This is a genomic window from Micromonospora reichwaldensis (assembly GCF_031845925.1).
GTDB lineage: Bacteria > Actinomycetota > Actinomycetes > Mycobacteriales > Micromonosporaceae > Micromonospora > Micromonospora reichwaldensis.
On the sequence record NZ_JAVRFL010000028.1, the window covers coordinates 1 to 56,856 of the forward strand.

The 56,856-nt window shown below is 74.3% G+C and carries 55 protein-coding genes, 1 pseudogene and 1 riboswitch (1 of these 57 only partly in view); of the genes and pseudogenes, 33 read left to right on the forward strand and 23 right to left on the reverse strand.

Going from position 1 to position 56,856, the window contains the following annotated elements; all coding sequences use genetic code 11:
- Nucleotides 1-105: 105 nt before the first annotated feature.
- Both RM555_RS21805 and RM555_RS21810 read left to right on the forward strand, forming a co-directional pair.
- Nucleotides 106-342 (forward strand): preprotein translocase YidC, encoded by a 237-nt coding sequence (locus tag RM555_RS21805; RefSeq protein ID WP_311413480.1) that lies wholly within the window; start codon nt 106-108, stop codon nt 340-342.
- Nucleotides 343-390: 48 nt separating this feature from the next.
- The gene (locus RM555_RS21810; RefSeq protein ID WP_121398427.1) at nt 391-621 is read left to right on the forward strand and encodes a hypothetical protein; all 231 of its coding nucleotides are present in this window, start codon (nt 391-393) and stop codon (nt 619-621) included.
- A gap of 29 nt (nt 622-650) precedes the next feature.
- Here RM555_RS21810 and rnhA read toward each other — a convergent pair whose 3' ends face one another.
- Nucleotides 651-1,130, reverse strand: a complete 480-nt coding sequence (rnhA, locus tag RM555_RS21815; protein WP_311413481.1) for a ribonuclease HI — start codon at nt 1,128-1,130, stop codon at nt 651-653.
- Nucleotides 1,131-1,322: 192 nt separating this feature from the next.
- Between rnhA and RM555_RS21820 the strand changes: the two genes are divergently transcribed.
- Nucleotides 1,323-2,426 carry a serine hydrolase domain-containing protein gene (locus RM555_RS21820; RefSeq protein WP_311413482.1) on the forward strand — a complete coding sequence of 368 codons (1,104 nt, stop codon included), beginning with the start codon at nt 1,323-1,325 and terminating at the stop codon, nt 2,424-2,426.
- A 6-nt stretch (nt 2,427-2,432) separates the two neighbouring features.
- On the opposite strand, the gene RM555_RS21825 is transcribed toward RM555_RS21820, so the two are convergent.
- The gene (locus tag RM555_RS21825; protein ID WP_311413483.1) at nt 2,433-3,683 is read right to left on the reverse strand and encodes a lycopene cyclase family protein; all 1,251 of its coding nucleotides are present in this window, start codon (nt 3,681-3,683) and stop codon (nt 2,433-2,435) included.
- Between the two features lie 143 nt (nt 3,684-3,826).
- Here RM555_RS21825 and RM555_RS21830 point away from each other — a divergent pair, with 143 nt between their 5' ends.
- Nucleotides 3,827-4,969 (forward strand): serpin family protein, encoded by a 1,143-nt coding sequence (locus RM555_RS21830; RefSeq protein ID WP_311413484.1) that lies wholly within the window; start codon nt 3,827-3,829, stop codon nt 4,967-4,969.
- Here the strand turns inward: RM555_RS21830 and RM555_RS21835 are convergent.
- Nucleotides 4,942-5,478 (reverse strand): GNAT family N-acetyltransferase, encoded by a 537-nt coding sequence (locus RM555_RS21835; RefSeq protein WP_311413485.1) that lies wholly within the window; start codon nt 5,476-5,478, stop codon nt 4,942-4,944. The genes RM555_RS21830 and RM555_RS21835 overlap by 28 nt on opposite strands.
- Nucleotides 5,479-5,533: 55 nt before the next feature.
- Nucleotides 5,534-5,869 (reverse strand): winged helix-turn-helix transcriptional regulator, encoded by a 336-nt coding sequence (locus tag RM555_RS21840; RefSeq protein ID WP_132239631.1) that lies wholly within the window; start codon nt 5,867-5,869, stop codon nt 5,534-5,536.
- Between the two features lie 142 nt (nt 5,870-6,011).
- On the opposite strand from RM555_RS21840, the gene RM555_RS21845 reads away from it, so the two are divergent.
- The 6 genes from RM555_RS21845 (at nt 6,012) to RM555_RS21870 (ending at nt 11,531) form a co-directional block, all read left to right on the forward strand.
- Nucleotides 6,012-6,896 carry an NAD(P)-dependent oxidoreductase gene (locus tag RM555_RS21845; protein WP_311413486.1) on the forward strand — a complete coding sequence of 295 codons (885 nt, stop codon included), beginning with the start codon at nt 6,012-6,014 and terminating at the stop codon, nt 6,894-6,896.
- Entirely contained in the window at nt 6,893-7,783 is an 891-nt protein-coding gene (locus RM555_RS21850) for an NAD(P)-dependent oxidoreductase (RefSeq protein WP_311413487.1), read from the forward strand. The genes RM555_RS21845 and RM555_RS21850 overlap by 4 nt, the downstream gene beginning before the upstream one ends.
- Nucleotides 7,784-7,893: 110 nt before the next feature.
- Nucleotides 7,894-8,733 carry an ArsR/SmtB family transcription factor gene (locus RM555_RS21855; protein WP_311413488.1) on the forward strand — a complete coding sequence of 280 codons (840 nt, stop codon included), beginning with the start codon at nt 7,894-7,896 and terminating at the stop codon, nt 8,731-8,733.
- 408 nt (nt 8,734-9,141) lie between these two features.
- Nucleotides 9,142-9,630 carry a hypothetical protein gene (locus RM555_RS21860; protein ID WP_132239627.1) on the forward strand — a complete coding sequence of 163 codons (489 nt, stop codon included), beginning with the start codon at nt 9,142-9,144 and terminating at the stop codon, nt 9,628-9,630.
- Nucleotides 9,631-9,742: 112 nt separating this feature from the next.
- Nucleotides 9,743-10,363, forward strand: a complete 621-nt coding sequence (locus RM555_RS21865) for a class F sortase (protein WP_311413489.1) — start codon at nt 9,743-9,745, stop codon at nt 10,361-10,363.
- A gap of 64 nt (nt 10,364-10,427) precedes the next feature.
- Nucleotides 10,428-11,531 (forward strand): magnesium and cobalt transport protein CorA, encoded by a 1,104-nt coding sequence (locus RM555_RS21870; protein WP_396888823.1) that lies wholly within the window; start codon nt 10,428-10,430, stop codon nt 11,529-11,531.
- A gap of 142 nt (nt 11,532-11,673) precedes the next feature.
- Here the strand turns inward: RM555_RS21870 and RM555_RS21875 are convergent, their stop codons facing one another.
- The 5 genes from RM555_RS21875 to RM555_RS21895 form a co-directional block, all read right to left on the reverse strand.
- Nucleotides 11,674-13,140: an NAD(P)/FAD-dependent oxidoreductase gene (locus RM555_RS21875; protein ID WP_311413491.1), complete on the reverse strand. Its 1,467-nt coding sequence runs from the start codon at nt 13,138-13,140 to the stop codon at nt 11,674-11,676.
- Complete coding sequence (locus RM555_RS21880; RefSeq protein WP_311413492.1) at nt 13,137-13,448, reverse strand: (2Fe-2S)-binding protein; 312 nt, start codon at nt 13,446-13,448, stop codon at nt 13,137-13,139. Before RM555_RS21880 ends, RM555_RS21875 begins: the two co-directional genes overlap by 4 nt.
- A complete protein-coding gene (locus tag RM555_RS21885) occupies nt 13,441-14,628 on the reverse strand; it encodes an NAD(P)/FAD-dependent oxidoreductase (RefSeq protein WP_311413493.1) in 1,188 nt (395 codons plus the stop codon). The genes RM555_RS21880 and RM555_RS21885 overlap by 8 nt, the downstream gene beginning before the upstream one ends.
- Entirely contained in the window at nt 14,625-15,545 is a 921-nt protein-coding gene (locus RM555_RS21890; RefSeq protein WP_311413494.1) for a dihydrodipicolinate synthase family protein, read from the reverse strand. Before RM555_RS21890 ends, RM555_RS21885 begins: the two co-directional genes overlap by 4 nt.
- Nucleotides 15,546-15,618: 73 nt before the next feature.
- On the reverse strand, nt 15,619-16,155 hold the full coding sequence (locus RM555_RS21895; RefSeq protein ID WP_132239617.1) for a helix-turn-helix domain-containing protein: 537 nt from the start codon (nt 16,153-16,155) through the stop codon (nt 15,619-15,621).
- Between the two features lie 301 nt (nt 16,156-16,456).
- Between RM555_RS21895 and RM555_RS21900 the strand changes: the two genes are divergently transcribed.
- From RM555_RS21900 to RM555_RS21985, 18 genes are all read left to right on the forward strand, one after another.
- Nucleotides 16,457-18,064 carry an ABC transporter substrate-binding protein gene (locus RM555_RS21900; protein WP_311413495.1) on the forward strand — a complete coding sequence of 536 codons (1,608 nt, stop codon included), beginning with the start codon at nt 16,457-16,459 and terminating at the stop codon, nt 18,062-18,064.
- A gap of 7 nt (nt 18,065-18,071) precedes the next feature.
- Nucleotides 18,072-19,160, forward strand: coding sequence for an ABC transporter permease (locus tag RM555_RS21905; protein ID WP_311413496.1), 1,089 nt, complete (start codon nt 18,072-18,074; stop codon nt 19,158-19,160).
- The gene (locus RM555_RS21910; protein WP_151456999.1) at nt 19,157-20,077 is read left to right on the forward strand and encodes an ABC transporter permease; all 921 of its coding nucleotides are present in this window, start codon (nt 19,157-19,159) and stop codon (nt 20,075-20,077) included. The genes RM555_RS21905 and RM555_RS21910 overlap by 4 nt, the downstream gene beginning before the upstream one ends.
- Nucleotides 20,078-20,080: 3 nt before the next feature.
- A complete protein-coding gene (locus RM555_RS21915; protein WP_311413497.1) occupies nt 20,081-21,058 on the forward strand; it encodes an ABC transporter ATP-binding protein in 978 nt (325 codons plus the stop codon).
- On the forward strand, nt 21,055-22,038 hold the full coding sequence (locus RM555_RS21920) for an ABC transporter ATP-binding protein (RefSeq protein ID WP_311413498.1): 984 nt from the start codon (nt 21,055-21,057) through the stop codon (nt 22,036-22,038). The genes RM555_RS21915 and RM555_RS21920 overlap by 4 nt, the downstream gene beginning before the upstream one ends.
- Nucleotides 22,039-22,048: 10 nt before the next feature.
- Nucleotides 22,049-23,287 (forward strand): amidohydrolase family protein, encoded by a 1,239-nt coding sequence (locus tag RM555_RS21925; protein WP_311413499.1) that lies wholly within the window; start codon nt 22,049-22,051, stop codon nt 23,285-23,287.
- Nucleotides 23,284-24,930: a DUF885 domain-containing protein gene (locus RM555_RS21930; RefSeq protein WP_311413500.1), complete on the forward strand. Its 1,647-nt coding sequence runs from the start codon at nt 23,284-23,286 to the stop codon at nt 24,928-24,930. The genes RM555_RS21925 and RM555_RS21930 overlap by 4 nt, the downstream gene beginning before the upstream one ends.
- 51 nt (nt 24,931-24,981) lie before the next feature.
- Entirely contained in the window at nt 24,982-25,359 is a 378-nt protein-coding gene (locus tag RM555_RS21935; RefSeq protein ID WP_311413501.1) for a nuclear transport factor 2 family protein, read from the forward strand.
- Entirely contained in the window at nt 25,356-25,682 is a 327-nt protein-coding gene (locus RM555_RS21940; protein WP_151453650.1) for a TIGR04076 family protein, read from the forward strand. Before RM555_RS21935 ends, RM555_RS21940 begins: the two co-directional genes overlap by 4 nt.
- Entirely contained in the window at nt 25,679-26,683 is a 1,005-nt protein-coding gene (locus RM555_RS21945; protein ID WP_311413502.1) for an LLM class flavin-dependent oxidoreductase, read from the forward strand. Before RM555_RS21940 ends, RM555_RS21945 begins: the two co-directional genes overlap by 4 nt.
- 164 nt (nt 26,684-26,847) lie before the next feature.
- Complete coding sequence (locus RM555_RS21950) at nt 26,848-29,232, forward strand: discoidin domain-containing protein (RefSeq protein ID WP_311413503.1); 2,385 nt, start codon at nt 26,848-26,850, stop codon at nt 29,230-29,232.
- Nucleotides 29,233-29,289: 57 nt separating this feature from the next.
- A complete protein-coding gene (locus tag RM555_RS21955; RefSeq protein WP_311413504.1) occupies nt 29,290-31,335 on the forward strand; it encodes a glycosyl hydrolase family 28-related protein in 2,046 nt (681 codons plus the stop codon).
- 363 nt (nt 31,336-31,698) lie between these two features.
- Complete coding sequence (locus RM555_RS21960) at nt 31,699-32,403, forward strand: tryptophan 2,3-dioxygenase family protein (RefSeq protein ID WP_311413505.1); 705 nt, start codon at nt 31,699-31,701, stop codon at nt 32,401-32,403.
- Between the two features lie 68 nt (nt 32,404-32,471).
- Nucleotides 32,472-33,755: a tryptophan 2,3-dioxygenase family protein gene (locus RM555_RS21965; RefSeq protein WP_311413506.1), complete on the forward strand. Its 1,284-nt coding sequence runs from the start codon at nt 32,472-32,474 to the stop codon at nt 33,753-33,755.
- Nucleotides 33,752-34,930, forward strand: coding sequence for an aminotransferase class V-fold PLP-dependent enzyme (locus RM555_RS21970; RefSeq protein ID WP_311413507.1), 1,179 nt, complete (start codon nt 33,752-33,754; stop codon nt 34,928-34,930). Before RM555_RS21965 ends, RM555_RS21970 begins: the two co-directional genes overlap by 4 nt.
- Nucleotides 34,927-35,958, forward strand: a complete 1,032-nt coding sequence (locus tag RM555_RS21975) for a methyltransferase (protein WP_311413508.1) — start codon at nt 34,927-34,929, stop codon at nt 35,956-35,958. The genes RM555_RS21970 and RM555_RS21975 overlap by 4 nt, the downstream gene beginning before the upstream one ends.
- A gap of 113 nt (nt 35,959-36,071) precedes the next feature.
- Nucleotides 36,072-36,443: a hypothetical protein gene (locus tag RM555_RS21980; RefSeq protein WP_311413509.1), complete on the forward strand. Its 372-nt coding sequence runs from the start codon at nt 36,072-36,074 to the stop codon at nt 36,441-36,443.
- A gap of 66 nt (nt 36,444-36,509) precedes the next feature.
- Nucleotides 36,510-36,926, forward strand: coding sequence for a YchJ family protein (locus RM555_RS21985; RefSeq protein WP_311413510.1), 417 nt, complete (start codon nt 36,510-36,512; stop codon nt 36,924-36,926).
- Nucleotides 36,927-36,966: 40 nt separating this feature from the next.
- Here the strand turns inward: RM555_RS21985 and RM555_RS21990 are convergent, their stop codons facing one another.
- The 8 genes from RM555_RS21990 to RM555_RS22025 all read right to left on the reverse strand — a co-directional run bounded on the left by RM555_RS21990 (nt 36,967) and on the right by RM555_RS22025 (nt 44,648).
- Nucleotides 36,967-37,512 carry a gluconokinase gene (locus tag RM555_RS21990; RefSeq protein WP_311413511.1) on the reverse strand — a complete coding sequence of 182 codons (546 nt, stop codon included), beginning with the start codon at nt 37,510-37,512 and terminating at the stop codon, nt 36,967-36,969.
- Nucleotides 37,502-38,767 (reverse strand): D-mannonate dehydratase ManD, encoded by a 1,266-nt coding sequence (gene manD, locus RM555_RS21995; RefSeq protein ID WP_311413555.1) that lies wholly within the window; start codon nt 38,765-38,767, stop codon nt 37,502-37,504. The genes RM555_RS21990 and manD overlap by 11 nt, the downstream gene beginning before the upstream one ends.
- Nucleotides 38,764-39,717 carry a sugar kinase gene (locus RM555_RS22000; protein ID WP_311413512.1) on the reverse strand — a complete coding sequence of 318 codons (954 nt, stop codon included), beginning with the start codon at nt 39,715-39,717 and terminating at the stop codon, nt 38,764-38,766. Before RM555_RS22000 ends, manD begins: the two co-directional genes overlap by 4 nt.
- Nucleotides 39,714-40,352, reverse strand: a complete 639-nt coding sequence (locus tag RM555_RS22005; protein WP_311413513.1) for a bifunctional 4-hydroxy-2-oxoglutarate aldolase/2-dehydro-3-deoxy-phosphogluconate aldolase — start codon at nt 40,350-40,352, stop codon at nt 39,714-39,716. The genes RM555_RS22000 and RM555_RS22005 overlap by 4 nt, the downstream gene beginning before the upstream one ends.
- A 4-nt stretch (nt 40,353-40,356) precedes the next feature.
- Nucleotides 40,357-41,505: a galactonate dehydratase gene (gene dgoD / locus RM555_RS22010; RefSeq protein ID WP_311413514.1), complete on the reverse strand. Its 1,149-nt coding sequence runs from the start codon at nt 41,503-41,505 to the stop codon at nt 40,357-40,359.
- Nucleotides 41,506-41,512: 7 nt separating this feature from the next.
- Nucleotides 41,513-42,328 (reverse strand): carbohydrate ABC transporter permease, encoded by an 816-nt coding sequence (locus RM555_RS22015; protein ID WP_311413515.1) that lies wholly within the window; start codon nt 42,326-42,328, stop codon nt 41,513-41,515.
- Nucleotides 42,325-43,275: a carbohydrate ABC transporter permease gene (locus RM555_RS22020; protein WP_311413516.1), complete on the reverse strand. Its 951-nt coding sequence runs from the start codon at nt 43,273-43,275 to the stop codon at nt 42,325-42,327. Before RM555_RS22020 ends, RM555_RS22015 begins: the two co-directional genes overlap by 4 nt.
- A gap of 77 nt (nt 43,276-43,352) precedes the next feature.
- Nucleotides 43,353-44,648 carry an ABC transporter substrate-binding protein gene (locus RM555_RS22025; RefSeq protein WP_311413517.1) on the reverse strand — a complete coding sequence of 432 codons (1,296 nt, stop codon included), beginning with the start codon at nt 44,646-44,648 and terminating at the stop codon, nt 43,353-43,355.
- A gap of 139 nt (nt 44,649-44,787) precedes the next feature.
- Here RM555_RS22025 and RM555_RS22030 point away from each other — a divergent pair, with 139 nt between their 5' ends.
- On the forward strand, nt 44,788-45,549 hold the full coding sequence (locus RM555_RS22030) for a FadR/GntR family transcriptional regulator (protein WP_311413518.1): 762 nt from the start codon (nt 44,788-44,790) through the stop codon (nt 45,547-45,549).
- 158 nt (nt 45,550-45,707) lie between these two features.
- On the opposite strand, the gene RM555_RS22035 is transcribed toward RM555_RS22030, so the two are convergent.
- From RM555_RS22035 to RM555_RS22050, 4 genes and pseudogenes are all read right to left on the reverse strand, one after another.
- Complete coding sequence (locus RM555_RS22035) at nt 45,708-47,087, reverse strand: MFS transporter (RefSeq protein ID WP_311413519.1); 1,380 nt, start codon at nt 47,085-47,087, stop codon at nt 45,708-45,710.
- Between the two features lie 370 nt (nt 47,088-47,457).
- Nucleotides 47,458-48,330, reverse strand: a pseudogene (locus RM555_RS22040) (membrane protein); the annotation flags it as partial.
- 52 nt (nt 48,331-48,382) lie between these two features.
- A complete protein-coding gene (locus RM555_RS22045) occupies nt 48,383-49,321 on the reverse strand; it encodes a hypothetical protein (protein WP_311413520.1) in 939 nt (312 codons plus the stop codon).
- Nucleotides 49,322-49,367: 46 nt separating this feature from the next.
- The gene (locus RM555_RS22050; protein WP_311413521.1) at nt 49,368-50,993 is read right to left on the reverse strand and encodes a serine/threonine-protein kinase; all 1,626 of its coding nucleotides are present in this window, start codon (nt 50,991-50,993) and stop codon (nt 49,368-49,370) included.
- Nucleotides 50,994-51,267: 274 nt separating this feature from the next.
- On the opposite strand from RM555_RS22050, the gene RM555_RS22055 reads away from it, so the two are divergent.
- Complete coding sequence (locus tag RM555_RS22055) at nt 51,268-52,827, forward strand: sensor histidine kinase (RefSeq protein ID WP_311413522.1); 1,560 nt, start codon at nt 51,268-51,270, stop codon at nt 52,825-52,827.
- 21 nt (nt 52,828-52,848) lie between these two features.
- On the opposite strand, the gene RM555_RS22060 is transcribed toward RM555_RS22055, so the two are convergent.
- A complete protein-coding gene (locus RM555_RS22060) occupies nt 52,849-53,688 on the reverse strand; it encodes an SPFH domain-containing protein (protein WP_311413523.1) in 840 nt (279 codons plus the stop codon).
- Between the two features lie 94 nt (nt 53,689-53,782).
- Nucleotides 53,783-55,018: an MFS transporter gene (locus RM555_RS22065; protein ID WP_311413524.1), complete on the reverse strand. Its 1,236-nt coding sequence runs from the start codon at nt 55,016-55,018 to the stop codon at nt 53,783-53,785.
- A gap of 289 nt (nt 55,019-55,307) precedes the next feature.
- Here RM555_RS22065 and RM555_RS22070 point away from each other — a divergent pair, with 289 nt between their 5' ends.
- The 3 genes from RM555_RS22070 to RM555_RS22080 form a co-directional block, all read left to right on the forward strand.
- Nucleotides 55,308-56,000 carry an RraA family protein gene (locus RM555_RS22070; protein ID WP_311413525.1) on the forward strand — a complete coding sequence of 231 codons (693 nt, stop codon included), beginning with the start codon at nt 55,308-55,310 and terminating at the stop codon, nt 55,998-56,000.
- Nucleotides 56,001-56,075: 75 nt separating this feature from the next.
- Nucleotides 56,076-56,187, forward strand: a riboswitch (SAM riboswitch).
- A gap of 31 nt (nt 56,188-56,218) precedes the next feature.
- Nucleotides 56,219-56,350, forward strand: a complete 132-nt coding sequence (locus tag RM555_RS22075; RefSeq protein WP_255474704.1) for a hypothetical protein — start codon at nt 56,219-56,221, stop codon at nt 56,348-56,350.
- Between the two features lie 110 nt (nt 56,351-56,460).
- Nucleotides 56,461-56,856, forward strand: partial view of an ABC transporter substrate-binding protein gene (locus RM555_RS22080; RefSeq protein WP_311413526.1) — the 5' end (the start) only. 459 nt of this gene lie beyond the right edge of the window; only the first 396 of its 855 coding nucleotides appear in the window; the start codon lies at nt 56,461-56,463; its stop codon lies beyond the right edge, outside the window.

Below are 56,856 nucleotides of genomic sequence, written 5' to 3' on the forward strand. Positions count from 1 at the left end.
GGTCGGGGGCGGGGGCGGGCGGGTTTTGGGTGGAGGGCTGCGGGTAGCCGGGGCGGACAACGGCATCGGCGGAACGCGGCGGTGCGACGGCACGGGGAGGCAGCGGTGGGGTATCGGGCGCGCGACGGGGAGCTGCCGGTCGATCCGGCGCACGCCGAGGACGAGGCCGGCCAGGCCCGGCTGGTGCAGGTCGAGGCGGACACCGACGTCCCGGCGCCGGACGACACGACGACGAGGCCCGACATCGTCACCGAGGACGACGGGTCGGGCATGGCGGGTGGCGCGTCGGGCAGCTCCAGCGGCGGCTCCGGCATGCCGGGCCACCCGGACGCGGCCCGCTGAGCGCGGCGGGGCACGTTTGCGGGCAGGCCACGGGGGCAGGAGAGCGGCATGACCGATCAGAACCGTACCGACCGGGCCGCCACCGACGAGCCGGACGGCGCCACCGCCATGCAGGCGTCGCTGCGTCCGCCGGGCGAGTCCCTGCGCAGCACCGACGACACCGGCGACGACTTCGCCGACCTGCCGGCCGAGGACCGGCGGTCGGCCCGGGAGGTCAGCCGCGCCGGCTACGACGTGGACGCCGTCTCCGGCACCACCGACCCGAGCCGCACCGAGTGACCTGAGCGCCGGCCCGCCCGCCGGTCCGATCAGCGACCGGCGGGTACCGCCGCCGCGCGGGCCTCGGTCATGCCCCGGTTGGCCAGCGCGTCGGCGCGCTCGTTCTCCGGGTGGCCGTTGTGCCCCTTCACCCACAGCCAGGTGACCTCGTGCCGGGCGCACGCGGCCTCCAACCGCTGCCACAGGTCGGCGTTCTTGACCGGCTGCTTCGCGGCGGTCCGCCAGCCGTTGCGCTTCCACGAGGCCAGCCAGCTGGTGATGCCGTTGCGCACGTACGTGCTGTCGGTGTGCAGTTCGACGGTGACCGACCGGGTCAGGCTCTCCAGGGCCTGGATGGCCGCCATCAGCTCCATCCGGTTGTTGGTGGTCGGGGTCGCCTCGCCGCCGCACAGTTCCCGCTCGTGCGCGCCGTAGCGCAGCACCACGCCCCACCCGCCGGGGCCGGGGTTGCCGCTGCACGCGCCGTCGGTCCAGATCTGCACGACCCTGCCGGCCGTCTCGTCCACCATGCCGGCAACCTACCGAATCCGCACCGCCTCCCCCGCCGTCGGGCGGCGGCGCCGCGCGGACGACCTGCCGCGCGAACCCGCCCGACGGTCGGCACGTCGCCGCGACGAAGTCCTCGTCCGCCCCGCCGGCCCGGCGTCCGGCGGCGGAAAAGGCCGTGACCCGGCTTCCGGCCGCTGGCAGGATGACCTCCCGTGACGGGGAGCTGGGACAACCTACGGGCCGAGGTACGCGGCAGGATCGACGAGCTGGTGGCCTCCGGCCGCGAGGCCGGCGTGCAGGTGGCCGCCTACCTGCACGGGACGCGGGTGGTGGACGAGGTGGCGGGCGTGGCCGACCGCGCCACGGGTCGGCCGCTCACCTCCGGCACGCCGATCTGGAGCGTGTCGACCGGCAAGGGACTCACCGCGACCGTGGTGCACGTGCTCGCCGAGCGGGGCCTGCTCGACTACGACCTGCGGATCGCCGAGGTGTGGCCGGAGTTCGCCCGCCACGGCAAGGACGGGGTCACCCTGCGACACGTGCTGACCCACACGGCGGGCGTGCCCGCGCTGCCGCCCGACGTCACCGTCGCCGATGTCACCGACTGGGACCGGATGTGCGGGATCGTCGCCGACAGCGTGCCGCTCTCGGCGCCGGGCGACGTGCTCGCGTACCACGCCTGGACCTTCGGCTGGCTGGTCGGCGAGGTGGTCCGCCGGGTCACCGGTCGGCGGATCTCGCGGGTGCTCGCCGAGGACGTCGCGGGGCCGCTCGGCGTGCCCGGCGAGCTGCTCTTCGGGGTGCCCGAGGCCGAACTGGGCCGGCTGGCCCCCGTCGCCGACCGCAACCTCTCGGCCCTGCTGGACTGGGCCGCCGCCAACCTGCCGAACTTCGACCGGGTCGCGCCGCCCGGTCTCCGGCCGGACGCCAGCGTCGGCACCCGGGACGACTTCCTCCGCGCCGACGTTCCGGCCACCGGGACGATGTCCGCCCGGGCCGTCGCCCGGATGTTCGCCGCGCTGATCGGCGAGGTCGACGGCGTACGCCTGATCTCGCCCGAGCGGCTGCGCGAGGTCAGCGCCGTCGCGGTGCGCGGCACGGAGTGGGTCTTCGGCCAGGAGGGGAGCTTCGGCCTGGGCTACGCGGTCGAGCCGGACGGCGCGTTCGGCTCCGCGGGCAGCGGCGGCAGCCTCGCCTACGCCTATCCGGACCTCGGCCTGACCGTGGCGGCGACGAAGACGCTGCTCGGCGCCGGCGACGGCGACCCGATGGAGGAACTGCGCGTCCTGATCCGCGACGCCGTCCGCGTCAGCTGAGGCGGCTCATCCGTCGGCGTCGGCCCGGTCGCCGACCACCGGTCGCGGGACCGTCCAGGTCGCCGCGCGCCGGGTCGGGTCGACGCGGTCGCGGAGCCGGGCCACGGCGTCGCCAGCGGTGGCGGCGACCATCGGCCGCAGCCGGGTGGTGCTCATCAGCGCCACCTCCTCCGCCGGGGTGGTCGCGCCGTCGAGGAACCGCAGCACCCGCTCGGCGGGATTGCGGTCGAAGAGCCGGCCGAAGAAGTCGGGCCCGCCGACGCCGCCGGCGTCCAGCGCCCGGAGCGCGACCGCGTCCATCCAGCGGTGCCGACGGGGGTACGCGGAAGCGGGCACCGGCGGGCGGCCGGCCGCGAGGGCGCGGGCGACCTGCTCGGCCTGGCGGTGCATGGCGGAGAAGGTGAAGCCGGTGGAGGGTCGGGTGGCGCCGCCAGCCGTGCCCAGGCGGACCACCCGGGGCGAGGGTCGGGCCTCGAACGGGCCGTCGGTCATCGGGATCACCCCGTTCTCCACCTCGCGGACGGTCAACCGGGCGGGGTCGAGGCCGAGCAGGTCCCGGTAGCCGGCCAGCGCCGCGTCGTAGCCGGCGTCGGTGAGCAGGTCGGGACCGAACTCCGTGTACTCCACCAGGGCGTACCGGTCGCTGACCGGCAGGACGTACCCGAACGACACGCCCCGGACGGGCTGCGGGGTGCGGAAGTCCATCAGGACGGCCCGGGCCGGGTCGAAGACCGGCGTTGCGGACTCCAGCCACCAGCCCCGGAAGTGCTGGAGCCAGTTGGTGCGCCCGGGTCGCCGGGGCGGCCGGGGCCGGGAGTCCAGCACCCAGGACGCGCGGACGGCCGGCCCGGCGCCGCCGGCGCGTACCGTGACGTGCCCGCCGTCGTCGTGCAGGGCGTCGACGGGCGCGACGATCCGTCGCACACCGAGCCGCCGCTCGGCCTCGGCAGCCCGGGCGTAGACCGGGCCGGAGCGCAGCATGGCGTACCGCAGGGGGGCCAGCTCGAGCACGCGGCGGCCGTCGGGTGTCGCCACCTCGACCTGGTCCCAGCTCGCGGCCAGCAGCGGGTCCAGGTCGCTGCCGGGACGGTCCCAGAACGCCCAGGTCCGGTCCTGGCCGCGCCGGTGGACCGGGTCGACGACGGCGACCCGGAGGTCCCGCACGCCGTGCCGCTCCAGGGCCGCGAGGACCAGCGACGCGGCGCCGCCGCCGCCGACCAGCGCCAGGTCGACGTCCAGCGCCGCGGAGGTGTTCACGCCGCCCACGCTGCCACACCACCGGGGGCGCCCGGGCACCGACCGGCCCGGGTCGGGGGCGTCGGCCGGTCGCCGGACGGCGGTAGGGTGCCAGCGGTCGCCCCCGGGCGACGGCCACCGCGCAACCGGGAGGACGCCCGCCGATGAGCATCACCGCCGCCAACGCGCTCACCGCCCGTTGGGCGTCCACGGTGGACAACGGGCAGACGGTCGTCTCCGGCGCCGGCGTCTATCCGCTGCTGGCGCTGCTCGCCCGCCACGCGACCGGTCCGGTCCGCGACGAGTTGCTCGCGGTCGCGCCGGAACCGGCCCGGTTCGACCTGGACCGCTCCCCCACCACTCGGCTCGCGCTCGCCGCCTGGGCGCGGCGGGACCTGCCGTTGGCCGACCGGTGGTTGCGGGAGGTGCCGGCGGTCATGCGCGGGGAGCTGACCGGCGATCCGGCGCACGACCAGCGGGCCCTCGACGGGTGGGCCGCGACCCACACCGACGGCCTGGTCCCCCGGATGCCGGTGCGGGTCACCCCGGCGACCGCGATGGTGCTGGCCAGCGCACTGTCGCTGCGCACCGAGTGGGCCGCGCCGTTCCGCGACGCCTGGTGCCAGCCGTCCGCCGGGCCGTGGCACGGTCGCCGGCTCGTCGGGCTGAGCCGGACGAGCTACGACCTCGACGCGCTGCGGGCCGCCGACACCCCCGCCGGCCCGCTCAGCCTGCTGACCGTGCGGGGCGCCGAGGACGTCGACGTGGTGCTCGCCCTGGGCGCGCCGCAGCACGGGGCGGCGGAGGTGCTGCCGGCCGCCGTCGGCGCGCTCGAGGTGCCGGCCGCGCTGCCCGTCGCCGCCGGCCCCGGCGTCGACGAGCAGGTCGTCGACGCCCTCGACGACCGGCCGGAGCTGCTCGTCCGCACCGTGGCCTTCACCGTCTCCGCCGACCACGACCTGCTGAAGCGGGCCGCGCTGTTCGGCCTGTCCACCGCGGCCGGCGACGGCGACCACTTTCCCGGCATCTCCCGGCTCCTGGCGGTCTCGCAGGCGCGGCAGAGCGCCACGGCCACCTTCAGCGCGACGGGTTTCCGCGCCGCCGTGGTCACCGCCGTCGCCACGCGGGCGGGTTCCGCCCGCCCGCGGCTCACCGCCCGCAGGCGGCGGGTATGTTTCGACGTCGACCGGCCCTTCGGCTTCCTCGCCGTGCACCGGCCCACCGGGCTGGTGCTGCTCGCCGGCTGGGTGACCGAGCCCGACGCCGCGACGCCCGACGCTCAGCGGTCCCCGGCCCGCTTGCGGTAGACGACCTGCCGGCGCAGCGGACCGGAGGCGACCTCCGGGTCGTCGAAGTCGTCGGCCGGATCGGTGGTCATGCCGAGGCGACGCATCACCGCCTGCGAGCGCAGGTTGGTCGCGGTGGTGATGGCCAGGATCTCCGGCAGCCCGACGGTGTCGAAGCCGTACCGCAGGACGGCCCGGGCCGCCTCGGTGGCGTAGCCGTGGCCCCAGGCGGAGCGGGCGAGCCGCCAGCCCGCCTCCACGCCGGTGACCGGCACACCCTCGTCGACCCGGTCGAGCCCGGCGAAGCCGACGAACGCGCCGCCGGCGCGGACCTCGACGGCCCAGAAGCCGTAGCCGAGCCGGTCGAGGTCGGCCTGGAACGCGCGCGCCGAGGCGGCGGCCTGCTCGGCGGTGAGCAGCGGCCCGAGGTGCTCGCGCACCTCCGGATCGGCGTTCATCGCGGCCCACGGCGAGAGGTCGGACTCCCGCCAGTCGCGCAGCAGCAGCCGTTCGGTCCTGATCTCCGTCACCGCGCGACCCTACGCGCCGGGCAGCCGCCGGGGCACGCGGATTCGCGCCGGCCGGTCAGTCCCGGGGGATGGCCTCGATGGTCGCCATGTTCCGCTCGCCCCAGTCGCCGAGCGGCATCAGCGCCTCGTTGAGGGACCGGCCGAAGTCGGTCAGCGAGTATTCCACCTTCGGCGGGACCTGCCGGTAGACCTCGCGGTGCACGAGGCCGTACGCCTCCATCTCGCGCAGTTGCTGGATCAGCATCTTCTCGCTGATCCCGGTGATCCCCCGGCGCACCTCGGCGAAGCGGCGGGGACCCCCGTCCAGCTCCCACAGGATCAGCGCCTTCCACTTGCCGCCCACGACGTCGATCGCGGCGTCGAGCCCGCACGTGTAGGTCCGCTTCTTCACGTCGCCCCGCTCTCACTTACCAAAAGGTGAGTACCTGAGAAAATAGTCGGTACTTGATGCTTCGCGCGTACGGAAACAGGATGGGACCGGCCCGGCGGCACGCGCAAGGGCCGAGCCACCCCGTCCACGAAGGAGCACTTCCGTGACCGACCGCGACCTCTCCCCGGTGACCGTGCTGGGCCTCGGGCCGATGGGCCGGGCCCTCGCCGGCGCGCTGCTGGCCGCCGGCCACCCGACCACCGTCTGGAACCGCACGGCCGCCCGGGCCGATCCCCTCGTCGCACGTGGCGCCCGGCGGGCGCCGACCGTGGAGGAGGCCGTCCGCGCGAGCCCGCTCGTGCTCGCCTGCGTCATCGACTACGCCGCCGTCCGCGCCGTCGTCGAGCCCGCGGTCGAAGCCCTCGCCGGGCGCACCCTGGCGAACCTGACCGCCGACACCCCGCAGCGGGCCCGGGCGATGGCGGCCTGGGCCGCCAGGCAGGGCGTCGACTACCTCGACGGCGCGATCATGACCCCGGCCCCCACCATCGGCGGGTCCGCGGCGCTGGTGCTCTACAGCGGGCCCGAACGGGTCTGGCACGCCCAACGGGACACCCTGCGGAGCCTGGGCGGCTCGGCCGACTGGCTGGGCCCGGACCCGGCTCGTGCGGCCGCCCACGACGTGGCGCTGCTCGACGTGTTCTGGACCGCGATGAGTGGCATCGCGCACGCCTTCGCCCTGGCCCGGGCGGAGGGGATCACGGCGACCGAGCTCGCGCCGTACGCCAAGGGGATCTCGGGCCTGCTGCCCGACCTCGTCGACGACCTGGCCGGGCGGATCGACGTCGGCAACCACGCCGCCGACGTCTCCACCATCGCCTCCGCCGCCGCCACCATGGCGCACATCGTCGAGGCGGCCGAGGGGCACGGCATCGACACCGGCACGCTCCGGGCGGCCAACGCCGTCGCCGCCCGCGCGGTGGACGCCGGGCACGGTGCCGACGACTTCTCCCGGCTGGTCCGGGTGTACGCGGAGACGGCCGCGTGAGCGCCCCACGCCACCGGCCCGTCGCCGTGCTCGGGCTCGGTGCGATGGGCAGGGCCCTGGCCGGCGCGCTGCTCGCCGCCGGCCACCCCACGACCGTGTGGAACCGGTCGCCGGAGCGCTCCGCCGCGCTGGCCGGGGCGGGAGCGGACGTGGCGGGCTCCGCCGCCGAGGCGGTCGCGGCGGGCGAACTGGTCGTGGTGTGCCTGCTCGACGACGACGTCACCCGCCGGGTGCTCGAGCGGGCGGCGCCGGCCCTGGCCGGGCGGACGGTGGTGAACCTGACCAACGGCACCCCCGCGCAGGCCCACCGGCTCGCGGAGTGGGTGACCGCGCGGGGCGCGAGGTACGTCGACGGCGGCATCATGGCCGTGCCGTTCATGATCGGCCAGCCCGGCGCGTTCGTGCTCTACAGCGGCGCGGAGGACGCCTTCCTCGACTGGCGGGACACCCTCGAGGCGTTCGGCGACGTCCACTGGCTCGGCGCCGACCCCGGTCGGGCGGCCGTGCACGACCTGGCCCTGCTCGCCGCCATGTACGGCATGTTCGGTGGATTCCTGCACGCCACGGCGATGGTCCGCGCGGCCGGCACGCCGGTGGGCCGGTTCGCGCCGATGGTGACCGGGTGGCTGACCGCCATGCTCGGGGAGCTGCCCGCCATGGCGGCGGCCGTCGACTCGGGCGAGCACGACGCCGACGGGTCCTCCCTGCGGATGCAGGCCGCCAGCTTCGGCAACCTGCTGGCGGCCTGCCGGGACCTGGGGGTCGACGCCGGGCTGATGCGCCCGGTGCGTGACCTGCTGGACGAGGCGGTCGCCCGGGGCCACGGTGAGGAGGGCCTCTCCGCGCTGGTGGGGCTGCTGCACGACGACGTCGGCCGCCCGGCCTGACCGCTCCCGCCGCCTCCCGACGGGCCGATGCGGCGACACGCTGGACATGCAGTCGCCCGGTTGCCTAACCTGACAGGCAGCCGGGTGGTTGCATGTGCGAGGTGGGCAGGGTGGACGACGTGTTCCGGGCGCTGGCCGACGCGAGTCGGCGCCGGCTCCTCGACGACCTCAACCGGCAGGACGGGCAGAGCCTGCGCGAGCTGTGCACCGGGCTCGACATGACCCGCCAGTCGGTCAGCAAGCACCTGGCGGTGTTGGCGGCGGCCAACCTGGTGACCACCGTGCGACGCGGCCGGGAGAAGCTGCACTACCTCAACCCCGTCCCGATCAACGCCGTCGCCGAACGATGGATCGACCGCTACGACCGCGAGCGGGTGCGCGCACTCGCCGACCTACGGACAGCTCTGGAGCGGGAGCCGATGGACAGTCCCACCTTCGTCTACACCACCTACGTCAACACCACCCCCGAGAGGCTCTGGGCCGCGCTGACCGAGCCGGAGTTCACCCGCCGCTACTGGGGCGGCGTCGCGCTGCGTTCCGACTGGCGGGTCGGCTCCCCCGTGCTCTGGCAGGACGAGCCGGGCGGCGAGTTCCGCGACCTCGGCCAGCGCGTACTGGTCGCCGAGCCGTTCCGCCGGCTCTCCTACAGCTGGCACGGCTTCCAGCCGGAGCACGCCGCGCACTTCGGCTGGTCCGCCGAGGAGTTGGCCGCCCGGCTCGGCGAGCGGAGGTCCCGGGTCACCTTCGACATCGCCCCGTACGGCGGGTTCGTCAAGTTGACCGTCACCCACGAGGACTTCTCCCCGGGCAGCGAGATGTACCGGGCCGTCAGCGGCCAACTCGACGGCAGTGGCGGCTGGCCGGAGCTGCTGGCCAGCCTCAAGTCGCTGCTGGAGACCGGGGAGCCACTGCCTGAGCCGCGCCCCGAGAGCGCCACCGCGCAGGGCTGACCCCGTCGCGGCACGCGGCCGGCACCGGCGGACCCCGCTGCCCCGGCGACCGGAACGGCGGCCCGGTCCCGCCCGGAGCAAAGCGGCCAGGACCGGGCCAACGCGGCGGGCCGGGCGCGTACGGCCCGTCGCGGGGCACCGTTCCCGAGCGGGACCGGGGCGGCCCAGCCGCGACAGCACGCCCCCCGGTGACATCGGCACGGCCAACCCTCGCGGGTGGGCCGTGCCGGCGTTTCCGCTGCTCCCTCCGCCTCGGGGGTGGACACGTGACGGCAACGAGGATTTCTCATTTTCACCGGATCGGGGTCCCAACCCTCCTAGGGTTGGTCACACCGGTGCTAGTCACGGAGTTGGCCACCCGAACGACGTCCCACGCAGTCAGCGGACGAAAAGTGAGGGAAGACGCGTATGAAGGCAAAGACAGTTCTCGTATCGGCGGCGCTCGGCGTGGGTCTCGGCACGCTCCTGCTCCCCGGCGCGGCGCTGGCCGACACCGTCGTGTCACCGGCCACCACGCCGGTCGGCGGGACGGTCGTGCTCACCGCGACGACCTGCAACCCGAAGTCCGGCGACGCGATCTTCCGCGTCACCGGCCCCGACCGCGACCAGAACGTCCGGTCCACCACCGCGGCGGCCGGCGGCGGGCTGAGCGCCGAACTCTTCACCGCCGGCTTCACCCTGGGCACCTACACCGTGACCGCGACCTGCGGCGACGGCAGCGCGGCCGGCAGCGCCACGTTCACCGTCACCCCGATCGGTGGGGCCCAGGCCGGTGGGCGCGGCGGCACCGACGGGACCGGCGCGTTGGCGGCCGGTGGCGCCCTGCTCGGCTCTGCCGCGGGGGGCGCCCTGGTCCTGGCCCGCCGCCGGCGCCACATGGCGGCGGCCACGCTCTGACCGACGGCCCCGTGCCGTCCACTCCGGCAAGTCGTCCATCCCTGCAACGGGTGCCCGCACCGGTGAACCCACCGGAGCGGGCACCCGGGCGCACGCGTACGGAGGTGGGATCGTGTCCTGGCGCAGGCCCGGCTGGGCGGTCACGGTCGTCGTCCTGCTCGCCACGACCGGGCTCGGCCTGGTCGCCGCCGGGCTGGCGACGACCCCGCCCCGCCCGCCCCGGCCGGAGGCCGCCGACGCCCCCGCACCGGCCCGCTCCGCGCCGCCGGTGCCGCCGCTGCACCGGGCCGCGCCGGTCGACGTGCGGATCCCGGCCATCGACGTACGGGCACGGATCGTCCCCGTGGGCGCCGACGCCGACGGGCACCTGGAGGTGCCGCCGCTGGACCGGCCCACCCTGGCCGGCTGGTACCGGCACGGTGTCAGCCCCGGCGAGACCGGCAACGCCGTGATCGTCGGGCACGTCGACTCCGCCGCCGGCCCCGCCGTCTTCTTCGACCTCGGCCGCCTGCGGCCCGGCGACACCGTGCGGATCACCCGCGCCGACGCCAGCGTCGCCACCTTCGCCGTCGACGGCGTCGGGTCGTACCCGAAGGACCGCTTCCCCACCGACCTGGTCTACGGGCCCAGCGACGCGACCGGCCTGCGGCTGATCACCTGCGGCGGCCGGTTCGACCGGGACACCGGCAACTACGTCGACAACGTCGTCGTGTTCGCCACCCGGGTGCCGTGACCCCCGGCCCCGCCGGACCCGAGTACGGTGTCCGCGCGGATGCCGGTGCGGCGGAGGGGGACGGGTGGTTCGGCGGTCGAAGGAACGGGTCAGGCTGTCGGCCGTGTTCGACCGGCTGCTCGGCCGGCCGCTGCCCGGTCAGCGCGCGCCGGAGCCCCGTCGCGCCAATCCCGACGCCGTGGTCGACTGTGCCGTCTACGTCGGCGGGCGGCGCGAGCCCGGCCGCCCGCACTACGCCGACGCGTACGCCCGCAGCCGTCGCGGCCGCGACACCTTCGTCTGGCTGGGTCTGCACGAGCCCGATCCGGCGGTGATGGCGGCCGTCGGCCGCACCTTCGGGCTCGACGACCTCACCGTCGAGCAGGCCCTCGCCGACGGCCACCGCCCCACGGTGCGTCGCGAGGGCGACGTGACCCTGCTGGTCCTGCGCACCGCCCGTTACGTCGAGCACGCCGAACTGACCGACACCTCCGAGGTGGTCGACACCGGCGACGTGATGGTGCTGGTCGGCGACCGCTTCGCCGTCACGGTGCGGCACGGCGCCGCGGGCGCGCTCACCTGCGTACGCGCCGACGTCGAGCAGCGCCCCGCGGTGCTCGCGCAGGGCCCGTGGGCGGTCGCGTACGCGGTCTGCGACCGGATGGTCGACCTGTACCTGGAGGTCGCCGGGCACGTCGAGCGGGACCTGGAACGCGTCGAGGAGGCGGTGTTCGCCCGCGACCGATCGGCCGACATCCAGCACATCTACCAGCTCAAGCGGGAGGTGGTCGAGTTCAAGCGGGCGGTGCAGCCCCTCCAGGCGCCGCTGCGCTCCCTGCTCGACCAGCGGCCCGACAACCCGCCGCGCGGCCTGCACCGGTGGTTCGTCGACGTGGACGCCCGGCTGACCCGGGCGGTGGACCGGGTCGCCGCCTACGACGACCTGCTGAACTCGATCGTGCAGTCCCGGTTGGCGCAGCTCGCGGTGGAGCAGAACAACGACATGCGCAAGATCGCCGCGTGGGCCGCCATCGCCGCCACCCAGACCGGCATCGCCGGGATCTACGGCATGAACTTCACCAACATGCCGGAGCTGCACTGGCGCTACGGCTACCCCACCGTGCTCGGCCTGATGGCGCTGACCGCGTTCGCCCTGCACCGCCTCTTCCGCCGCTCGGGTTGGCTCTGAGCGCCGCTGCTCCAACGTGGACGGCTCCGGGATCGCGGGCGCGGGGCTGGTGCGCGGCATCGGGACCTCGGTGGCCCGGACCGCCGGGGCCGGCATCCGTCGAAGGCGTTGCGCAACAGCGTCGACATCGCCGGATCGTCGGTCAGGGCGCGTCGGGCGGTGCGTCGCCGACCGCGAGGGCGCGCAGGGGGACGGGCTTGACCGGCGCCTGCGCGGTGAACGCCCCGACCTCCTCCGGCGCCCGGCCGGTCAGCGTGCAGATGAACTGGCAGAGGCCCGGCTGGCAGGACCGGCCCTGGCACAGGCCCATCCCGGCGCGGGTCACCAGCTTGACCGCGTTCGCGGTACCCAGGTGCGGGTTGGCCGCCAGCGCCCGGCGCACGTCACCGGCCCGCACCTCCTCGCAGCGGCAGAGCACGGTGTCGTCCGTGACCAGGCTGCCCAGGGCCGCCCGGTCCGGCGCGAAGCGGTCGAGCACCCGGCTGACGAAACGTCGTCGGCGGCGCAGTTCCCGGCGCACCGGGTCGGCCAGCGCGGTGGCCCGACGCTCGTCGAGCAGCCCCAGGTCGCGCAGCACGCCCAGGGCGGCCAGCCGGCCCTCGGCCTCCGCCTGCTCGGCACCCGCGACGCCGGTCAACTCGCCGGCCACCGCGATCCGGGGCACCGAGGTGCGCAACCACTCGTCGTGCCCGACCACCCAGCCGCCCGCGGGCGAGTCCCAGGTCACCGCGCAGCCGGCCTGCCGGGCCAGCTCGACGGAGGGCACGAAGCCGTAGCCCAGCGCCAGCACGTCGCAGGGCACGTCCCGGTCGGTCCCGGGCACCGGCTGCCCCGTGGGGCCGACCTCGGCGAGGGTCACCGCGCTCAGGTCCGGGTCGCCGTCGGCACGGCGGACGACCGTGGCGAACCGGACCGGCACCCCCGCCCGGCGCAGCACGCGCAGCGCCCCGACGCCCTCGGCGATCTTGCCGCCCGCGCCCGCCACGGCGGCCAGCCCGGCCGGACCGGGCAGCAGGTCGCGGCGGCGCTGGACCAGCGCGACCTCGACCACCCGGGCACCGGCGCGCACCAGCTGGGCGGCCACCACCAGCAGCAGCGGGTGACCCCCGGCCAGCACGAACCGGCCGCCCGGCAACAGGCCCTGCGCCTTGACGAACGTCTGCACACCGCCCGCCGTGAGCACTCCCGGCAGGGTCCAGCCGGGAAACGGCACCGGCAGGTCGTACGCGCCGGCGGTGAGCAGCACCGCCCGGGGTTCGAGCAGGCGGACCCCGGCCGGGCCGTGCGTGGCGACCCGGTAGCGCCCCGGCGGGGGCTGCCCGCCCGCGTACCCGTCGAGGCCGGCGCGGGTGCCGAGGACGCCCCACACCGTGGTGTCGGCGAGCCACCGGACGCCGGGAGCGGCGGTGGCCTCGGCGAGCAGCGCCCGACCGGCGGAGGACGGCGCGGCCGGCGGGGTGAACCCGGCCGGCGGCCGGCGGTAGATCTGCCCGCCCGGCTGCTCCTGCTCGTCGACGACGGTGACGGCGGCGCCGTACCGGCCGAGGGTGGCGGCGGCGGACAGCCCGGCCGGACCGGCGCCGACCACCACCACGTCGGGCGCGCTCACCGGGGCACCGCCGTGCGGACCCGCATGCCGGCGCGTACCCGGACCAGGCAGGAACGCTGGCAGGGCACGTCGTCCACGGTGACGACGCACTCGAAGCAGATCCCCATGTTGCAGTAGGGCCCCCGACGGGCGCCGCCGCGCGTGGCGCCGACGGCCCGCTCCCCGGCGGCCAGCAGCGCGGTGGCCAGGGACTCGCCCGGGTGGGCGGGCACCGGCCGCCCGTCCACCTCGATGGTGACCGGCGCGGGCCGGCCCATCGCGGTGCGCCTCGGCGCCTCGGCGGGCTGCGGCGGGCGGTGCTCAGACAAAGTTCAGCGCTCCGAAGCGGGCGGGTGAGTAGTCCTCGATCGCACGGTCGGGCCCGCCGGTGACGACCATGGCGGCGAGGAGCCGGGCGTAGGTGAGGCCGAGGGTGAAGGCCGAGCCGCCGGTGGCGACGTACAGCCCCGGCCGGCGCGGCACCGCGCCGAGCAGCGGCAGGTGGTCCGGGGTGAGCGTGGTCATGCCCGTCCACGTCCGGATCACCGGCAGGTCCCACACCGCCGGGACCACCCGGGCGGCGTCGGCGTTGCCGACCAGCGACTCGTAGCGCAGCTCCGGGTTGGTCTCCAGGTCGACCTGTCCGGCGCGGCTGACCAGCTTGGCCGGCCAGCCGCCGCCGATCAGCACGTTGCCGTCCTCGGTCTGCTTCATCGACAGCCGCCGGCCGACGTGCTGGATCAGGTGCGGCAGGAACGGCCGGCTGCGGGCGGTCGCGCTCATCGTCAGCCCGACCGGGAAGACCGGCAGCCGGACGTCGGCCATCGCGGCCAGCTCGGCGGTCCAGACGCCGCCGGCGAGCACGACCGTGTCGGCCAGGTGGGTCTCCCCGGCGGTGCCCCCCGGGCCGGACCCGGTGCGCAGTTCCCAGTGCCGGCCGCGCCGGTGCAGCCCGGTGACCCGGCAGCCGGTGCGCAGCACGGCGCCGTGGCGGCCGGCGGCCCGGGCCAGCGCCGGGGTGACCAGCCGGGGGTTGGCCTTGCCCTCGCCGGGCACGTGGCCGGCGGCGAGCACGGTGTCCGCCAGGTACGGCGCGAACCGGTGCAGCTCCGGGCCGGAGAGCACGGCGACGTCGAGGCCGTACTCGCGTTCGAGGGCCGCCTTGCGGTCCAGCACGGCGATCTCCGCCGGGGTCTCGGCGAGCATCAGCCCGCCGGTGCGGGACACCCCGCACCGCTCGCCGAGCTCGTCCTCGATGCTCGCCCAGGCCCGCACGGCGTCCAGGTGCAGCGGCAGCGCGCGGGCCGCCGCGCGGGCCGCGTCGTCGCCGTGCTCGACCATCCGGAACTCCAGCTGGAAGTGCAGGCTGCCCGCGTTCTGCCCGGAGGCGTGCCGGTTGACCTGGTCCTTCTCGACGAGCAGGACGCGGTTGCCGGCGCGGGCCAGGTGCCAGGCGGTCGCGCAGCCGAGCAGGCCGCCGCCGACGACCGCCGTGTCGTACGCAGTCACGGGAGCAGGTCGAGCTGGGTCATGGTGGCCCGGACGCGGTCCTGTTCGGCGGGGGTCAGCGGGAGCAGGGGCGCACGGACGTGGCCGGCCGGCACGCCGCGCAGGGTGAGCGCGTACTTCATGATCGCCTGCGCGTTGCCGAACCGGGCGCCGTAGTCGGGCCCGAACCAGTCCTCCATGATCACGCGGTCGCGGGCGCCGAGGACCCGGGCCCGGTCGAGGTCCCCGGCGCGCAGCGCGCGGAAGAAGTCGGGGTGGTCGGCGCCGAGCACGGCGCCGGCGCCCATCAGCCCGTCGCCGCCGATCGTGGTCATCAGCTCGATGCCCACCTCGTTGGTGGGGATGCCGAAGTAGCGCACCCGGTGCCGCAGGGCCACCAGGCTCCGGACGAAGCCGCCGAAGTCCGGCGTGGAGTTCTTGACCGCCACCACGGTGTCCAGCGCGCTCAGCTCCAGCAGCAGGTCGGCGTCCAGGTCGACGCCGGTGCCGCGCGGCCAGTTGTAGACGCAGAGCGGGATGTCGACGGCCTCGGAAACGGCCCGGTAGAACGCCACGACCTCGGCGCGGGTGGGCACCACGTACGGCGGCGGGGTGAGCAGGATGCCGTGCAGGCCGGCGGCCCGGGCGGCCTCGGCGTGCCGGATGGCCTCCGCCGGCGTGTACGCGTTGCAGCCGCCGAGCACGGTGAGCCGGTCGCCGACCTGCTCGGCGGCCGTCCGGAACAGCTCGGCCCGTTCCTGTTCGCTGAGACTGAACCACTCGCCCGTGGTGCCGCCGACGATCACCCCGTGCAGCCGCTCGGCGGCGAGCCAGTCCAGTTGCCCGCGCCAGGCGGCGAGGTCCAGCTCGCCCGTGGCGGTGAACGGGGTGGTGACGGCCGGGAGGTAGCCGAACCAGTCGACGCTGTCACGGTCCACTGCGGGTCCTTTCGACGGGCGGCGTCGTACCGCCCACGTGCGCGTACGCGGGCCGGGTGACGTGCCGGGTGGGTCAGGGGGTCGGCGGGGTGACCGCGATGATGAGCCGGGCCCGCTGGTCGCTGGCGTTGCGGTAGAGGTGGGGCAGCCGGGAGTCGAAGGTGATCGCCTCGCCGGTCTTCAGCACGTAGTTCTCGCCGCCGATCTCGGCCACCACCTCGCCGGTGACGGCGATCGCGCACTCGGTGGAGGGGTGCGCCCACGGCTCGGTGGAGCTGGCGTCGCCGGGGGCCAGCTCGGCTTCGAGCACCTCCAGGTCGCCCCGTCCCGGCGTGAGCCGGTCGTAGGCGATCTGCCCGGGAGGCGCGGCGAGCCGGGACCGCGAGCCGGGCCGGCTGATGTGCACCAGCGGGGCGTCCGGCTCGGAGAACAGCGCCGCGATGGAGGTGTCGAAGACCTTGGCGAGCTTACGCAGGGTGGCCAGGCTGGGGTCCGTGGCGCCGTTCTCGATCTGGCTGAGCAGGGCGGGCGACACGTCGGCCGCCGCCGCGAGCTGGCGCAGCGTGAAGGAGTGCTGCTGGCGCAGGTCGCGGAGCTGGTCACCGAGCATGCGTCTTTCCTCGTTCCAAAACAGTGTGGCTAGAAATGTTTGACGTGACTATACGCCGCTGTCTAGGGTGGTCAAACACAAGGTGAACGTGTTCGGCGCTACTAGACAAACGGCGTTGAGGCACGAACCGGACACGAGTCCCGTCCGGGTACATCCAACCCCATGACGGCACAACGGCGCAGACCCGCGAAGCCGCCACGGTTGCACCAACGGCCCGGCCGCGGCGTCACCGACGTCACCGGGTGTGACAGCCCCCAGAGCCCGTCCCGCGCGGGCCGGCCCATACGAAGGTAGGAACAGCATGTCGGTGTCCCCTCGCCGGCTCCGCGTCGGAGCGATCGCTCTGGCGGCGCTGGCCATAGCCTCCAGCACCGCGTGCAGCGCGGGCGGCAGCGGAGGAAACGGTGACGGCGGTTCGGCCAAGACCCTCACCGTCAACACCTCGTTCGTCCTCAAGACCCTCGATCCCGGCCGGATCTACGAGGCGACCGGCCTCACCGCCGTGCACTCGCTCTACGACACCCTGCTGACCTTCAAGGGCTCGGACGTGAGCAAGCCGGTCCCGGCGCTGGCCGAGTCGTTCGAGGCGTCGCCCGACGCCAAGACCTTCACCTTCAAGCTGCGCGAGGGCGTGAAGTTCTCCGACGGCACCGCGCTGACCGCCGACGACGTGGTCTTCTCCCTCAACAGGCTGAAGAACGTCAAGGCCAGCCCGGCCGTCATGGTCAGCGGCCTCACGTTCGCCAAGACCGACGAGCGGACCGTGGTGGTCACCTCGGCGACCGCCGACCCGAACATCCCCGTGGTGCTCGCGATGCCCTCCACCGGCGTGGTCAACTCCAAGGTCGCCAAGGAGCACGGCGCGACCGACGCCGCCGACGCCGCCAAGAGCGACACCGCGCAGCAGTACCTCGACACGAACTCCGTCGGCAGCGGCCCGTACGTGCTCAAGTCGTACGACCCGTCGGCGCAGGTGGTGCTGGAGGCCAACCCCAACTACTGGGGTGACAAGCCCGAGTTCAGCCGCGTCGTGCTGCGCAACATGGACGTGCAGACCCAGAAGCTGACCATGCAGCGGGCCGGCGGCTCCGAGATCGCGCTGGACATCTCCGGCAAGCTGCTGGAAGGGCTGCCGGGCAGCCTGAAGACCTCCGCCATGCAGGACACCGTCTACTTCCTCTTCCTCAACGCCGACCCGGCCGTCTCCCCGGTGAGCTCGAACGCGAAGTTCAACCAGGCGCTGCGGGCCGCCATCGACTACGAGGGCATCGCCGGGCTGTACGGCAAGGGCGCCGCCCCCGGCGCCGGCCTGGTGGCCCCGGCCTACCCGGGCGCGCTGCCCGCCGGGGAGCAGTCGAAGCGTGACGTGGCGAAGGCCAAGGCGTTGCTCACCGAGGCGGGGCTGACCAACCCCACGGTCAAGTTCAACTACCCGGCCATCACCTACAAGGGGGTCGACCTGGGCACGGTGGCGACGAAGGTGCAGGGCGACGCCGCCGAGGCCGGCATCAAGCTGGAGCTGACCCCGCAGCCGCTGACCACCTTCCTCGACGAGATGCGTACGGGCAAGATGGCCCTCGGGTTCACCCCGCAGAGCCTGAACTACCCGGTCGCCGACTCGCTGATCAACAACATGTCCCCCGGCCAGGCCACCGCGCTGCGCTCGGGCTGGACGGTGGAGCGGGCCGACCCGGCCGTCGTGGCCGCCGGCAAGAAGGTCACCGAGACCCTCGACCTGGCCGCCCGGGCCGCCGCCATGCAGGAGTGGCAGCGGGCGATGAACGCCGCCTCGCCGTACGTCGTCCTGGCCAGCAACTCCTCCACCGTGGTGGCGAGCAGCGACCTGACCGGCACGGACTACACCGCCGCCGGTTGGCAGGTCGACCTCGCCGCGGTGGGCCGGGGGTAGTCACTCCATGACGACGACAGTCGACGACGCCGAGCCGGGCACGGTCACCACGACCGTGTCCCGGCCCCGGCCGCACCGGGCACTGCTGGTCTTCCTGCTCAAGCGGGTGGCCATCACCGCCGGCCTGCTGCTGGGCGTCACGATCGTGACGTTCGGCCTGGTCACCGTGGTACCCGGCGACCCGGTCACGGCCAACCTCTCCGACCAGGCGCTCAACGACCCCGCGACGGTCGCGGCGTTCCGCGAGAAGTGGGGCCTGGACCAGCCGCTGTACGTGCAGTACTTCCAGTACCTGGGCAACCTGCTGACGGGTGACCTCGGCATCTCCCAGCAGACCGGCCGCACCGTGGCCGACGACCTGTTCCAGTACGTGCCGGCGACCATGGAACTGGCCATCCCCACCATGGTGCTGGCGCTGCTCATCGGCACCGGGATCGGCATGCTCGCCGCCGTACGCAACGGTCGGGTCACCGACCAGCTGATCCGCGTCGGCGCGCTGCTCGGCCTCTCCACCCCGCCGTTCTGGCTGTCGCTCGTCGTGCTCTACGTCTTCTTCTACCAGCTCGGCCTGGCGCCCAGCGGCGGACGACTCTCGACCGACTTCAGCCCGCCGCCGACGGTGACCGGCATGTACACGGTCGACGCCGCCCTCGCCGGCCAGTGGGACGTCGCCTGGGACGCCGCCCAGCACCTGATCCTGCCGGTGCTCGTGCTGACCAGCCTGACCGTGGCGATGCTCGTCCGGTTCGTCCGCTCGTCCATGCTGGAGGTGCTCCAGCAGGACTACATCCGGGCCGCGTACGCCAAGGGCCTGCCCGCCCGGGTGGTGTTCCGCCGGCACCTGCTGCGGGCCGGCCTGGTCCCGGTGATCACCGTCTCCGGGCTGGCCTTCGCCTCGCTGCTCTCCGGCACGGTGCTGGTGGAGAACATCTTCGGCTGGCCGGGCCTCGGCCAGTACGCGTACCGCAGCGCGACGGCGCTGGACCTGCCCGCGATCCTCGGCGTCAGCCTGTTCGTGGCGCTGGTCTACACGCTGGTCAACCTCACCGTCGACCTGCTGTACGGGCTCATCGACCCGAGGATCCGCCTGTCATGACCGCACTCGCACCCGATCCCGTGGCGCCCGACCCCAAGGCGACGGCCGCGCTGACCCGGCGCCGCTTCCTGGGCGGCCGGCTGCGGGGACGTTCGACGGCGCGGCCCATCTGGCGCCAGCCGATCGCCGTGGTGGCCCTGGTCATCCTCGGCGGGTGGCTGCTGGCGGCGCTCCTCGCCCCGCTCGTCGCGCCGTTCGACCCGCTGGCGCAGAGCCCCGACGCCTACGCGCCGCCGTCCGGCACGCACTGGTTCGGCACCGACTCCCTCGGCCGGGACGTGTTCAGCCGGGTGATCCACGGCTCCCGCCTGTCGATCCCCCTCGCGCTCGCCATCGTCTCGCTCGCCCTGCTGATCGGCGGCCTGCTCGGCCTGGTCGCCGGCTACGTGGGCCGGTTCGTCGACGAGGCGCTGATGCGCCTGACGGACCTGGTCTTCGCGTTCCCGCAGATCATTCTGGCGATGGCCGTCACGGCCGCGTTCGGCCCCAGCACCCGCAACGCCGTCCTCGCGCTGGTCATCGTCTCCTGGCCGGTCTACGCCCGGGTCATCCGCAGCGCCGTGCTGACCATGCGCGGCGAGGACTACCTCAGCGCCGCCCGGCTGCTCGGCATCGGGCCGATGCGCGCGCTGCGCCGCGACGTCCTGCCCAACAGCGTGGGTCCGGCGATCGTGCTGGCCACCCTCGAACTGGGCAACGCCGTGCTGCTGCTCTCCGCGCTGTCCTTCCTCGGCCTCGGCCCCCGCCCGCCGGCCGCCGAGTGGGGCTCGATGGTGGCGCTCGGCTCGCAGGACCTCTCCATGTGGTGGGTCAGCGTCTTCCCCGGTCTGGCCATCCTCACCGTGGTGATGGCCTTCAACGTGCTCGGCGACGCGCTGCGCGACCGGATCGACCCCCGCTACGCGAAGGGACGTTGAGAAATGGCACCCCTGCTCGAGGTCGACTCCCTGGCCGTCACCCTGCCCGGCCCCACCGGGCCGCTGCCGATCCTGCACGACGTGTCGTTCACCGTCGACGAGGGCGAGATGGTCGGCATCGCCGGGGAGAGCGGGTGCGGCAAGAGCCTCACCGCGCAGACCCTGCTCGGGCTGCTGCCCGCCGGCGCCAAGGTCACCGGGTCGGCCCGCTTCGCCGGCACCGAACTGCTCGGCCTGGACACGAAGCGCTGGCAGAAGGTACGCGGCGCCGGCATCGCGATGGTCTTCCAGGACCCCACCGCCGCACTGCACCCGATGCTCACGATCGGCCGGCAGCTCACCGAACACATGCAGGTCCACCTGGGCCTGGACCGGCGGGCGGCCGGCCGGCGGGCGGTGGAGCTGCTCGAGCAGGTCCGCATCCCCGACCCGCAGCGGGCGGTGCGGGCGTACCCGCACCAGTTCTCCGGCGGCATGCGGCAGCGGGCGGCCATCGCGATCGCCCTCGCCGCCCGCCCCCGGCTGCTGATCGCCGACGAGCCCACCACCGCGCTCGACGTGACGGTGCAGGCCGGCATCCTGGCGCTGCTGGACCAGTTGCGCGCCGAGACCGGGCTGGCCGTCGCCTTCATCACCCACGACCTCGGCGTGCTCAGCGCCCTCACCACCCGCGGGTACGTCTTCTACGCCGGGCGGGTGGTGGAGACCGGTCCCACCGGGGCGCTGCTCACCGCGCCGCGGCACCCGTACACGGCGGCGCTGCTCGGCGCCCGCCCGCACGGCACCCAGGCCGTCGGCACGCTGCGCCCCATCCCGGGCGGGCCGCCGGCGCCGGGGCAGGCGCCGCCCGGATGTCCGTTCCAACCCCGGTGCGGGTACGCCGAGCCGTCCTGCGGCAGCGCGCCGCCCCCGCTCGCCCCCGCCGGCGCCGACCGGTCGGTGGCCTGCGTGGTCCGTCCGCACCTGGAGGTGGCGGCATGAACGAGCCCGTCGGCTCGGGCAACCTGCTCGAGATCAGCGACGTCGAGGTCGAGTACAAGGCGCGCGGCCGGGGGCCGGTGCGGGCCGTGGCCGGGGTGAGCCTCGAGGTGGCGCCCGGCCAGATCGTCGGCCTGGTCGGCGAGTCCGGCTGCGGCAAGTCGTCGCTGGCCCGGGTGGCGGTCGGGCTGGCCGCGCCGAGCGCCGGGGCGATCCGGTTCGCCGGCCGCCCGGTCACCCCGCTCGGCTGGCGGCGCCGGCCGGTGCCGCAGGTGGGGCTCCAGATGGTCTTCCAGAACCCGTACGCGTCGCTGAACCCCCGGCGCACCATCGGCGCCCAGCTCCTCGACGGGGTGCCGGACACGGTGACCGGCGCCGCCCGCCGGGCGAGGGTCGCCGACCTGCTGGAGCGGGTCGGCATGCCGGCCGGGGCCGCGGAGCGGTACCCGCACCAGTTCTCCGGCGGCCAGCGGCAGCGGCTCGCCATCGCGCGGGCCCTCGCGCCGGAGCCCCGGATGATCATCGCGGACGAGCCGGTCACCGCGCTGGACGCCTCGTCCCAGGCGCAGGTGGTCAACCTGCTCGTCGGGCTGGTCCGGGACCTGGACATGGGCATGCTGTTCATCTCGCACGACCTGTCCCTGGTGCACGAGATCGCCGACGTCACGGCGGTGATGTACCTGGGCCGGATCGTGGAGACCGCGCCCACCCGCCAGCTGTGGCGCTCGCCCCGGCACCCGTACAGCCAGGCGCTGATCGACGCGGTGCCGCAGATCGGCCCGCACCCGCAGCTGCCCAGGACGCTCGCCGGCGAGGTGCCCGACCCGGCGCACGCGCCGACCGGGTGCCGGTTCCGGCCGCGCTGCCCGCACGCGTTCGCGCCGTGCGGCGAGCAGCCGCCCACGCTCGACCTCGGCGGCCGCAGCGCCGCCTGCTGGCTCAACGACCCGACGGTGGCGCCGACCACCGCGCCTGCCGCGTAGAGGACTCCGCATGCACATCCCCACCGAACAGGTCCTGGTCAACCTCGCGCTCTACGACGGCGTCCGGGACGACCTCCAGCGCGACCAGGGCATCTGGGTCGGCGCCGACGGCACGATCCGCGCGGTCGGCCCGGTCGACGACGTCCTCGCCGAGGCCGGCGGCGCCCGGGTGGTCGACCTGCACGGCGACCACGTCATGCCCGGCCTGACCAACATGCACGTGCACCTCTCGCTCGGCCTGCCCGGCCACTTCGGCGACGAGGTGCACCGCTCCAACCTCGCCGAGCTGGTGCTGCTGATGGCCGACTCGGCGCGGCGGACCCTGCACTCCGGCGTCACCACCGCCCGGCTCGTCGGCGAGAGCCGGTACGCCGACTTCGCCCTGCGCAAGGGCATCGAGCGCGGCGCGGTGGACGGTCCGCGGATCTTCACCGCCGGGCACGCCCTCTGCTGCACCGGCGGGCACGGCTGGGAGGCCGACGCCCTGGAGGCCGACGGGGCGGACGGGTTCCGCCGGCTCACCCGGCAGCAGATCCGGGCCGGCGCCGACCTGATCAAGGTGTGCATCTCCGGCGGCATCGCCGGCGAGTTCGAGTCGATCGACACCCCCCAGCTGCTCGACGACGAGCTGGCGGCGGTGATCCGGGTGGCGCACGACTGGGGGCGCAAGGTCACCGCGCACGCCGGGCCTGCCGAGTCGGTGCGCCGTGCCGTGGAACTCGGGCTGGACTGCGTCGAGCACGGCTACGAGCTGACCGACGAGGTGACCCGGCTGATGGCCGACCGGGGTGTCTGGTATGTCCCGACCATCGTGGTCAGCCGCTGCGAGCAGTTCTTCCGCGACGCGGGCGTACCGGGCTGGCTGATGGACCGCGCCCTGGGCGCCGGGCCCCGGCACTGGGAGAGCCTGCAGCACGCCATCCGCAACGGGGTGCCGATCGCCCTGGGCAGCGACATGCCGCCGCACGCCGGCTACGACGAGACGACCGCGACCGTGCGTGAGCTGGAGTTCATGGTGGACGCCGGGATGCCCGTCGCCGACGCGCTGAAGTCCGCCACCATCCGCCCCGCCCAGTGGCTGGGCCAGGCCGACACGCTCGGCAGCGTCGAGGTGGGCAAGCACGCCGACCTGCTGGTCCTGCGCGACGATCCCACCCGCTCGGTGTCCGCGCTGCGCACCCTGCACACGGTGCTCAAGGGCGGCGTCGGGTACCGCGACGACCACGGCCGCCTGGGCTTCGCCCGATGACGACCATCACCGAGGTCGCCGACGGGTACCTCGACGCGCTCGCCGAGCTGGACCCGGAGGCCGCCGAGGCTGCCGGCCGTACCCCCGGATCGCACTTCGCGGACCTCTCCCCCGACGGCTTCGCCGCCCGCGCGGAGCTGGCCCGTGGCACCGCCGCCGCGGCGGCCGGTGCCCGCGCCGACGGCACGGCGCAGCGGGCCCTCGCGGGCGCGCTGCGCGACCGGCTGGCCAGCGAGGTCGACCTCTACGACGCGGGCTTCACCACCCGGCTGCTCGCCCCGCTGGCGACGCCGGTGCACCTGGTCCGGCAGGTCTTCGACAACCTGCCGCGCGCCACCGACGAGGACTGGGCCGTCGTCGCCGCGCACCTGCGCCGGGTGCCCACGGCCCTCGGCCAGTACGCCGAGACGCTGCGCTGGTCGGCGCGGCGCGGGCACCTGGTCGCCCGCCGGCAGGTGCTGGCGGTCGCCGACCAGTGCACCGCCTGGGTCACCGCCGACGACTTCTACGGCCGGCTGGTGGCCGGTCACCCGGGCGGGCCGCTGGCCGGGGAGCTGGCCGCCGGGGCGCGGTCGGCCGCCGCCGCGACGGCGGACTTCGCCGCGTTCCTGCGCACCGAGCTGGCGCCCCGGGCCACCGACGTCGACGGCGTCGGCCGCGACCTGTACGCCGTCACCGCGCGCAGCTTCCTCGGGGCGACCGTCGACCTGGACGAGCTGTACGCGTACGGCTGGGCGGAGCTGGCCCGCACCGCCGCCGAGCAGCGGGCGGTCGCCGCCGAGCTGGGCCACCCGGACGTGGCGGCGGCGCGGGCCGCGCTGGACGCCGACCCCGCCGGCCGGGTGCCGGTCGGGCCCGACCTGGAGCGGTGGCTGCGCGAGCGCACCGAACAGCTCACCGACGCCCTCGACGGCCCGCACTTCGACATCCCGGCCGCCACCCGCCAGGTGGTGTGCCGGCTCAGCCCCGCCGCCTCCGGCGTCATGTACTACACCCCGCCCGACGCCGGGTTGACGCGGCCGGGCGGGATCTGGTGGTCGACGCCCCCCGGCGAGTCGACGGTGCCGGTGTGGCGGCACGTCGGGACGCTCTGCCACGAGGGGCTGCCCGGGCACCACCTCCAGCACGCGATCACCCTCACCACCGCCGAGCTGCACCCGTGGCAGCGGTCGCTGTGCCAGGTGCACGGGTACGCCGAGGGCTGGGCGCACTACGCCGAACGCCTCGCCGACGAACTGGGCCTCTACGCGGGCCCCGCCGAGCGGCTCGGCATGCTCGACGGGCAGATGTGGCGGGCCGCCCGGGTGGTCATCGACCTCGGCCTGCACCTGGACGTGCCGATCCCGCCCGGGAACGGCGTCACCGACGCCCGCCGGTGGACCCCCGGACTGGCCGTGGACTTCCTGGTCCGCGTCGCCGGGCTGGACCCGGCGACGGCGCGGTTCGAGGTCGACCGGTACCTGGGCTGGCCGGCGCAGGCGTTGGCCTTCAAGGTCGGGGCGCGGCTCTGGCAGCAGGCCCGCCGGGAGGTCGAACGGCGCGAGGGCGCGGGGTTCGACCGCAAGCGGTTCCACGACCGCGCCCTGCGGCTCGGCCCGATGGGGCTCGATCCGCTGCGCGCCCGCCTCGCCGAACTCTCCTGATCCGCCGTCACCCCCGACACCCCCGTCCGCCCCGACCGGAAGCGAGCCCCGATGACCGTTGACGATCTCACCGCCGCCATCACCGACATGTACCGGTCGTTGGGCGACCGCGCCGCGTTCGACGCCCGCCTGCACCCCGACCTGACGATCTGGGAGTCCGACGCGCCCGACCTGCTGGACGGGCTGGCCGCCCTCGACGACCTGCGGGACCGCCGGGCGGCGGACCGGGGCCCGGCCGCGCCGCCGACCTCGGTCGCGCCCGAGCAGTTCCGGGTCGAGTCGTGGGACGACACCGGCCTGGTCCGCTACGTCCTGCGGGCCCGCTACGCGGGCGGGCAGCCGGACGACTGCTTCCGGGTCACGGACGTGCTGCGCCGCGACGAGCGGGGCTGGCGGATCGTGCACCACCACGCGGAGGCGGTCCGATGAGCGCCGAGGAACCGGTCACCGACCTCTACGACCTGCGGGTCGTCGTGGAGCGGATCGAGGGCCGTTCCGTCTGCGGCCTGCGGCCGGGTGACTACATCGACCTGACCGAGTCGAACCGGCTCAGCATCCCGACGGGCAAGCACTTCTGCCTCTACGCCCTCGCCGCGTGCCTGCCGCTGCTGCCGGCCAAGCAGCGGCCGCTGCCGCCGGAGGACTGGCTGGCCCGGGACAGTCACGTGGCCTGCCCGGACCCGGACGAGCGGGTCATCATGCGCATCGAACGGACCGCCCGGCGGCAGATTCCCACTGGAGACCTGACGTGAGCACCGACGACGGACGCCGACTCGTCGGCATCGGACTGCAGTCCGACAAGAGCGCCGACGAGTACGCGGCCCTGGCCGAACTCGCCGAACGGCACGGCTTCGACGTGCTGTCGGTCTTCGGCGACCTGATGTACCAGCCGCCGTTCTTCCCGCTGCTGGTGGCCGCGCGGCACACCCGGCGGATCCGGCTCGGGTCGGCCTGCCTGAACCCGTTCACCATGCACCCGGTGGAGATCGCCGGGCAGGTCGCCGCCCTGGACCTGGCGTCGAACGGGCGGGCCTACCTCGGGCTGGCCCGGGGCACCTGGCTCGACCAGATCGGGGTGCCGCAGGCCCGGCCGCTGCGCCGGATCACCGAGACGGTCGACGTGGTGCGACTGCTGCTCTCCCGCGACGAGGGCGGCTTCGCGGGCCGGGAGTTCATCGTGGCGCCCGGCACGGCCCTGCGCTACGCCCCGGTCCGCGCCGACGTGCCCGTCCTGGTGGGGACGTGGGGTCAGCAGACCGCCCGGACGGCCGCCGCCTTCGCCTCGGAGATCAAGGTCGGCGGGTCGGCCAACCCGGCGATGGCCAAGACGATGCGCGCCTGGCTGGACGAGGCCACGCCCGCCGGCCGGGACCAGGTGGGTGTGGTGATCGGTGCGGTCACCGTGGTGGACGAGGACGGCGCCCTGGCCCGCCGGGTGGCCCGTACGGAGGTGGCCATGTACCTCGCGGTGGTCGCCGCCCTCGACCCGAACGTCGACATCGACCCGGAGCTGCTGGCGCGGATCCAGCAGCACGTCGCCCGGCAGGAGCACGACCTCGCCGGCGCGCTGATCGGCGGGGACCTGCTCGACCTGTTCGCCTTCTCCGGCACGCCCGAGCATGTCGCGGCGCAGGCCGCGGCGGTGTTCGATGCCGGGGCCACCCGGGTGGAGTTCGGCACCCCGCACGGGCTGACCCCGGCCGGTGGCGTCGACCTGATCGGCCGCCGGGTGCTGCCGCTGCTCAGGGAGTGACGCCGCGGTGGGGGCGGGCCGGAAGGGGTTCCCGACCCGCCCCCATCTGACAAATTTCCGCGCCCGGTCGCGTTTTTTCACTGCCGGGTCTCGCTCTTGCATTGTGGAGTCGCCTACTGCACCATGGCCATCGATACCTTTCCGCGACCGGAAGGAAGACGGCCATGGCGGTGTCCCGTCGGAGACTCATCGGATCCCTCGCCGCCGGTTCGGCGCTCGCCGCCGTCTCCCCCACCGACCTGGTCTCCGCCCTGCGCGCCACGGCCCACGCGGCCAGCCCGCCGGGGGACGTCGTCGGCAAGGTCTCGGTCGGCTACCAGGGCTGGTTCAGCTGCCCCGGTGACGGCGCGCCGATCGGCGGCTGGTGGCACTGGAGCCGCGACCGGTTCCAGTCGCCCTCCCCGGCCAACACCACGATCGTCTCCTGGCCGGACATGCGGGAGTACGCCCGCGGCTACACCACCGCGTACCCGCCGCTCGGCAACGGCCAGCCGGCGCAGCTCTTCTCCTCCTACGACCAGCAGACCGTCGACACCCACTTCCGCTGGATGCAGGAGCACGGCTGCGACACCGCCGCCCTGCAACGGTTCAACCCGTTCGGTGACGAGGGGCCCACCCGCGACGCCATGACGGTCAAGGTCCGTGGCGCGGCGGAACGCTTCGGCCGCAAGTTCTACGTCATGTACGACGTCACCGGCTGGACGGCGATGCAGTCCCAGATCAAGCAGGACTGGCTCGACCGGATGTCCGCGCACACCGCCTCCCCGGCGTACGCGCGGCAGAACGGCCGGCCGGTGGTCTGCGTCTGGGGCTTCGGCTTCAACGACGACGGCCGCCCCTTCGCCCCCGCCGCCTGCCTCGACGTGGTCACCTGGTTCAAGGCCCAGGGCTGCTACGTCATCGGCGGCGTGCCGACGTACTGGCGGCAGGGCGTCAACGACTCCCGGCCCGGCTTCTCCGAGGTCTACCACGCGTTCCACATGCTCTCGCCGTGGATGGTCGGCCGCACCGGCACCCTCGACGGGCTCGACTGGTTCCACACCAACGTCAACGTCCCCGACCTGGCCGACTGCGCCGCGCACGGCATCGACTACCAGCCCTGCGTCATGCCGGGCGACCTGTCGGCCGGGCACCGCCGCCACGGCGACTTCTACTGGCGGCACCTCTACAACATGACCCGGCTGGGCGCGCAGGGCCTCTACGTCTCCATGTTCGACGAGTACAACGAGGGCAACCAGATCGCGAAGACCAGCGAGACGCAGGCGAGCACGCCGGCGGGGGCGGGCATCCGGGCGCTGGACGAGGACGGCGTCGCCTGCTCCGCCGACTACTACCTGCGGATCACCGCCGACGGCGGCCGGATGTTCAAGGGCCAGCTCGCCCTCACCCCCGTACGGCCGACGCCGCCCGTCCCCGGCGGCGGCCCGCAGCCCGGGGGCGACCTCGCTGCCGGCCGGCCGGCGTCGGCGAGCAGCCAGAACGGCGCGTTCGCCGCCGGCAACGCCGTCGACGCCGATCCCAACAGCTACTGGGAATCCGCCAACGGCGCCTTCCCGCAGTGGTGGCGGGTCGACCTGGGCGCGAGCCACCCGGTGGCCCGGGTCGTCCTCGCCGTGCCCGCCGGCTGGGAGGCGCGCACCCAGACGGTGACGGTGCAGGGCAGCACCGACGGCGCGTCCTTCAGCACGCTCGCCGGGCCGGTCGGGGTCCGGTTCGACCCGGCGACCGGCAACACCGCGACCCTCACCGTGCCGTCCACCGCCGCCCGCCACGTCCGGGTCACCGTCGCGGGCAACACCGGCTGGCCGGCGGCCCAGCTCGCTCAGGTCAAGGTGTACGCGGCGACCGGGACGCCCACCCCGCCCACCCCGCCGGGCGGCCTCACGGTGACCGGCCGCACCTCGACGAGCGTGTCGCTGGCCTGGACGGCGTCGACCGATCCCGACGGCATCACCGGCTACCAGGTGCGCCGCGACGGGCAGACCGTGGCGTCCGTCCCGGGCACCTCCGCCACCGTCGGCGGGCTGACGCCCCAGACCGCGTACACCTTCACGGTCGTCGCGGTGGACGGCGCCGGCACGCCGTCGGCGCCGTCCGCCGCCGTGTCGGCGACCACCGCGGCGGCACCCGGGGCCGACCTCGCCCGGGGCCGGCCCGTGACGGAGAGCAGCCACGTGCAGGCCTACGGCTGCGCCAACACCGTCGACGGCGACGCGAACACCTACTGGGAGAGCGCCGGCAACGCCTTCCCGCAGTGGGTGCGCGTCGACCTCGGCACGACCGTCCCCGTCGGACAGGTCGTGCTCCGGCTCCCGCCCGCCGCCGCCTGGCAACGACGCACCCAGACCCTCTCCGTCGAGACGAGCCCGGACGGCACCGCCTGGAGCACCGCCGTCGCGTCCGCCGCCCACGTCTTCGATCCGGCCACCGGCAACCGGGTGACGCTCGCCGTCCCGGGGACGCCCGGCCGGTACGTGCGGATCCGCGTCACGGGCAACACCGGCTGGCCGGCGGCGCAGCTGTCCCAGCTCGAGGTGTACGCCGCGTAGCGGCGGTCACTGCCGGCCGCGCGGCCGGCCCCGTCCCACCACGAGAAGAGTCACGCCATGCCCCTGAGCAGATCTGCGTTGCCCGGACCGTCGTCGCGGCGACGGCCCCGGGCGGCGGTCGCCGCCACCGTCGCGCTCGCGACCGCCCTCGGCGTCCTGGCCGGCGCGCCCGGCCCGGCCACCGCCACCCCGTCCGCCGGCACCGCACCGGTCGTGACCAGGGCCGGCCTCGACCCGCAACTCGTCGCCGGGCGCGGCGCCGACGTCGCCTTCGTCGAACAGGAGGCGGAGAACGCGACCACGGACGGCGAGGTCATCGGCCCCGACCGCACCGCCTACACGCTGCCCGCCGAGGCCTCCGGCCGCCGCGCGGTCCGGCTGACCCCCGGCCGGTACGTCGAGTTCGTCCTGCCCCGCGCGGCCAACGCGATCACCGTGCGCTACAGCATCCCCGACGCCCCGCGGGGCGGCGGCATCACCGCCCCGCTGGACGTGGCGGTCAACGACCGGCGGGTCCGGACGATGACCCTCACCTCGCAGTACGCCTGGCTCTACAACCAGTACCCGTTCTCCAACGATCCGACCGCCGGTCTGCTGCATCCGGACTGGTGGATCACCGAGTGCTCGTGCGTGCCGGCGGCCACCACGCCGTACCCGAGCATCCCCACCCCGTTCCGCCCCAGCCACTTCTACGACGAGCAGCGGCTGCTGCTCGGCCGGACGTACCGGGCGGGCGACCGGATCCGGCTCACCGCGCCGGGCGGCAGCAACGCGGCGTGGACGGTGATCGACCTGCTGGACTCCGAACTCGTCGGCCCGCCACGCGTGCGGCTGCGCGCGGCGAACGTGCTGGCCTTCGGCGCCGACCCGACCGGCCGCCGCGACTCCGCCCCCGCCCTGGAGCGGGCCATCGCCTTCGCCCGGCGGGCGGACGTGCCCGTCTACCTGCCGCCCGGCACGTACCAGGTCAACCGGCACATCGTCGTCGACGACGTGACGATCGAGGGCGCCGGCAGCTGGTACACGATCGTCAAGGGACGCGAGGTCGCGCTGCCCACGCCCGCGCCGGACGGCTCGGTGCACACCGGCGTCGGCTTCTACGGCAGGAGCGCCGCCGAGGGCGGCAGCCGCAACGTGCACCTCTCCGGCTTCGCCATCGAGGGCGACGTGCGCGAGCGCATCGACACCGACCAGGTCAACGCGATCGGTGGCGCGATGAGCGACTCCACGATCGACGGCCTGCACCTGCGGCACACGAAGGTGGGCATCTGGTTCGACGGGCCGATGAGCAACGTGCGGGTCACCAACACGATCATCGTCGACCAGATCGCGGACGGGCTCAACTTCCACACCGGCGTCACCGACTCGCTGGTCGCCCACACCTTCGTCCGCAACAGCGGCGACGACGGGCTCGCGATGTGGTCGGAGAAGGTCGGCAACGCCCGCAACCGCTTCGACCACAACACCGTGCAGTCGCCGGTGCTGGCCAACGGCATCGCCCTCTACGGCGGCACCGACCTCACCGTGTCGCACAACCTCGTCGCCGACCCGGTGCGCGAGGGCAGCGCGATCCAGGTCGGGTCCCGCTTCGGCGCGCAGCCGTTCACCGGGCGGCTGCTGATCACCGGCAACACCACCGCCCGCGCCGGCACGTACGAGCTGAACTGGAAGATCGGGCTGGGGGCCATCTGGTTCTACGCGCTGGACCGGGACATCGACGCGACCGTCGACGTGATCGGGGACAGCTACCTCGACAACACGTACAACGCCATCATGCTGGTCAGCGACTGGCCCGTGAAGGACCTCCACTCGATCACCGGCGTCCGGTTCCAGGACATCCGGGTCGACGGCACGGGCACCTCCGTGCTGAGCGCCCGGTCGGCGGGGTCGGCCTCGTTGCGCAACGTCGACGCCCGCAACGTCGGCGCCGTCGGCGTCAACAACTGCGGGTCGTTCAACTTCCCGGCGACCGGCTCGGAGTTCGCCCTCACCGACCTGGGCGGCAACGACGGCGGTTGGCTGGCCCCGTGGCAACTGCCGAACACCATCACCTGCGACGACCGGCCGCCGGTCGTGCCGCCACCGCCACCGTCGGCCTGGTGAGCCCTCGCGGTGGGCGGTGGACTCCGCCGCCCACCGCCAGCCGCCGCCGTACCGGGACACCCCGGCACGGCGGCGGCTTTCTCGTGCCCCGCCCGACGGGAACCGTCGACCCCACCCCGCACCCATCCGCCGGTGTGACGGGTCAGCCGTTCACCACGATTGACGAATGGCGGCCAAATGTGCTAACAAACCGCCCTGTGAATGTCGCCGAAAATGGCGGAAACCCTCCCCTTCCCGAAAATGGACACGGCGCGCGACAGGGGCGTGACACATTGCCTTTCGTCGTTGCATAATGGCCGCCGCACGCGCTGTCGCACCGTCGGTTTCCGATGCGGCGACGCCGACCGAAGGGGACACAATTCCGTGAAGCGGGACCACTCACCTGTGCTGCCTGGCGACGGCGCCACGGACTATGCGCGCTACATGCGGCTGGACGCGCTGCTCGACCTGCAACGGCGTCCGGAGGAGATGCTCCACCGCGACGAGCTGCTCTTCCAGGTGGTACACCAGTCCACCGAGTTGTGGCTGAAACTCGCCGCCGCCGAGCTGGCCGAGGCGGTCACCCGGCTGCGCGCCGGCGAGCTGGCGGTGACCGAGTCGCTGCTGGCCCGGGCGACGCTCGGAATCCAGCTGGTCACCGACCAGCTGGAGATGTTCCGGCACCTGTCCCCGGCCGACTTCCAGGCCATGCAACCGGCGCTGGGCAAGGGATCCGGCGCGGAGTCGCCCGGCTGGCGACAGGTCCAGGCCACGAGCCGACAGCTCGGCCGGGCGTTCGCCGAGCAGCTGGAAGCCCAGGGAATCGACCCGGCCACACTGGGCCGGCCGGATCCGGCGGACCCCGTCCAGCGGCTCGCCGAGGCGCTCGTCGAGTGGGACGAACGGGTGTCGCTGTGGCGGACGCGGCACTACCAGATCGCCCTGCGCGTCGGGGGCCACGCCCCGGACGGCGCCGAGGCGACGATGCTCGCCAAGCTCGTCGGGTACCGGTTCTTCCCCGAACTGTGGCGGGCCCGCCTGAAGCCCACCGACGAATCCGGTAACGAATCACAGGTCGGTCGTCCCTGACAATCCTCGTCCACCAGAAATTGTCAATCCCTCCCCACCTGTCTCTGCGTGGCGACCGAAATTTCGAGGTGCGGTTCGTGCGTGAACTGACGAGTTGGCTGTCCGGTGCCGGTGAGCCCGACAGTTTCCCATACTCCGCCGTGCTGGCGGAGTTTCACCGGGTCGGCAAACACTTCGTCGACAAGGAACTGCTGGCCCTGCTCGACCAGGCCCGTGCGCAGTCGACGGTGCCGGCGGCCGCGCGGGATGCCCACGCCCGGTTGCTGGGTGACTTCCTCGACGCCGCGCTCGACAAGTGGGACGGCCGGTACGACTACCGCAGTTACCTGGCGCTGCGGCTGCTCCGGCTGCCCTGCGGGGACGACGTCGACGACGGGCCGGCCGCCGACCCCGTCGGTGCCCGGCGGGACCGCGACCGGCTCCTCGTCCGCCTGGTCGCCGACGCGCTGGCCTTCGAGCTGACCGCCGCCTCCGGCACCACCGACCTGCTCCCCGAGCGGCGCCCGAGCCGGGACGTGGTGGCCAAGCGCTACCGGCTCGGCGTACGGGCCGCGTCCCCCGCTCTCGTCCGGATGGGCCTGGCCGGCACGGTCCCCCACCGGGAGGCGGTGGCGACCCCGGACGAGCTGCGGGCCCTCGCCGCCGACCCGGATCCCACCGGGGAGCTGGTGCTGCGGCTGAGCATGCTGCCGGTCCACGTGACACACGACGAGTACCTGTTCATCCGGGTGCTCCAGGCGTACGAGTGCCTCTTCGCGGGGATCGCCGACGAGCTGCGCGCCACCGTCGCCGCCCTGTCCGCCGGCCATGCGGGGCCGGCGGTCGAGCGGCTGGCGTACGCCCGCGAGCAGCTCACCGCCGCCGGACCGCTGTTCTCGCTGCTGGCCACCATGCAGGCGGAGGCGTTCCGGACGTTCCGGGAGTTCACCGAGGGGGCGAGCGCCATCCAGTCGCGCTCCTACAAGCTGATGGAGTCGCTGTGCCGTACCCCGGAGGGGTCGCGGTTGGACTCGGCCGCCTACCACCAGGTGCCGGAGGTCCGCGACCGGGTGCACGCCGGGCGGCCGTCGGTCGACGACGCGTTCCGGGCCGCCGTACGCGACGGCCTGCTCGCCGCGCCCGGCGGCGAGCGGGTCGAGGAGGAGATGCGGTCGTTCGCCGCTGCGGTCGTCCAGTGGCGGCGTACGCACCACCGGCTGGCGACCCGGATGCTCGGCCCGCGCCCCGGCACCGGCTACACGGAGGGCACACCCTACCTGGCCGCCGTCCGGTCCATCCCGGTCTTCACCTCCGTCGCCGACGACTCCCGATCCCCGTCCCCGACCGACCCGACCGGAGGCAGCCCCGAGTGAGCCCGCCCGAACCGCACCCCGACGCGCACAGGCCCGAGTGCCTCGACGCCACCGCGCACGCCGCCCTGCGCGCCGAGTTCCCCCTGCTCCAGAGCGCCGTCTATCTCAACAACAACTCCACCGGCGCAGTGCCCAGAGGGGCGGAACACGTCCTCACCGGCTACTGGGAGACGCTGCGGAGCTGGCGCGACGAGGTCTGGCAGGGCTGGCACGTAGGCCTCGACCGGTACGCCGACTCGGTCGCCGCCCTCATCGGCGCGCCGGCGGGCAGCGTCGTCACGGACGCGAACCTCAGCACGCTGCTCGCCCGGGTGGCGTCCTGTTTCGACTACCGCCCGCCGCGCGACCGGATCGTCACCACCGACCTCGAGTACCCGACCGTGCCGTTCATCTGGAACGCGTTCCGCCGCTACGGCGCCCGACTCGACGTGGTCGGCTCGGGCGGCCCGCGGTTCGACGAGGACGCCCTCGAGGCGCGCGTCGACGACCGCACGCTGCTGGTGTGCGTCCCGCACGCCAGCTTCTCCTCCGGCGCCACCATCGACCTGCACCGGCTGGTGCGGCGCGCCCACGACGTCGGCGCCCTGGTGGTGGTCGACGCCTTCCAGAGCGTCGGGGTGATGCCGCTGGACGTGACGGCGCTCGGCGTCGACGTGGTCCTCGGCGGCGCGCACAAGTGGCTGTGCGGGGTCGGCACCGCCTTCCTCTACGTCCGCCCGGGCCTGGTCCCGGAGCTGGAACCGGCGGCCACCGGCTGGCAGGCCGGCGACCGGGCGTTCACGTTCCAGCCGTCGACCGGCTGGGCCGACGGGGCCCGGCGGTTCGCCGGCGGCACCCCGTTCCCCCTCACCTCGCTGGTCTCCCAGGTCGGCCTGGACCTGCTGGCCGGGGTGGGCGTCGACGCGATCCGCCGGCACTCGCTCGCCTGCACCCAACGGGTCCTGGACCGGGCGGCGGCGGCCGGCATCGACGTGGTCAGCCCGACCGACCCGCACCGGCGCGGCGGCGTCGTCTGCCTGGACGTCCCCGACGGCGAGGCCGTCAAGCGGCGGCTGGTCGCGCGCGACATGGTCTGCAGCTGGCGGGGCCACCTGCGGGTCGGCCCGCACGTCTACAACACCCTCGACGAGATCGACACGTTCATGGACGCCCTGGAAGAGGAGCTGAAACGGTGAAGGTCACGCTGTCCCCCCGGGCGCTGATGAGTCTGCTCGCCAACGGGCCCAAGGCCATGGACGTGCTGGAGACCGCGCTCGGCATGGGACTGCTCGACGCGCTGGAGCCCGGGCCGGCGAGCCTCGGCGAGCTGGCCGCCCGGTTCGGCGTACGGCCCCTGCGGCTCTACAAGTTCCTCGACTGCCTGGAGAGCCTCGGCGTCGTCGAGCGCAGTGAGCCGGGCGACGACATCACGACGGCCACGTACCGCGCGGTGCCCGGTCTCCGGGACGCCGTCACGGCGGTCGTCGGCCCCGGCGCCGTCGAACGCGACCGGGACCGTTACCCCTGGCGGCGGCTGCACGGTCGGCTGGCCGGGAGCCTGCGGGGCGAGGTGAGCATGAGCGACGACGACTTCGCCTGGCCCCCGAAGACCGACGAGCAGACCGCCGACTTCGAGCGCAGCATGGCCGTCGGTCTCGGCCCGGTGATCGAGACGGTGCACCGCAACGCCGACCGGCTGTGGCCGGACCGCCGTCGCCTGCTGGACGTCGGCGGGGGCGACGGCACGCTCGCCGCGCACGTCCTCGACGACGCCCCGGGGCTGCGGGCCGACGTGTACAACCTGCCGGCCGTGGCGCCGCTGGTGGCGGCCACCCGGGCGCGTACGGGGCATGCCGACCGGCTGGGTTTCGTGGGCGGCGACTTCTTCGCCGAGCCGCTGCCCACGGGCTACGACGCCATGGCGTTCGTCCGGGTGCTGCACGACTGGCCCAACGACGTCGCCCGCCGGCTGGTCGAGAAGGCGTACGCGGCCCTCGAACCGGGCGGGCTGCTGGTGATCTGCGAGGAGTTCCGCACCCCGGACCGGCTGGCGATGCAGTTCTTCTGGAGCTACTTCCTCATCGGGGTCGACAGCTGCGTCAGCCGGCTGCGGGAGGTCGAGTTCTACACCGGCCTGCTCAAGGAGGTCGGCTTCGACCGGGTGGCCGTGCTGCCCGGCGGCTGGGAGGTGGTCTGCGCGTACAAACCGGTGGCCGGGGTGTGATCCGCCGAGCCGGCGGGGCGGGGCCGCTGCCCCGCCACGCCGGCTCGGCGGCGTTTGACCGCCGGGGCCGGGGGAAGACCCAGCGCCCAGGGCCGATTCCCGAGGGAGCGACGATGGCGGACGCAGGACGGGCCAGGAAGGCCACCGGGGCGCGCAAGGCCCCGATGAAGCGGGCGGCGGCGGCGAAGAAGGTGGCGACGGCCACGAAGCGGGCCACCGGGGCGACCGCGGCCAGGTCCCCGGGCGGGAAGCCCACGCCGACGACCGCCCGCGCGGCCCGGAAGAAGGACACCTCGGCCACGGCGGCCCCGGCCCGCGCCCGCAAGGCGCCCGCCACCGCCGCGCCCGCGAAGAAGGCGCCCGCGAAGAAGGCGGCGAAGGCCGCCGCGACCCGCGCCGGCGCGGCCTCGAAGGCCCCGGCCCGCAGGGCGACGACCATGGAGTCGTTCGGCACCCGACGGGCGCCCCGGACCAGCGCCGGCTGAGCCGGCACCACGACGCGCGGCGGGTGCGGACGCCGGCCGCGCCGGGGCGTCGGCCAGAATGGGCCGGTGGCGAAGCGATCCCGCCGGCGGGCGGCCGACGACCGTGACCGGCCCTGCCCCTGTGGCCTCGGCCAGCCGTACGTCGGATGTTGCGGGCGGCTGCACCGGGGCGAGGCGGACGCGGCGACCGCCGAGGCGCTGATGCGCTCGCGGTACAGCGCCTTCGCCGTCGGCGACACCGCGTACCTGCTGCGCAGCTGGCACTCCTCGACCCGGCCGGGCGCCCTCGACCTCGACCCCGGCCAGCGCTGGACGGGCCTGGAGATCGTCGACACCGAGCGGGGCGGGCTGTTCGACGCCACCGGCACCGTCGAGTTCCGGGCCCACCACCGCGCCGGCGGCCAGCCGGGCACGCAGAGCGAGCGCAGCCGGTTCGTCCGCGAGGACGGCCGCTGGGTCTACCTCGACGCGCTGCCCGACTGACGCCCGGTCGCGACGCCTGGGCACCGCGACCGGGACGCGCTCAGCCGCTGGCGGCGACGCCGTGCGCCAGGCCGAGCCGGTCGACTGCCGCCGAGACGAGTTCGTCCGGCGTCAGCGCCAGGTCGAGCACCAGCACCGACTCGTCGGGGTGGTGCTGTTCCAGGGTGGCCAGCTGCGACTCCAGCAGGCTCGGCGGCATGAAGTGCCCGGCACGCCGGGCCATCCGCTCCCGGATCACCTCGGCGGCGCCGTCCAGGTGGACGAACTCGACGCTCGGCGGCCCCTGCCGCAGCGTGTCGCGGTAGGACCGCCGCAGCGCCGAGCAGGCCAGCACCGTCGACACGCCCTCGGCGGCGCGGGCGGCCATCCAGCCGGCCAGCTCGCGCAGCCAGGGCAGGCGGGCGGCGTCGTCCAGCGGCACGCCGGCGCGCATCTGCGCCACGTGCGCCGGCGTGTGGAACTCGTCGGCCTCGGCGAAGACCAGTCCGGTACGGGCGGCGATGCCCCGGGCCACGGTCGTCTTGCCGGCGCCGGACACCCCCATCACGACCACGTGCCGCGTCGGGGACGCGCCCTCACCAGTCATGGACGGTGCCGTCCTGGAGCCGGTTGAACGGCAGGTACGCCGGCACGTACGGGAACTTCGCGGCGGCCTCCTCGTCCAGTTCGACGCCGAGCCCGGGCTGCTCCCCCGGGTGCAGGTAGCCGTCGACGAAGGTGAACGACTGCCGGAACACCTCGTTGGTGAGCGCCCCGTGCCGCATGTACTCCTGGATGCCGAAGTTGTGGATGGCCAGGTCCAGGTGCAGGGCGGCGGCCATGCCGACGGGCGAGATGTCGGTCGGGCCGTGGATGCCGGACTTGATCTGGTACTGGGCGGCGAAGTCGAGCAGCTTGCGCATGGCCGTGATGCCGCCGGTGTGGGTGACGGCGGAGCGGACGTAGTCGATGAGCTGCTCGCGGATGAGCGTCTGGTAGTCCCAGACGGTGTTGAAGACCTCGCCGATCGCCAGCGGAGTGGTGGTGTGCTGGCGGACCAGCCGCAGCGCCTCCTGGTTCTCCGCCGGGGTGCAGTCCTCCAGCCAGAACAGGTCGTACGGTTCGAGGGCCTTGCCCAGCTTGGCGGCCTGGATGGGGGTCATCCGGTGGTGGCCGTCGTGCAGCAGCGGCAGCTCCGGGCCGAACTCGTTGCGGACCGCCTCGAACACGCCGGGCAGGTGGCGCAGGTAGGAGCGGGTGTCCCAGTCCTCCTCGGCCGGCAGCGGAATGCGCTGCGCCGGCTCGTAGTCGTAGCGCCTGCCGTCGGCGCTGGGCTGGCTGGCGACCCCGTACACGGCGTTGATGCCCGGCACCGAGGTCTGCACCCGGATCGAGCGGTAGCCCTCGTCGAGGTGCCGGCGGATCGAGTCGAACAGCTCCGGCAGGTCCCGCCCGGAGGCGTGGCCGTAGGCCATGATCCCGGTGCGCGACGCCCCGCCCAGCAGCTGGTACAGCGGCATGCCGGCGGCCTTGGCCTTGATGTCCCACAGGGCCACGTCGACCGCCGCGATGGCGGCCATGGTGACCGGCCCGCGACGCCAGTACGCCGAGCGGTAGAGGAACTGCCAGGCGTCCTCGATGCGGTGCGCGTCCCGGCCGATCAGCAGCGGGACGACGTGGTCGCGCAGGTACGAGGCGACCGAGAGTTCCCGTCCGTTGAGGGTGCCGTCGCCCAGGCCGGTGACGCCGTCCTCCGTGGTGATCTTCAGGGTGACGAAGTTGCGGTCGGGGCTGGAGACGATGACGTCAGCGGCGACGATCTTCACGGGGTGCCTTTCTTCTTCGGGGTGCTCGGTGGTCAGCGGAGGACGTCGCCGGCCTCGTGGCCGTCGAGGAGGGACAGTTCGACGCGGCGTGGCAGCCCTTCCCAGTCGCCGGGGCTGGAGACCGCGAAGGCGCCGAGGGTGGCCGCGCGGCGCAGCCGACCGGCCAGGTCGAGCCCGTCGAACCAGCCGGACAGGTAGCCGGCGGTGAACGCGTCGCCGGCGCCGACGGCGTCGACGGCGGTCACGGTCAGCGCCTCGGCCCGCCGGACCCCCTCGCGGGTGTGCGCGCGGGCGCCGTCGGAGCCCAGCTTGACCAGGACCGTGTCCACGCCGCGGTGCAGCAGGTCCGCCACGACGGTGGACTCGTCGGCCCCGGGGTCGCCGACGAGGTCCAGCTCGTCGGCGGAGGCGACGACGGTCGAGGCGTACCCGGCCAGCGGGGTGAGCACCTCGCGCGCGGTGTCGCGGGACCAGAGGCGGTCGCGGTGGTTGACGTCGAGGCAGACCGGGATGCCGGCGGCGACGGCGGCCTCGGCCGCCCACCGGGTGGCCGCGCGGGCGGTGTCGGACAGCGCCGGGGTGATGCCGCTCAGGTGCAGCATCCGCGCGCCGGCGGCCAGCGGCGCCCGCAGGTCGTCGACGCCGAGGGCGGAGCCGGCCGATCCGGCCCGGTGGTACTGCACCCGGGTCAGGTCGGCGGTGCGCCGCTCCAGGAACATCAGGCCGGTCGGCCGGTCCGGGTCGCGGGTCACGCCGTCGACGGCGACGCCCTCGGCGCGCAGCTGGCGCAGCACGTACTCGCCGAACTCGTCGGCGCCCACCCGGCCGACCCAGGCGGCCCGGTGACCCAGCCGGGCCACCGCGACGGCCACGTTGGACTCGGCGCCGGCCAGGTGCATGGTCAGCGGTCCCCCGGCGGCGAGCGGGCCGGCCGAGCGCAGCGACACCAGGGCCTCGCCGACGGTGAGCAGGTCGGGTGCGGTCATGACGGCGTCGACTCCCGCACGGTGGCGAGGTAGCTGCGCGCCCGCGCCCGCAGGGCGTCCAGGTCGCCGCCGGAGGCGGCGTCGCCGACCAGGGGGCCGCCGAGGCCGACCGCGATCGCGCCGGCCCGGAAGTAGCCGGGCACGTCGTCGCGGCCGACGCCGCCGACCGCGACGAACGGGATGTCCGGGAAGGGGTCGCGCACCGCCCTGAGGTACGCCGGGCCGCCGACCGACGCCGGGAAGAGCTTGACCGCCGACGCCCCCATCCGCACCGCCGTGTAGGCCTCGGTCGGGGTGAGCGCCCCGGCGGCCACCGGGAGGCCGCGGCGCGCCGCCTCGGCGATCGACTCGACCACGGCCGGGGTCACCACGAACTGCGCGCCCGCGGCGGCCACGTCGGCGACGTCGGCGGTGGTGAGCACCGTGCCGGCCCCGACCAGCGATCCGGCGGGGGCCGCCGCGCGCAGCGCCTCGATCGCCCCGAGAGCGTCCGGCGTGGTCAGGGCCACCTCGACGACGCGTACGCCCTCCTGGAGCAGGACGGTGCCGGCGGCGATCGCGGCGGCGGTGTCGGTGCCGCGGATGATCGCGAGGATCCGGGCCGCGGTCAGGTCGGCGGTCAGGTCGACGGTCATGTGATCACCATTCCGCGTAGGAGCCGTCGCGGTGCCGCCACATGGGGCTGCGCCACGCGTGTCCGCGCTTGTCCGCCGCCCGTACGGCGTGCTCGTCGATCTCGATGCCGAGGCCGGGTGCCGTGAGCCGCTCGACGTATCCGTCGACGAACGTCAGCGGGGTCTTGTCGAGGCAGTAGTCGAGCACCTCGGCGCCGAGGTTGTAGTGGATGCCGATGCTCTGTTCCTGGATCAGGTAGTTCGGCGTGGCGAAGCCGACCTGGAGGCAGGCGGCGAGCGCGATCGGCCCGAGCGGGCAGTGCGGGGCGAGCTGCACGTCGTACACCTCGGCCAGCGCGGCGATCTTGCGCACCTCGGTGATGCCGCCGGCGTGCGAGAGGTCCGGCTGGGCGACCGCGATGCCGGCCTGGAGCACCGGCAGGAACTCCTGCCGGTTGTAGAGCCGCTCCCCCGTCGACACCGGTGTGGTGGTGGCACGGACGAACTCGCCGATGAGGTGCGAGTTCTCCGGCACCACCGGCTCCTCCAGGAAGAACGGCCGGTACGGCTCCAGCAGCGGGGCGACCCGGCGGGCGGTGGCGAGGGTGAACCGGCCGTGGAAGTCGACCGCCACGTCCCGCTCGTCGCCGAGCACCTCGCGGGCGGCGGCCACCCGCTGCACCACGCCGTCGATCTCGGCGACGGACGCCACGGTGCTCATCCGGCCGGAGGCGTTCATCTTCACCGCGGTCAGGCCGGTGGCGACGGCGGCGGCGATCTGGTCGCGGACCTCGCTCGGCTCGTCGCCGCCGACCCAGCCGTAGACCCGGATCCGGTCCCGGACCGGGCCGCCGAGCAGCTGGTGCACCGGCGCGCCGAAGTGCTTGCCGGCGATGTCCCACAGCGCCTGGTCGAGCCCGGCGACGGCGCTGGCCAGGATCGGCCCGCCCCGGTAGAACGAGCCCTTGGTCATGACCTGCCAGTGGTCCTCGATGCGCAGCGCGTCCCGGCCGACCAGCAGCTCGCTGAGCTGCTCGACGGCGGTGCGGACGGTCTCGGACCGGCCCTCGCAGGTCGCCTCGCCCCAGCCGACGATCCCGGAGGACGTCTCGACCCGGACGAACAGCCAGCGCGGCGCGACGAGGAAGGTCTCCACCCGTTCGATCGTGGTCATGGTGTCCTCAGCCCTTCGTGGCGCCGGCGGTGAGGCCGGAGACGACGTACTTCTGCACGAACAGGGCGATCAGCATGATCGGCAGGGTGACGACCGTGGCCGCCGCCATCAGGCCGCCCCAGTCGATGCTGGCGTAGCCGACGAAGTCGAAGATCGCCACCGGGAGCGTCTTGGTGTCGGCCCCGGACAGCACGAGGGCGAACATGAAGTTGTTCCAGGAGAAGATGAACGACAGGATGCCCGCGGTCGCGATGCCGGGCACCGACAGCGGCAGGGTGATCCGCCGGAACGCGCCGATGTGGGTCAGCCCGTCGACGAGCGCCGCCTCCTCGAGCTCGGTCGGCAGGCCGTCGAAGTAGCCCATCATGATGTAGACGATCAGCGGCAGCGACACGAACATGTGGCTGAGGATCAGCACGGTGAACCCGCCGACCATCTGCAGGTTCGAGAAGACGTAGTACCAGGGCACCAGCAGCGAGACGCCGGGGATGACCCGCGCCATGAGCACGACGAGCGCGGACTTCTTCATGTTGAAGCGGCTCATCGAGTACGCGGCGGGCACGCCGAGCAGCAGCGACAGCACGGTGGCCGCGAGCGCCACCCAGAGGCTGTTGCCGATGAACTGGATGTAGTTCGCCTGCTGGAGCACGTTGGAGTAGTTGTCCAGCGTCGGGGAGAAGACGAACGCCTTCTCGGTGTCGTAGATGTCGACGTTGGTCTTCAACGACGCGGCGACCATCCACACCAGCGGCGCGATCAGCGACAGCACGACGAGGACGAGGGCCACCGTGCGGAAGATCTTGTACGGCCTGCGCAGCTTCATCGGTCCAGCCCCTTCTTGCGGTAGGTCAGGGCCCACATCACCCCGATGATGATCAGGAAGAAGATGATGAGGACGGTCGATGAGACGCCGTAGTCGTTGTAGTCGAAGCTGAGCCCGTAGGCGTACACGTTCAGGGTCTCCACCTCGTGGAACGACCCGCCGCCGCGCCCCTTGGTGGCGTAGAGGATGTCGAAGGTCTTCAGGGCGTCGATGCCGCGCAGCAGGATCGCGACGATCACGGTGGGCATCAGCAGCGGCAGGGTGACGTGCCGGAACCGCTGCCAGGTGCTGGCGCCGTCGATCAGCGCCGCCTCCTGCGGCTCGTCGGACAGCGACGTCAGGCCGGCGAGCAGGATCAGCACGACCATCGGCGTCCACTGCCAGATGTCGATGAACATCGTCGTCGGCAGGGCCGAGTTCTGCCCGGAGAGCCAGGGCTGGGGGTCGATGCCGACCCAGCCGAGCACCTGGTTGGCCATGCCGATGTTGGGGTCGAAGATCAGCCGCCACATCATGCCGACCGCGACCGGGGTGGCCACCAGCGGCAGCAGGATCGCGACCCGGACCCACTTCTCACCGCGGAACGGCCGCCACAGCAGCAGGGCGATCGCCATGCCGAGGACGACCTCGAAGAAGAGCACGACGCCGGTGAAGAGGGCGGTGCGCCACACGGCCGGCCAGAACCGGTCGGTGTCGCCGAGCACGTCAAGGTAGTTCTGGAAGCCGATGAACTCGCTCTCGGCACGGACCGAGCCCTCGGCGTCGGTCAGGCTGAGGTACCCGGTCCACGCCACCGGAAAGATGATCAGCACGGCGACGAACAACATGGCGGGTGCCGCGAAGAGCCACTTGCGGTGCGCGTTGGCCCAGCGCGACCAGGCCGAGGTCTCCGGGGACGCCGGACGCGCCTCGGGCGATCTTTTGACTGGTGTGGTGACGGCTGACATGGGGTCTCCGGGTGGGTCAGGGCAGCGGCCCGACGCGGGGTGGCGGAGCCGGTCGGCTCCGCCACCTGCGCTTCGGGCTACTTCGCCTCGTCGTCGAGGAACTTCTGGAACGCCTCGTTGGCCGCGTCCGCCGAGGCGGCCGCGTCCTTGCCGGTGATCGCGTCGACGATCGGCTGGCCGACGATCTCCCGCGCCTGGGCGACCTTCTCGACCAGCGGCCGGTCGTGGCCCACGCCGTTGGCGGTGCTGACCGTGGTGGCCTCGGCGAGGTCCTTCGGGTAGGTCGCCGCGCCCTCCGGGTTCTCCCAGACGGAGGTACGGGCGCTGGGCACGCCGGCCTTCTGCTGCGCCAGCGCCTGCTCCTTGCCGGCCGCCCACTGGATGAACTTCCAGGCGTTGTCCTGGTTCTTCGAGGCCTCGTTGACGCCGAGCGCCCAGGACGGGATGTTGTACGGCTTCGAGCCGGCCGGGCCGGCCGGGAAGGCCGCGAACCCGACGGTCTCGGAGACCTTCGACTTGGCCGGGTCGGTGGCGTTCTTGTAGAGCGAGTTGGCCTCGGTGTAGAAGGCCGCCTTGCCCTGGGTGAAGATCGCCATCGCCTCGGACCAGCTCATGTCGGTGCTGATGTTCTCCGGGCCGTGCTCACGCAGCAGCCCGCCGTAGTAGGCGTACGCCTGCTTGGCCTGCTCGGTGTTGATCGAGGCCTTGCCGCTGGCGTCGACGAAGTCGCCGCCGAAGCTGTAGAGGAAGCTGGAGAACTGGGTGACGGCGGCGGCCTTGCCGGTGCGGGACACGAAGCCCGCCACGCCCGGGTTGTCCGCCTCGACCTTCGCCGCCTGCGCCTTGAGCTCGTCGAGGGTCTTCGGCGGGGCGGTGAAGCCGGACTTCTCCAGCAGGTCCTTGCGGTAGTAGAGGACCTCCTGCTCGGTGATGATCGGCACGCCGACCACCTTGTCCTCGTACGTGGTGGCCTGCACCGGTCCGGACTGGAAGTCGGCGATCTCGAACGCGCTGTCCGACTTGCTCTTCTCCGTCAGGTCGGCGAGGTACTTGTTCTTGGCGAACAGCTTCCCCTCCTGCAGCGGCCGGTACATCATCACGTCCAGGTCGGTGGACCCGGCGTTGAGCTTGACGTTGTACTGGTCGGAGAGCTGGTCCTCACCGAGCTGGGTGACCTCCACCTTCAGGCCCGACTGCTTCTCGAACTCCGGCAGGGCCTTCTTGATGTTCTCCGTCCAGACGTGGTTCACCAGCGTCACGCGAACGGTGTTCGAGCCGCCGGCGTCGTCCCCGCCGCCACCGCAGGCGGACAGGCCGAGGGCGACGACCATCGCCAGGGAAGTCCCAATAACTGATCGACGTCTCACGTCCATCTCTCCTTATGCCGTGGCCGTGGCCGCCGCCCTGACGGGTGGGCCGCCACCTCGCGGTTTACATCCGCTTAACAACCGGATGCTAGGCCGAAAAAACAGATTTATACAAGGGGTAGACCCAACTGATATGCTCCGTGACGTGAAATCGTCCTCCTCGGGGGCTGTGGCCGCCCAGCTCGCCCCTGTCGAGGCTGGCCTGCACGCACGCGTCCTCGATCGCCTCGGCACGGCCATCTGTGACGGCGAGCTGGCTCCCGGGTCGGTGCTCAACATCGACGACCTGGTCGACCGCTACGCCGTGTCCCGCTCGGTCGTCCGCGAGGTGCTGCGGGTGCTCGCCTCGATCGGGTTCATCGAGACCCGCCGCCGCGTCGGGGTCATGATCCGCCCGTCGGAGGACTGGAACGTCTTCGATCCGCAGGTGATCCGCTGGCGGCTCGCCTCGGCCGGCCGCATCGTCCAGCTACGCTCGATCACCGAGCTGCGGACCGCCATCGAGCCGCACGCCGCCTGGCTGGCCGCCAGCCGGGTCGGCCACGACGAGGCGAGCGACCTGGTCGGGCTCGCGGCGAAGATGTGGGCCGCCGGCAAGGCCGGCGACGAGGAGCGCTTCCTCCAGCTCGACATAGAATTCCACCGCCGGATCCTGGTCGCCTCCGGCAACGAGATGTTCGTCCGGTTGCAGGACCTGATCGCGGAGGTGCTCACCGGCCGGCACCAGCACCACCTGATGCCGCACCACCCGCACGAGCAGGCCCTCCAACTGCACGCCGAGGTGGCCCAGGCGATCCAGCGGCGCGACGGCGAGCGCGCCCGGCGGGCCATGGTGCAGCTCATGGAGCAGGCCTTCGACGAGATGAGCTCGATCTGGGAGCAGACCGGCGAGACCGCCGGCGCCTGAGCGCGACCCGCCGGGCTGACGGCGTACCGGCGCGGGCAACTCGCCGCCGACGAGCCTGCGCGGGCGCGCGCTCCGGGACCTCGACGGCCACCGGTGGTCGTTCCGGCTGACGGGCGACGGGCCCGGCGGCGGTCGCACGGACCGCCGCCGGGCCGTGGTCAGCCGGCGTGCCCGGCGGTCGTCCGCACCGGCCCGCGGCGGGCCGAGCGGCCCCCGCGGGTCACCAGGAGCAGCGCCACGATCAGGTACGGCGCCGCGGCCACCGCGAACGCGACCCCGTTGCCGGCCCCGGTGGCGAGCAGGCCGTAGCCGCCGTAGACCGCGATGACCGTCACGTCGGTGGCCATCCCGGCCAGCGAGGTGACGGTGGCGCGGCTGCCCCCGGTGATCCGGGCCTGCAACCGGGCGTCGGCGAGCACGGTGGCGAGCTGGAAGCCGCAGAACGCGGCCGCGACCAGCGCGAAGCCGGCCGGCCGGGCGGACAGCGCCCCCGCGACCAGGGCCAGGGCCGACAGCGCCAGCAGACCGGCGTACCCCCGGGCGGTCAGCCGCTCCCCCGCCGGGGCCAGCAGACCGCCCACGGCCACACCGAGCCAGGTGAGCAGGAGCAGCAACGGCACGGTCGCCTCGCCGACGCCGGTGTCCCGGGCCAGCAGCGGGGTGTACTCGTCGAGGGCGCCCCAGACCGCCGCGACGACCGCGACCAGCAGCACCGCCGCGCGCACGGTCCGGTCGGCGCGGACCTCGGCGAGCCCCGCGCGCAGGCTCGCCCACCAGCCGAGGTCCTCGTCGTCGTCCGCCCCACCGTCGCGCCCGGGCCTGTCCGGTCCCCCGTCACGCCCGATCCCGTCCGGTCCGCCGTCGCCCACGGCGAGGGCGGGGGCGGCGTCGAGATCAGCGGGCGCGGCGTCGGCCCGGACGGATTCAGCGTCGGCGGCGGCGGTCTCGGGTCGGCGGTGTTCGGGGAAGCGGGTGGCGACGGCGGCGGCGAGCAGGCAGGCGAGCACGCTCGCCACACCGACGGCCGGGTAGCCGCCGACGGCGAACACGGGGCCGGCCAGCAGGATCGAGGCGAGCACGCCGATCGTCCCGGCCGTCTTCGCCCGGCCGATGACGCGGGCGTAGCGGCCGGCGGCGCCCAGGCGGTCGAGTTCGGTGAAGACCAGCGCCTCCAGCGAGCCCGAGGCGAGCGCCCCGCCGGCGCCCCAGAGCACGAACCCGACGGCGAAGGCCGGGTACGAGGGCACGAGCACCCAGAGGGCGAAGCCGGCAGCGGTGAGCACCGGCGCGAGGCTGAGCAGCAGCCGCCGGGAGACCGCGTCGGCGAACGCGCCGGAGGGCACCTCCAGCAGGATGCTGGCGGCCGACCAGATCACGAACAGCGACGAGATCTGCCACACCGACAGGCCGGTGTCGCTGAACAGCAGCGCGTACAGCGGATAGAGCAGGACGAGTTCGCCGAGGAACGCGTACCCGTAGAGGGTGGCCGCCAGCCGGCGGACGCGCGCGTCGGACGCGCGCGGAGGGTGGACAGTCATGGGACCTTCCCGTGAGGACGAAGCGGACGCCGGACGTACGGCGACCGCGGCGGCCCACGGCAGTGGCCCCTAGCAGTGCATCAACATCGCCACGTCATGCCGCGATGGTAGCCGCGCCGGCCCGGGCCGTCACGCCCTTCGCCGGACACACGCCGGGGTGGGATCCGATGTGGATCCCATCCCGGCGGTGTGGTCAGCGGCGGCGTTGCTCGCCCTCCAGCGGCGGGATCACCATGGTGGCCTCGCTGTCCTCGCCGGCCGGGCGGTCCGGGACGGCGGCGCCGCCCGAGGTGACCCGGGTGGCGTCCGGGTCGCCCTGTCGCGGCACGGGCACGGTCGGGTCGGTGTCGGCGCGGGGACCGGAGACCACCTGCGTGGCGTCCGGGTCCGCCCCGACGCGCGGGGCGGAGACCACCTGGGTGGCCTCCGGGTCGGTGTCGACGCGCGGGCCCGAGACCACCTGCGTGGCGTCCGGGTCGCCGCCGTGCGTGGCCGCCGCGGCGAGGTGGGCCTCGCTGTCGCGGCGTCCGGCCTGGTAGGCGCGCGCGTGCGTGGCGATCAGCCGCGACTCCTGCTCGGCCCGGCTCAGCCACGACTCCCAGCGGCTCTGCATGGGACGGATCAGCCCGCCGCCGACCCCGACGACGAGGATGCCGCCGACGGTGGCCAGCACCGCGATCAGCACCGGAGTGGTGACCGCGGTGGCCACGCCGATCTGGTTGAGCGCGGCGATGACGCCCAGGCCGAGGATGAACACGGAGGCGATGGTGGCCAGGAGCCGGCCGTACGACAGCCCGCCGAGGGCGCCGCTGATGATGTCCTTCACCGCGTTGGCGATGGCGGCGGCGACCACGACGATGACGATCGCGACGAAGGCGCGGGGCAGCCAGGCGATCACACCAGCGATCAGGTCGGAGATGGGGTTCGGCCCCCAGATGCCGAAGGCCAGCTGGAGGGTCACCAGCAGCACCCCGTAGTAGGCCAGCTTGGCGACGATGTCGCTGGCGTCGTACCGGGAGCGGGCCAGGGCCCGGCGGACCCCACCGCGTTCCACGGCACGGTCGAAGCCCACCCGCTCCAGCACCTTGTCCACGATCTTCAGCACGGCCTTGGCGATCAGCCAGCCGGCCACCAGGATCGCCACGAAGGCGACGGCCTTGGGCAGGAACAGCATCACCGACCGGAGGGCGTCCCCCACCGCGTCGCCGAAGTTGTCTCTCATCGGAATTCCTCCACACGGCATCCGGGTTCGTCCGGCCCGACCTACCCCCGGCGGCGACCGGGGAAACGCCCGGTCAGCGGCGCCGGCAGCCGTAGGACACCGGGGTCTGGGCCTGCACCGGAGCCGGTGAGGTGATGTTGACCGTGGCCGTCTCGGTCGTGCTGCCCACGCCGCTGAAGGTCCAGCGCAGCGTCAACTCGACGGTGCGCTGGCCGTACCCGACCCGCTCGGTGAGCAGGCTGCCCGGCGCGCTGCCGGTGCGCAGCCACTGGTAGCGGATCTCCCCCGCCCGGCCGTTCGTCGACACGGTGGCGACCACGTCGACGGTGACGTCGCACCGGTCGCCGGCCGGCTGCGGAACCGCCACCGTCACCCCGGTCACCTCGAGCGGGCTGATCCGCTGCCAGAGGTACAGGCCCACGGCGGCGAGCAGCGCGACGGTCAGCAGGGTCGACAGCACCGAGGCCACCGTCCGCCACGCCGAGCGCCGTCGCGGCGGCGCCGGCCACGCGGGTGCCGGTGGCGGGGTCGTCGGCACGCCCGGACCGAACCGCACCTCCCCGCCGGGCGCGGCGGCGGGCCCGCCGGGCGGCGTCCCCGGACCGGGCGCGGTGGTGCGCCCGGCACCGGCCACGTGCCCGACCTCCGTGGCCGTCGCCCGGGCGGTCCACTCCCCCGGTGCGTGCCGCGCCGCCGGCCACGGCCCGGGTGGCCCGCCCAGGGCGCGCTGCGGCATCGTCGCCTCGCCGAGGTCCGGGCGCACGGTCGCCGCACCGTGGGCCAGGGAGGCCGTCGGCTCCCCCGCCGCCAGGCGCACGGTCGCCTCATCGGAGGCAAGGCGCGCGGTCGGCTGCCCACCGGCCAGGTGCACCGTCGCGTCGCGCGAAGGCAGGTGCGCGGTGGGCTCCGCCTGTGGCTGCGGCGGGTGGACGTTCAGGCGTACGGTCGCCGCGCCGTCGTCCGGCTGGCGGCGGGCGGGCAACGCCTCGGTCGGGTCGTTCGGCTGGGTCACGGCGGCCCGCCCTCCGTCGTCGTGGTCGGCATCGAAGTGTCGGGCGTCAGCCCGGCGTGCAGAACGAGCGCAGCGTCACGTGCACCGGCGAGCCCTCGGGCGAGGCGTTGCCGGCCTCGTCCACGGCGACGACCCGGACCGGGATCCGGGTGCTGGTCTTCGGCTGGGGCAGCTCGCCCAGGACGCCCCGGAACACCCCGCGCCCGCCCGACGCCATGGGCACCTCGGTGGTGCGGCCGTCCAGCGTGTACCGCAGGCTCACCCTCAGCTCCCCGGTGGCCGTACGGTCGTCGGTGACGACCGCGGAGATCGTGCTGGACGTCGGCCCGTACGGGCAGCCGCGCGGGTCGAGTTCGTTCGGGCTGGCCGCGACCCTGCCGACGGAGGGCGCGACGGTGTCCGCCGGCGCGGCGCTGGCGCTGGCCGACGCGGTCGGCGAGGCGGGGGCCGACGTCGTCGGCGCGCCGGGGCCGGCCGGCTCCGGTGCGGCCGTCGTCGCCGTGGGTGCGACGGTAGCGGTCGGGGTGGGCGTCGTCCCGGCCGTCGGGCTCGGCGCGGGGGCCGACGCGGACGGTGCATCCGTCGGCTCGACCGGCGCCTCGGGTGCGGTCGTCCCGGCGGCGGGCAGCGGCTCGTCGCGGCCGGCGTAGCTGAACCCGGCGCCGCCGAGCAGCAGCGCCGCCGCCAGCCCGCCGCCGACCAGCGCCGCGCGGGCCCGGCCGGACCGCAGCCACGTCCACCGGTCCGTCGCCTCGCCGAACGCGGTGCTGGCCAGGCTGGTGGCCCCGCCGGTGCCGTCCGGGAACGGCAGGAGTGCGGCGAGCAGGGCCGCCCGCCGGGCCAGCTCGCGCAGGCCACGCTCCTCCCACCGCCGCCCGTACGCGTCGGCCGCCACCCGCTCCAGGACGGCGAGGAAGACCTGGGCGGGTTGGGGCCGCAAGGCCGGTTGCTTGGCCATGCCGTGCCGCAGCAGTTCGTGCACCGGCTCGGGGGCCGGGTCGGTGGGGATCGGCGCGTGGGCGTGCTGCTGGCGCAGGGTGAGCAGGTCCCGCCCGTCGAAGGGCGGGCGGCCGGTGAGGCACTCGTAGAAGGTGGCGGTGGCCGCGTAGATGTCGCAGGCCGGGCTCGCCGGGGCGCCCGTCCACTGCTCGGGGGCCATGTAGCGGGGCGTGCCGGTGACGCTGACCCCGGAGCTCTCACCCACCGGCATGGCGATGCCGAAATCGGCCAGTTTGCTGGCGCCCTCGGTGGTGACCAGGACGTTCTCCGGCTTGTAGTCGCGGTGCACGACGCCCCGGGCGTGCGCCGCGCCGAGCCCGGCCAGCGAGCCCTTGAGGACGCAGAGCGCCGACTCCGGCGTCGTCGCTCCGTGCGCGCGCAGCAGCTGCCGCAGCGACACGCCATTGACCAGTTCCATGACGATCGCCGCGCCGCCGGGCGACTCGACGTACTCGTAGAGGCGCGAGACGTGCGGGTCGTCGATGCCGGCCAGCAGCCGGGCCTCGGCGCGGAACGCCGTGCGGAACGTCGGATCGTCGCCGATGCCGCCGGTGAGGTACTTGATCGCCACCTGGGTGCCGGTCGCCTCGTGCACGGCGAGGTCCACCCGGCCGGACGCGCCGGCGCCGAGCTGCCGCACCGGACGGTAGCCGGAGACCTGCCAGCCGGTCACGCGTTCACCTCTCCGCTCCGGGGACGGTGGGGCCGTCCCCCGGTCGCCATTGTGGTCGCGGGAGCCGGCGCGGCCATCGGCGCAACGGCTGCTTCCGGCCCCCGGACGTCCGGGCGGTCCCGGCGGGTGGCGGCATGGTCGGTTACGGACACACGTCACTGGTACCACCCGCCGGCAACCGCACCCGCGCCACGGCGCTCCCGGCCGGGCCGGCTGGACTAGGGTGCAGGCCGTGGGCAGCGAGGCGACTCCCGAGGCAGCGACCCGTCGGCCGATGACGACCCGGCGGTGGCTCACTGTCCTGTTGCTGACGATGACGGCCCTGGTCCTGCTCGGCGGGGGCGCCGGCGCCGCCGCGCTGAGGCACACCGCCGCGGTCTCCAACCACCTCGCCGACCAGGTCGCCCCGGCCCGTACGGCGGTCGGCCAGCTCGACAGCGGCCTGCTCGCCCAGGCGGCGGCCGTACGCGGCCACGTCGTCACCGCCGACCCGCGCTTCCTCGAGGCGTACCGGCGGGGCGTCGAGAGCGAACGCGTGACCATGTCCCGGCTGCGCGAGCTGCTCGCCGGCGAGCCGGAGGCGCTGGCCGACCTGGACCGGGCGCAGCGGCTGGCCGACCGCTGGCGCACGGAGTTCGCCGAACGCCTGGTCGCCTCCCGGCAGGCCGGCGGGACGCCGCAGGAGCTGGCGCCGCTGGTGACCGGGGACGCGGAGACCTTCGCGGCGGTACGCGCCGAGCTGACCGGGCTGGTCGCCCGCCTCGACGGGATCCGGGACGCCGGCCGGGACGACCTCGACCGGGCCCGGGCGCTGCGGGACCTGACCTTCGTGGCGATCCTGGCTGCTCTGCTGCTGTGCGGGATCGTCGGATCCGTGCTGGTGCGCACGAGGGTGCTGCGCCCGCTGGACCGGCTGGGGGCCTCGGTGCGGCAGGTGGCGGGCGGCGACTTCCGGCACCGGCTGCGGCCCGACGGCCCCGCCGACATCGCCCGGCTGACCAGTGACGTGGAGACGATGCGCCGCACCGTGGTGGAGGCGTGGGAGCGCAGCCAGCACGACCGGGACGCCCTGGAACAGCAGGCGGCCGAGCTGCGTCGCTCCAACGAGGACCTGGAGCAGTTCGCGTACGTCGCGTCGCACGACCTGCAGGAGCCGCTGCGCAAGGTGGCGTCGTTCTGCCAGATGCTGGAGCGCCGCTACGCCGACCAGCTCGACGACCGCGCCCGGCAGTACATCGGCTTCGCCGTCGACGGGGCCAGCCGGATGCAGGAGCTGATCAACGACCTGCTGACGTTCTCCCGGATCGGCCGGGTCTACGGCGAGCTGCGGGAGGTCGACCTGGCCGAGGTGTTCGCGCAGGCCGAGTCGAACCTGTCCCGGGCGGTGGACGAGTCCGGCGCGACGATCACGCGCGACCCGCTGCCCACCGTGCGGGGCGAGCCGACCCTGCTGACCATGCTCTGGCAGAACCTGCTGGGCAACGCGGTCAAGTTCCGCAGCCCCGACCGGGCGCCGCTGATCCGGGTGACGGTGACGGACACCCCGCAGGACTGGTCCTTCGCCGTCGAGGACAACGGCATCGGCATCGACCCCCGCTACGCCGAGAAGATCTTCGTCATCTTCCAGCGCCTGCACCCCCGTGGCACGTACCCGGGCACCGGCATCGGGCTCGCGGTGTGCAAGAAGGTCGTCGAGTTCCACGGCGGCACGTTGAGCCTGGACGAGGCGTACCGCGACGGGACCCGCTTCGTGTTCACGATGCCGCGGCTGCCGACGGCGGTCGTACCCGCGCAGCCGGGCGAGCCGGCCACGGAGTCGGCGGCGGGGGTCTGAGAGCCTGCCCGCCGCCCGGGGTCAGGCCTGCGGGCGCCGGTGGCCGTCACCGGGCACCGGCGCGGCGGGTTCCGGGCGCTGCGCCGCCGGTGGCTCCGCGTCGCGGGTGAACTTGTCGAAGAAGCGCAGCAGCTCCACCGGGAACGGCATCACCAGGGTGCTGTTCTTCTCGGCCGCCACGTCCACCACCGTCTGCAACAGCCGCAGCTGGTAGGCCCCCGGCGTGTTCGCCATCGCCCGGGACGCGTCGGCGAGCCGGCGGGACGCCTGGTACTCGCCGTCGGCGGCGATCACCCGGGCGCGGCGTTCGCGTTCCGCCTCGGCCTGGCGGGACATCGACCGTTTCATCCCCTCGGGCAGCGCGACGTCCTTGACCTCGACCCGCTCGATCAGCAGCCCCCACGGCCCCTCCGTCGGCGCGTCGATGACCGCCTTCAGCTCGGCGTTGACCCGGTCCCGGTCGCCGAGCACGGTGTCCAGGTCGGCCTTGCCGATCACCGAACGCAGGGCGGTCTGTGCCACCTGGAGCACGGCCGAGGGGTAGTCGTGGACGTTCACCAGCGCCTTCACCGGGTCGACGACCCGGTAGTAGACCACCGCGTCGACGGTGAGGGTGACGTTGTCCCGGGTGATCGCCCCCTGCGGGGGCACCCCGATGACGGTCGTCTGCATGCTGACCCGGACCATCCGGTCGGCGACCGGGACGATCAGCCGCAGGCCGGGCTCCCGGACCGGCGTCAGCACCCGACCGAAGCGGAAGACGACGCCGCGCTGGTACTGCTGCACCAGCCGGACGCTCAGCGCGCCGACGAGCGCCAGGAGCACGGCCACGATCACCACGCCGACCACGACCGCTTCCACGGCACCCCCGATCCGAACGGCTCCCCGGGCCGCCCCTTTCCCGCTGCGCCGGGAAGTAGTCCCGGCGCAGCGGGTGGCCGGCCGGCCCGTCGGATCAGCCGGCCGACCTGCCGCTGCCGGACAGGCGGGCGGCCACCAGCGCGATCCCGCACGCCGCGACGGCGCTCAGCGGGGCGATCAGGAAGCCGATGGTCACCTCGCCAGCCGCGTCCAGCACCACGCCGGTCACCGCCGCGCCGCCCGCGCTGCCCACCGAGAACGCCGTCGCCGCCCAGGCGAACGCCTCGGCCACCGTGCCGGTGGGCGCCACGTCGTCGATCGCGACGAAGGCGATGGTCAGCAGCGCCGGCAGCGCGAGCCCGCTGACCGCCATCAGCGCCAGCATCGCGGGCGGGGCCGGGGTGAGCAGCAACGGCAGGTAGCCGGCGGCGAAGACGCCGACCACGCGCGGCAGCGTGGCGTGCCGGCGCAGTCCGCCGAAGCGCACGTAGAGCAGGCCGCCGACCAGCGCCCCGGTGGCCTGCGCGGCGAGCAGCCAGCCCGCCCAGGACCGGGCCCCGGCCGCCTCGGCGTATCCGGTCGCGGCGACTGTCACGCTCCCCACCGCCGCGCCCACCAGCAGCAGCGCCCCGAGGACCAGTCGGAGCCGGCCGGCGCGCAGCGGCCCGGCCCAGTGGCGTACCGCCGGCTCGCCCCGCCAGCGCCGGACCGCGTCGGTCGTGGCGAACCACGCGGTGCCGGCGGCCTGGAAGCCCGCGGCGGCGGCCAGACCGCCGGTCGGGCCGGCCAGGCCCACGGCGGCGAGCGTGACCACCGGGCCGAGGATGAAGATCAGCTCCTGGACGGCGATGTCCAGGGTGTACGCGGTCTGCACCCGGTGCGCGGGGAGCAGGTCGCGCCAGAGCACCCGCAGGCACGACTCGAACGGCGGCGCGCCCGCCCCGGCCAGGGCGGCGGCGCACACGGTGACCGGCAGGTTGACGTGCGCGGCGGTGAGGGCGAAGCCGATCGTCGACGCCGCCACGGAGAGCCACAGCACCGGCGGCTGCCGCCAGCGCTGCGCCATCCGGGCGAGCATCGGCTGGCCCACGGCGGTGCCGGCGGTGAACGCGCCGACCAGCAGGCCCGCGACGGTCAGCGTCATCGTCTCGCGGGCGAAGACGAGCAGGGCCAGGGGTGCCGCGCCGAGCGGGAGCCGGCCGAGCAGGCTGGCCGCCAGGACCCGGGCGGTCTGCGGCGCCCGCAGCACGGCGAGGGCGGAGGTGTCGGTGGGGTCGGCGGGCGGGTGGTCGGCGGGCGGTACGAGTTGGCGGTGATCGGATCCGGGCATGACTGAGCGCTCCCGAGCGTGGCGGAGATGGACCGGTGGGCGGTGGAGTGCCGGGCCGGTCAGGGAACGTAGTCGGAGCGGTCGTGACCGTCGCCGTAGAGCGGGAGGTCCGGGGTGATCCAGAGACCGTGCGCGGCGGCGACGGCATGCGGTGGGATCACGCTGGACAGTCTAGACCCGAACGCCGCCACCGGTGGGGGCCAGCCGCGCCGGATTGGCCCTGGCCACCGCGCCGACCGGCCGCCCTACGATGACGGCCCACGACTCGCCGCACCGCCGGGAGGACGTCATGCGGGAGCGCTTCGCCGACCTGTCCACGCCGCTGATCGCCGACGCCTGCGTACGCCTCGGCGTGCCCCCGCGCGCGGCGCCGGCCGGGATCCGGGCGGTCGTCCCCGGTCACCGCCTCGTGGGCCGGGCGCTGCCGGTGCGCCACCACGGCAGCGTGGACGTGTTCCTGGAGGCGTACGAGAACGCGATCCCGGGCGACGTGCTCGTGATCGACAACGGCGGCCGGAGCGACGAGGCGTGCGTCGGGGACCTGGCGGTGCTGGAGGGCGTCGAGGCCGGCATCGCCGGGCTCGTCGTCTGGGGCCTGCACCGGGACACGCCCGAGCTGGTGGAGATCGACCTGCCCGTCTTCAGCTACGGCAGCCTCCCGGCGGGCCCGGCCCGCCTCGACGCGCGGGAGCCGGAGACGCTCACCAGCGCCCGGGTCGGGCCGCACGTGGTGACCGCCGACGACCTCGTCGTCGCCGACGACGACGGGGTGCTGTTCGTGCCCGCCGCGCGGGCCGCGGAGCTGTTCGCGGCGGCGGAGCGCATCGGGACCGTCGAGCGGGTCCAGGCGCGGCGGATCCGCGCCGGGGAGACGCTGCGGGAGCAGACCGCCTTCGCCGACTACCTGGCCCGCCGCGCCGCCGACCCCGCCCACACCTTCCGGCAGCACCTGCGGCAGGTCGGCGGGGCGATCGAGGAGTGACCACCCGAAGGCGCGCGTGAGGGTGGTCATAGCGGCTGGACGCCCCACCGTGGCGGGCTGCTAGCCTCGTCGGCAGGTCATGAGCGCCAGCGTCAAGCCCCGGCTCGCTGGCCGGCAACCCTCGTCCGCGCAGGGGTGCCCCGGGTGAGGACCAGGCACCGGAGCGGCTCCGGTGCAAGCGCGGCCTGGTTCCCAGGTCGTCCCGACCGAGGAGAGCCATGCCCGTCCGCATCTGCGCCCCACCGGCGGTCCCCGCCGTGGCCCCGACGTCGCCGGCGCTGATCCGGCGCCGCCACATCGACATGATGCGGGTCTGCGCCACCTCCTGTCGCCCCGGCGACGCGCGCTAGCCGCGCCACCCCTTCTTTCCCCGCACCATTCCAGCGGTACGCCCACCGGGCGCACCGTCGGTGACGCGCGCCCCGTGCCCGTCGCCGCAGACACCTCATCGGAGACACCTGTGCGAATCATTTCCTCCCTCACCCGCGCCGCCGCCCTCGGCGTGGCCGCCGTCCTGGCCGCCACCACCCTGACCGCCTGCGGCGACGACGCGGCCGGCGCGGCCGACAACCCGTACGGCCTGCTCCAGCCGGGCGTGCTGCGCACCGGCACGCTCACCGACGCCCCGCCGAACGTCTACCTCAAGGACGGCAAGTTCACCGGCTTCGACAACGACCTGCTCGTCGCGGTCGCCGGGAAGGTCGGCCTCAAGGTGGAGTTCGTCGGCACCGACTTCTCCGCCCTGCTCTCCCAGGTGAACAACCGCAAGTTCGACGTCGGCAGCTCCTCGATCACGATCACGGAGGCGCGCAGGAAGACCGTCGACTTCGGCAACGGCTACGACTTCGGCCACTTC

Bases quoted from the DNA above. Each gene is read 5' to 3' on its own strand.
- RM555_RS21810 (WP_121398427.1), top strand. From the start codon at position 391: ATGACCGATCAGAACCGTACCGACCGGGCCGCCACCGACGAGCCGGAC.
- rnhA (WP_311413481.1), bottom strand. From the start codon at position 1,130: ATGGTGGACGAGACGGCCGGCAGGGTCGTGCAGATCTGGACCGACGGC.
- RM555_RS21830 (WP_311413484.1), top strand. From the start codon at position 3,827: ATGAGCATCACCGCCGCCAACGCGCTCACCGCCCGTTGGGCGTCCACG.
- RM555_RS21860 (WP_132239627.1), top strand. From the start codon at position 9,142: ATGAAGGCAAAGACAGTTCTCGTATCGGCGGCGCTCGGCGTGGGTCTC.
- RM555_RS21895 (WP_132239617.1), bottom strand. From the start codon at position 16,155: ATGCTCGGTGACCAGCTCCGCGACCTGCGCCAGCAGCACTCCTTCACG.
- RM555_RS21900 (WP_311413495.1), top strand. From the start codon at position 16,457: ATGTCGGTGTCCCCTCGCCGGCTCCGCGTCGGAGCGATCGCTCTGGCG.
- RM555_RS21905 (WP_311413496.1), top strand. From the start codon at position 18,072: ATGACGACGACAGTCGACGACGCCGAGCCGGGCACGGTCACCACGACC.
- RM555_RS21910 (WP_151456999.1), top strand. From the start codon at position 19,157: ATGACCGCACTCGCACCCGATCCCGTGGCGCCCGACCCCAAGGCGACG.
- RM555_RS21915 (WP_311413497.1), top strand. From the start codon at position 20,081: ATGGCACCCCTGCTCGAGGTCGACTCCCTGGCCGTCACCCTGCCCGGC.
- RM555_RS21920 (WP_311413498.1), top strand. From the start codon at position 21,055: ATGAACGAGCCCGTCGGCTCGGGCAACCTGCTCGAGATCAGCGACGTC.
- RM555_RS21925 (WP_311413499.1), top strand. From the start codon at position 22,049: ATGCACATCCCCACCGAACAGGTCCTGGTCAACCTCGCGCTCTACGAC.
- RM555_RS21930 (WP_311413500.1), top strand. From the start codon at position 23,284: ATGACGACCATCACCGAGGTCGCCGACGGGTACCTCGACGCGCTCGCC.
- RM555_RS21935 (WP_311413501.1), top strand. From the start codon at position 24,982: ATGACCGTTGACGATCTCACCGCCGCCATCACCGACATGTACCGGTCG.
- RM555_RS21940 (WP_151453650.1), top strand. From the start codon at position 25,356: ATGAGCGCCGAGGAACCGGTCACCGACCTCTACGACCTGCGGGTCGTC.
- RM555_RS21950 (WP_311413503.1), top strand. From the start codon at position 26,848: ATGGCGGTGTCCCGTCGGAGACTCATCGGATCCCTCGCCGCCGGTTCG.
- RM555_RS21955 (WP_311413504.1), top strand. From the start codon at position 29,290: ATGCCCCTGAGCAGATCTGCGTTGCCCGGACCGTCGTCGCGGCGACGG.
- RM555_RS21980 (WP_311413509.1), top strand. From the start codon at position 36,072: ATGGCGGACGCAGGACGGGCCAGGAAGGCCACCGGGGCGCGCAAGGCC.
- RM555_RS21990 (WP_311413511.1), bottom strand. From the start codon at position 37,512: ATGACTGGTGAGGGCGCGTCCCCGACGCGGCACGTGGTCGTGATGGGG.
- RM555_RS22000 (WP_311413512.1), bottom strand. From the start codon at position 39,717: ATGACCGCACCCGACCTGCTCACCGTCGGCGAGGCCCTGGTGTCGCTG.
- RM555_RS22005 (WP_311413513.1), bottom strand. From the start codon at position 40,352: ATGACCGTCGACCTGACCGCCGACCTGACCGCGGCCCGGATCCTCGCG.
- dgoD (WP_311413514.1), bottom strand. From the start codon at position 41,505: ATGACCACGATCGAACGGGTGGAGACCTTCCTCGTCGCGCCGCGCTGG.
- RM555_RS22015 (WP_311413515.1), bottom strand. From the start codon at position 42,328: ATGAAGCTGCGCAGGCCGTACAAGATCTTCCGCACGGTGGCCCTCGTC.
- RM555_RS22020 (WP_311413516.1), bottom strand. From the start codon at position 43,275: ATGTCAGCCGTCACCACACCAGTCAAAAGATCGCCCGAGGCGCGTCCG.
- RM555_RS22025 (WP_311413517.1), bottom strand. From the start codon at position 44,648: ATGGACGTGAGACGTCGATCAGTTATTGGGACTTCCCTGGCGATGGTC.
- RM555_RS22035 (WP_311413519.1), bottom strand. From the start codon at position 47,087: ATGACTGTCCACCCTCCGCGCGCGTCCGACGCGCGCGTCCGCCGGCTG.
- RM555_RS22055 (WP_311413522.1), top strand. From the start codon at position 51,268: ATGACGACCCGGCGGTGGCTCACTGTCCTGTTGCTGACGATGACGGCC.
- RM555_RS22065 (WP_311413524.1), bottom strand. From the start codon at position 55,018: ATGCCCGGATCCGATCACCGCCAACTCGTACCGCCCGCCGACCACCCG.
- RM555_RS22070 (WP_311413525.1), top strand. From the start codon at position 55,308: ATGCGGGAGCGCTTCGCCGACCTGTCCACGCCGCTGATCGCCGACGCC.
- RM555_RS22075 (WP_255474704.1), top strand. From the start codon at position 56,219: ATGCCCGTCCGCATCTGCGCCCCACCGGCGGTCCCCGCCGTGGCCCCG.